The organism is Dyella sp. AtDHG13 (genome assembly GCF_003201105.1).
Classification (GTDB): Bacteria; Pseudomonadota; Gammaproteobacteria; order Xanthomonadales; family Rhodanobacteraceae; genus Dyella; species Dyella jiangningensis_B.
In genome coordinates this window covers 115344-173014 of sequence record NZ_QICJ01000011.1, presented here as the reverse complement: position 1 = coordinate 173014, position 57671 = coordinate 115344, and the positions used below count along the sequence as shown (strand labels likewise).

General features: G+C 66.4%; 48 protein-coding genes (2 of these 48 cut by a window edge). 39 read left to right on the top strand and 9 right to left on the bottom strand.

The annotated features are described in order from the left end of the window. The 3 genes in view from bhcC to dgcN are tightly spaced (at most 35 nt apart) and all read right to left on the bottom strand, a layout consistent with a single transcriptional unit that may run on beyond the window. Positions 1 to 989, bottom strand: the 5' portion of a protein-coding gene (gene bhcC / locus BDW41_RS17905; RefSeq protein WP_074550096.1) for a 3-hydroxy-D-aspartate aldolase BhcC. It extends 175 nt beyond the left edge of the window; only the first 989 of its 1164 coding nucleotides appear in the window; the start codon lies at positions 987 to 989; its stop codon lies off the left edge, out of view. A 35-nt stretch (positions 990 to 1024) separates the two neighbouring features. Continuing rightward, entirely contained in the window at positions 1025 to 2578 is a 1554-nt protein-coding gene (locus BDW41_RS17900; RefSeq protein ID WP_074550098.1) for a serine hydrolase domain-containing protein, read from the bottom strand. A gap of 32 nt (positions 2579 to 2610) precedes the next feature. Beyond that, positions 2611 to 3654, bottom strand: a complete 1044-nt coding sequence (gene dgcN / locus BDW41_RS17895) for an N-acetyltransferase DgcN (protein ID WP_074550100.1) — start codon at positions 3652 to 3654, stop codon at positions 2611 to 2613. A 307-nt stretch (positions 3655 to 3961) separates the two neighbouring features. Here dgcN and BDW41_RS17890 point away from each other — a divergent pair, with 307 nt between their 5' ends. From BDW41_RS17890 to BDW41_RS17870, 5 genes are all read left to right on the top strand, one after another. After that, on the top strand, positions 3962 to 4867 hold the full coding sequence (locus BDW41_RS17890; RefSeq protein WP_074550102.1) for a LysR family transcriptional regulator: 906 nt from the start codon (positions 3962 to 3964) through the stop codon (positions 4865 to 4867). Between the two features lie 57 nt (positions 4868 to 4924). Then, the gene (locus BDW41_RS17885) at positions 4925 to 6733 is read left to right on the top strand and encodes an amidohydrolase (protein WP_074550104.1); all 1809 of its coding nucleotides are present in this window, start codon (positions 4925 to 4927) and stop codon (positions 6731 to 6733) included. A gap of 216 nt (positions 6734 to 6949) precedes the next feature. Next, positions 6950 to 8464 (top strand): xylulokinase, encoded by a 1515-nt coding sequence (gene xylB, locus BDW41_RS17880; RefSeq protein WP_074550106.1) that lies wholly within the window; start codon positions 6950 to 6952, stop codon positions 8462 to 8464. A gap of 50 nt (positions 8465 to 8514) precedes the next feature. Beyond that, positions 8515 to 9852, top strand: a complete 1338-nt coding sequence (gene xylA / locus BDW41_RS17875) for a xylose isomerase (RefSeq protein WP_074550109.1) — start codon at positions 8515 to 8517, stop codon at positions 9850 to 9852. 104 nt (positions 9853 to 9956) lie between these two features. Continuing rightward, positions 9957 to 11390 (top strand): sugar porter family MFS transporter, encoded by a 1434-nt coding sequence (locus BDW41_RS17870; RefSeq protein WP_074550111.1) that lies wholly within the window; start codon positions 9957 to 9959, stop codon positions 11388 to 11390. Between the two features lie 36 nt (positions 11391 to 11426). On the opposite strand, the gene BDW41_RS17865 is transcribed toward BDW41_RS17870, so the two are convergent. Continuing rightward, a complete protein-coding gene (locus tag BDW41_RS17865; RefSeq protein WP_074550113.1) occupies positions 11427 to 12503 on the bottom strand; it encodes a LacI family DNA-binding transcriptional regulator in 1077 nt (358 codons plus the stop codon). A 103-nt stretch (positions 12504 to 12606) separates the two neighbouring features. On the opposite strand from BDW41_RS17865, the gene BDW41_RS17860 reads away from it, so the two are divergent. From BDW41_RS17860 to BDW41_RS17825, 8 genes are read left to right on the top strand one after another with little or no spacing between them, the layout of a single operon-like run. After that, entirely contained in the window at positions 12607 to 14841 is a 2235-nt protein-coding gene (locus tag BDW41_RS17860; protein ID WP_083337711.1) for an alpha-glucuronidase family glycosyl hydrolase, read from the top strand. Continuing rightward, complete coding sequence (locus BDW41_RS17855; protein ID WP_074550116.1) at positions 14841 to 16850, top strand: sialate O-acetylesterase; 2010 nt, start codon at positions 14841 to 14843, stop codon at positions 16848 to 16850. Before BDW41_RS17860 ends, BDW41_RS17855 begins: the two co-directional genes overlap by 1 nt. Then, positions 16847 to 18106 (top strand): D-mannonate dehydratase ManD, encoded by a 1260-nt coding sequence (gene manD, locus BDW41_RS17850; protein WP_074550118.1) that lies wholly within the window; start codon positions 16847 to 16849, stop codon positions 18104 to 18106. The genes BDW41_RS17855 and manD overlap by 4 nt, the downstream gene beginning before the upstream one ends. 4 nt (positions 18107 to 18110) lie before the next feature. Further along, the gene (locus tag BDW41_RS17845; protein WP_074550120.1) at positions 18111 to 19781 is read left to right on the top strand and encodes a glycoside hydrolase family 43 protein; all 1671 of its coding nucleotides are present in this window, start codon (positions 18111 to 18113) and stop codon (positions 19779 to 19781) included. 23 nt (positions 19782 to 19804) lie between these two features. Next, on the top strand, positions 19805 to 22507 hold the full coding sequence (locus tag BDW41_RS17840) for a beta-glucosidase (RefSeq protein WP_083337712.1): 2703 nt from the start codon (positions 19805 to 19807) through the stop codon (positions 22505 to 22507). A gap of 9 nt (positions 22508 to 22516) precedes the next feature. After that, positions 22517 to 23542, top strand: coding sequence for a sugar kinase (locus BDW41_RS17835; RefSeq protein WP_074550122.1), 1026 nt, complete (start codon positions 22517 to 22519; stop codon positions 23540 to 23542). Continuing rightward, positions 23542 to 25017, top strand: coding sequence for a mannitol dehydrogenase family protein (locus BDW41_RS17830; RefSeq protein ID WP_074550124.1), 1476 nt, complete (start codon positions 23542 to 23544; stop codon positions 25015 to 25017). The genes BDW41_RS17835 and BDW41_RS17830 overlap by 1 nt, the downstream gene beginning before the upstream one ends. 35 nt (positions 25018 to 25052) lie before the next feature. Then, positions 25053 to 26675: a DUF5597 domain-containing protein gene (locus BDW41_RS17825; RefSeq protein WP_083337713.1), complete on the top strand. Its 1623-nt coding sequence runs from the start codon at positions 25053 to 25055 to the stop codon at positions 26673 to 26675. A gap of 1382 nt (positions 26676 to 28057) precedes the next feature. On the opposite strand, the gene uxaC is transcribed toward BDW41_RS17825, so the two are convergent. Genes uxaC through BDW41_RS17810 form a run of 3 tightly spaced genes read right to left on the bottom strand, consistent with a single transcriptional unit; the run spans position 28058 to position 31837 of the window. Continuing rightward, a complete protein-coding gene (gene uxaC, locus BDW41_RS17820) occupies positions 28058 to 29482 on the bottom strand; it encodes a glucuronate isomerase (protein WP_074550125.1) in 1425 nt (474 codons plus the stop codon). A 12-nt stretch (positions 29483 to 29494) separates the two neighbouring features. Further along, positions 29495 to 30514, bottom strand: a complete 1020-nt coding sequence (locus BDW41_RS17815) for an endo-1,4-beta-xylanase (protein WP_074550127.1) — start codon at positions 30512 to 30514, stop codon at positions 29495 to 29497. Between the two features lie 3 nt (positions 30515 to 30517). Continuing rightward, positions 30518 to 31837, bottom strand: a complete 1320-nt coding sequence (locus tag BDW41_RS17810; RefSeq protein ID WP_110301650.1) for an MFS transporter — start codon at positions 31835 to 31837, stop codon at positions 30518 to 30520. Between the two features lie 350 nt (positions 31838 to 32187). Here BDW41_RS17810 and BDW41_RS17805 point away from each other — a divergent pair, with 350 nt between their 5' ends. The 18 genes from BDW41_RS17805 to BDW41_RS17720 all read left to right on the top strand — a co-directional run bounded on the left by BDW41_RS17805 (position 32188) and on the right by BDW41_RS17720 (position 49903). Continuing rightward, the gene (locus BDW41_RS17805; RefSeq protein ID WP_074550357.1) at positions 32188 to 35112 is read left to right on the top strand and encodes a TonB-dependent receptor; all 2925 of its coding nucleotides are present in this window, start codon (positions 32188 to 32190) and stop codon (positions 35110 to 35112) included. Between the two features lie 131 nt (positions 35113 to 35243). Continuing rightward, positions 35244 to 36722, top strand: coding sequence for an MFS transporter (locus BDW41_RS17800; protein ID WP_074550129.1), 1479 nt, complete (start codon positions 35244 to 35246; stop codon positions 36720 to 36722). 22 nt (positions 36723 to 36744) lie between these two features. Next, the gene (locus tag BDW41_RS17795) at positions 36745 to 37770 is read left to right on the top strand and encodes a glycoside hydrolase family 43 protein (RefSeq protein WP_074550131.1); all 1026 of its coding nucleotides are present in this window, start codon (positions 36745 to 36747) and stop codon (positions 37768 to 37770) included. Beyond that, positions 37763 to 38575, top strand: coding sequence for an aldose epimerase (locus BDW41_RS17790; RefSeq protein ID WP_343125770.1), 813 nt, complete (start codon positions 37763 to 37765; stop codon positions 38573 to 38575). The genes BDW41_RS17795 and BDW41_RS17790 overlap by 8 nt, the downstream gene beginning before the upstream one ends. A 36-nt stretch (positions 38576 to 38611) precedes the next feature. Beyond that, on the top strand, positions 38612 to 38974 hold the full coding sequence (gene queD, locus BDW41_RS17785; RefSeq protein WP_074550135.1) for a 6-carboxytetrahydropterin synthase QueD: 363 nt from the start codon (positions 38612 to 38614) through the stop codon (positions 38972 to 38974). Between the two features lie 153 nt (positions 38975 to 39127). Then, entirely contained in the window at positions 39128 to 39523 is a 396-nt protein-coding gene (locus tag BDW41_RS17780; protein ID WP_074550137.1) for a phasin family protein, read from the top strand. Between the two features lie 245 nt (positions 39524 to 39768). Continuing rightward, positions 39769 to 40134, top strand: a complete 366-nt coding sequence (locus BDW41_RS17775) for an ATP synthase subunit I (protein ID WP_074550139.1) — start codon at positions 39769 to 39771, stop codon at positions 40132 to 40134. Positions 40135 to 40137: 3 nt separating this feature from the next. Continuing rightward, positions 40138 to 40971 carry a F0F1 ATP synthase subunit A gene (gene atpB / locus BDW41_RS17770; RefSeq protein ID WP_074550141.1) on the top strand — a complete coding sequence of 278 codons (834 nt, stop codon included), beginning with the start codon at positions 40138 to 40140 and terminating at the stop codon, positions 40969 to 40971. Between the two features lie 76 nt (positions 40972 to 41047). Continuing rightward, the gene (atpE, locus tag BDW41_RS17765; RefSeq protein WP_074550143.1) at positions 41048 to 41335 is read left to right on the top strand and encodes a F0F1 ATP synthase subunit C; all 288 of its coding nucleotides are present in this window, start codon (positions 41048 to 41050) and stop codon (positions 41333 to 41335) included. Between the two features lie 83 nt (positions 41336 to 41418). Beyond that, positions 41419 to 41889 carry a F0F1 ATP synthase subunit B gene (locus tag BDW41_RS17760; protein WP_074550145.1) on the top strand — a complete coding sequence of 157 codons (471 nt, stop codon included), beginning with the start codon at positions 41419 to 41421 and terminating at the stop codon, positions 41887 to 41889. A 3-nt stretch (positions 41890 to 41892) separates the two neighbouring features. Further along, on the top strand, positions 41893 to 42426 hold the full coding sequence (locus BDW41_RS17755; RefSeq protein WP_074550147.1) for a F0F1 ATP synthase subunit delta: 534 nt from the start codon (positions 41893 to 41895) through the stop codon (positions 42424 to 42426). A 116-nt stretch (positions 42427 to 42542) separates the two neighbouring features. Then, positions 42543 to 44093 (top strand): F0F1 ATP synthase subunit alpha, encoded by a 1551-nt coding sequence (atpA, locus tag BDW41_RS17750; protein WP_074550149.1) that lies wholly within the window; start codon positions 42543 to 42545, stop codon positions 44091 to 44093. Positions 44094 to 44184: 91 nt separating this feature from the next. Beyond that, the gene (gene atpG / locus BDW41_RS17745; protein WP_074550151.1) at positions 44185 to 45111 is read left to right on the top strand and encodes a F0F1 ATP synthase subunit gamma; all 927 of its coding nucleotides are present in this window, start codon (positions 44185 to 44187) and stop codon (positions 45109 to 45111) included. Positions 45112 to 45242: 131 nt separating this feature from the next. Beyond that, a complete protein-coding gene (atpD, locus tag BDW41_RS17740) occupies positions 45243 to 46655 on the top strand; it encodes a F0F1 ATP synthase subunit beta (RefSeq protein ID WP_074550153.1) in 1413 nt (470 codons plus the stop codon). A 132-nt stretch (positions 46656 to 46787) separates the two neighbouring features. Then, a complete protein-coding gene (locus BDW41_RS17735) occupies positions 46788 to 47213 on the top strand; it encodes a F0F1 ATP synthase subunit epsilon (protein ID WP_074550155.1) in 426 nt (141 codons plus the stop codon). A gap of 90 nt (positions 47214 to 47303) precedes the next feature. Further along, positions 47304 to 47852, top strand: coding sequence for a TonB family protein (locus BDW41_RS17730; protein ID WP_233496923.1), 549 nt, complete (start codon positions 47304 to 47306; stop codon positions 47850 to 47852). A gap of 83 nt (positions 47853 to 47935) precedes the next feature. Then, positions 47936 to 49309 carry a bifunctional UDP-N-acetylglucosamine diphosphorylase/glucosamine-1-phosphate N-acetyltransferase GlmU gene (gene glmU, locus BDW41_RS17725; RefSeq protein ID WP_074550157.1) on the top strand — a complete coding sequence of 458 codons (1374 nt, stop codon included), beginning with the start codon at positions 47936 to 47938 and terminating at the stop codon, positions 49307 to 49309. A 42-nt stretch (positions 49310 to 49351) separates the two neighbouring features. Continuing rightward, on the top strand, positions 49352 to 49903 hold the full coding sequence (locus BDW41_RS17720; RefSeq protein ID WP_074550159.1) for a hypothetical protein: 552 nt from the start codon (positions 49352 to 49354) through the stop codon (positions 49901 to 49903). Positions 49904 to 49948: 45 nt separating this feature from the next. Here BDW41_RS17720 and BDW41_RS17715 read toward each other — a convergent pair whose 3' ends face one another. Further along, positions 49949 to 50935, bottom strand: a complete 987-nt coding sequence (locus BDW41_RS17715; RefSeq protein ID WP_074550161.1) for a pteridine-dependent deoxygenase — start codon at positions 50933 to 50935, stop codon at positions 49949 to 49951. A 91-nt stretch (positions 50936 to 51026) separates the two neighbouring features. Here BDW41_RS17715 and BDW41_RS17710 point away from each other — a divergent pair, with 91 nt between their 5' ends. The 8 genes from BDW41_RS17710 to fabG all read left to right on the top strand — a co-directional run bounded on the left by BDW41_RS17710 (position 51027) and on the right by fabG (position 57410). After that, positions 51027 to 51296 (top strand): phosphopantetheine-binding protein, encoded by a 270-nt coding sequence (locus BDW41_RS17710; RefSeq protein ID WP_074550163.1) that lies wholly within the window; start codon positions 51027 to 51029, stop codon positions 51294 to 51296. A gap of 80 nt (positions 51297 to 51376) precedes the next feature. Next, entirely contained in the window at positions 51377 to 52102 is a 726-nt protein-coding gene (locus BDW41_RS17705; protein ID WP_074550165.1) for a xanthomonadin biosynthesis protein, read from the top strand. Next, positions 52099 to 52398 (top strand): hydroxymyristoyl-ACP dehydratase, encoded by a 300-nt coding sequence (locus BDW41_RS17700; protein WP_074550167.1) that lies wholly within the window; start codon positions 52099 to 52101, stop codon positions 52396 to 52398. The genes BDW41_RS17705 and BDW41_RS17700 overlap by 4 nt, the downstream gene beginning before the upstream one ends. After that, the gene (locus BDW41_RS17695; RefSeq protein WP_074550169.1) at positions 52395 to 53348 is read left to right on the top strand and encodes an acyltransferase; all 954 of its coding nucleotides are present in this window, start codon (positions 52395 to 52397) and stop codon (positions 53346 to 53348) included. The genes BDW41_RS17700 and BDW41_RS17695 overlap by 4 nt, the downstream gene beginning before the upstream one ends. After that, a complete protein-coding gene (locus tag BDW41_RS17690; protein ID WP_233496922.1) occupies positions 53272 to 53919 on the top strand; it encodes an outer membrane lipoprotein carrier protein LolA in 648 nt (215 codons plus the stop codon). The genes BDW41_RS17695 and BDW41_RS17690 overlap by 77 nt, the downstream gene beginning before the upstream one ends. A 2-nt stretch (positions 53920 to 53921) precedes the next feature. Then, a complete protein-coding gene (locus BDW41_RS17685; protein ID WP_110301649.1) occupies positions 53922 to 56240 on the top strand; it encodes an MMPL family transporter in 2319 nt (772 codons plus the stop codon). Continuing rightward, positions 56224 to 56658, top strand: a complete 435-nt coding sequence (locus BDW41_RS17680) for a phosphotransferase (protein ID WP_074550175.1) — start codon at positions 56224 to 56226, stop codon at positions 56656 to 56658. The genes BDW41_RS17685 and BDW41_RS17680 overlap by 17 nt, the downstream gene beginning before the upstream one ends. A 14-nt stretch (positions 56659 to 56672) precedes the next feature. After that, a complete protein-coding gene (gene fabG, locus BDW41_RS17675) occupies positions 56673 to 57410 on the top strand; it encodes a 3-oxoacyl-ACP reductase FabG (RefSeq protein WP_074550177.1) in 738 nt (245 codons plus the stop codon). A 90-nt stretch (positions 57411 to 57500) separates the two neighbouring features. On the opposite strand, the gene BDW41_RS17670 is transcribed toward fabG, so the two are convergent. Further along, positions 57501 to 57671, bottom strand: partial view of a glycosyltransferase family 2 protein gene (locus BDW41_RS17670; protein ID WP_074550179.1) — the 3' end only. 588 nt of this gene lie beyond the right edge of the window; 171 of the gene's 759 nt are visible here — the last part of the coding sequence; its start codon lies off the right edge, out of view; the stop codon is at positions 57501 to 57503.

Below are 57671 nucleotides of genomic sequence, written 5' to 3'. Positions count from 1 at the left end.
GAGATGCTGGCGTAGCGCACGTCGTCCCGGCCGTGCACCACCGGCAGGCCGCTGTCCACCGACAGCACCTTCAGCCCCGCGTCGCACACGGCCTGATCGGGTTTGGCATGGCTCATCACCGAGGTGAGCACGAACAGCGCGTTCTCCCACTCGCTGCGGTCGATGCGCTGGCCGTGCGCGTCCTTGATGCGGCCATAGTCGGCGTCCATGAAGGCGTAGCTGCCGCATTGCAGTTCGTTGTACACGCCCGAGGCGGATTCGAAGTAATACGAGCCCGTGCCGCCGCCGGAGACCAGTTCCGGTTCCAACCCCTCCGCGCGCAGCGCGGCCACCACCGCCTTGACGAACACGATGGCGTCGTCGAGTTTCGCCTTGCGGTCGGCGTAGTGCTCCAGGTGCTGCATGCTGCCCTGGTAGGCCTGCAGGCCGGCAAAAGTGAGCGACGATGCCGCATCGATGGCTTTCGCCAGGTCGACGGCCTCTCGCACCGTGCCAACGCCGCAGCGTCCCTGTCCGCAGTCGATCTCGACCAGGCAGGCCAGCGTGGTGCCGTGCCGCTGTGCCGCCACGGAGAGTTCGGCGACGTTCGCCATGTCGTCCACGCAGACGGTGATGCGCGAACCGAAGGCCGGCAGCCGCGCGAGCCGGTCGATCTTGGCGGGGTCGCGCACCTCGTTGGAGACCAGGATGTCCTGGATGCCGCCGCGCGCGAACACCTCGGCCTCGGACACCTTCTGGCAACACACGCCCACCGCGCCGCCCAGGCGTTCCTGCAGTTTCTGCACGTCCACGGACTTGTGCATCTTGCCGTGGCTGCGATGGCGCATGCCGTGCGCCTTCGCGTACTCGCCCATCCGGAGGATGTTGCGTTCCAGCGCATCGAGATCGAGCACGAGGCAAGGCGTCTGGATGTCCGCCTCGTCCATGCCGGGCAGGGCGGGCACGTCGTAGCCGACGTCGAGCGCGGCGGTATCGATGTTCGTATTCATGGTGGTCCGGCCGTGCCTCCCCCGAGGCCATGCTGTCATTTACAGGCATGTTCCCGGCGGAAGGCAAGGTCTTCGTAGTCGGAACTGAAATCGGCATCGGGATCGACCTTCGCCATGCGCAGCGCGTCGCCGGATCGCTCGGGCAAGCGCAGCCAGGCTTCGATCTCGTCGTGATCCCACTGCACCAGGTAGCGGTCGCCCACGCGCATGACCTGTCCGCTCAGGCGCGGCGATTTCGCGGAGGCGAAGCGCACGCCATCGCCCTGCGCGCACAGGCGAACCTCACCGAACCACGGGTCGCGCCATACGCCCAGCTGCGCGCTCAGTTCGGCCGGCGTCGCACGCTGGCGCGACGACGTATCGGGAACGTGCGAGGCATGCTGCTGCTGGCTCGCGCGTTGCAGTTCATCGGCGTAGTTGTCCACGCTGCGCGCCTTGCCGGGTGCGGTGAAGTGCTTGGTGAGCACTTCGATCAGCACGCTGCGTGCGTCCTCGGCATCGGCATTGATCAGCAGCACGAAGCCGCTCTTGCGGAATGGCAGCAGCACCATCGCCGAGTACATGCCTGATAGCGTGCCGGTGTGCGACACGGTCATCTGGCCATCCACGTCGGCAATGCGCCAGCCGTAGCCATAGCCGTAGAACAGCGTGCCGTCCCAGTCCTGGCGGCGCGCGGAGATCGGCATGGGCGTATAGGCCGTCCATTCCTTGCGGCGCTGTTCCGGCGACAACCACGCCAGTTGCGCCGGCCTCGGCGCCAGCCAGTTGTTCGCCCAGGTCAGCATGTCGTTGAGGCTGCAGCGCACACCGCCGGCGGAATCCATGGTTTCGGGGTGGACGATGGCGCCATCGGCGCGCACGGCCTCGAAGCGGCCGTCGTGCAGCACATACGGGTCGGCCACGTTGCCGACCTCGGCGCGGTTCCACGTGCCGATCTGGCAGCGGCTCATGCCCAGCGGCTGGAACACCTCGCGACGCAACAGCGCGGGATACGGTGCGCCACCCGCGGCGGCGGCCACCTCGCCGGCCACGATGTACAGCGTGTTGTCGTAGGCGTAGCCGGCGCGGAAGCTGTAGGACGGTTTCAGATACTGCAGGCCCGCGACCACGTCGCCGGGCGTGAACTGGTTGGGTGTGGGCCACAGCATCAGGTCGCCCGCGCCCTCGGGCAGTCCGCTGTGATGCACCAGCAGATCGCCCACCTGCATGTTCGCCGTGACCCAGGGATCGTGCATGCGGAAGGCCGGAAGATACTTGGTCACCGGATCGTCCCAGCGCAGCTTGCCCTGCTGCACCAGCCGCGCCAGCAAGGTGGCCGTCATCGCCTTGCTGTTGGAGGCGATGCCGAACAGCGTATCCGCATTCATGGGCTGGCCGTTCGCCAGCTTGCCCACGGTGCGCGTGTACGTCACGGTGCCGTTATCGATCACGCCCACCGCGATGCCCGGCAGGTGATAGCGCGCGACTACGGCATCCACCGCGCGATCGTATTCGGCGCGCGTGTTCGCATCCGGCGTGGACGCATGGGCCACGCTGCCCAGCAACGCCCATGCGGATGCGCAGAACAGGAATCTGGCGAAACGGCCCATGCGTACTCTCTGATCAGTGCGGGTGGAAACGCTTAGCTCGCGCAGCTTGCGAGCAGGTGATCCACGATGGTCTCCACGCCCATGGTGACGGGATCCTGGCACGGCAGCCCGAGCCGGTCTTCGATCTCCCGGCAGGCAGCCTGCGCTTCGTGCGCGGCGATGCCCGAGGTGTTGAGCGCGACGCCCACCGCCTTCACCGCGGAGTTGGTCAGGCGCGCGGCGGAGAGATTGGCTTCCAGGCAGCGCTGCAGGTCCGGCATGGGGCAATCGGGGAGTCCACGCATGTGGCGGCGCGTGGGCTCGTGGCACAGCACCAGCGCGTCGGGTTGCGAACCGTGCAGCAGACCCAGCGACACGCCGGCGTACAGCGGATGGAACAGCGAACCCTGGCCCTCGATCAGATCCCAGCCGCCGTCGTCGCGCGCCGGCGAGAGTTGCTCGGCCGCGCCCGCGATGAAATCGGCGATCACCGCGTCGACGGCAATGCCATCGCCCGCGACGAACATGCCGGTCTGGCCGGTGGCACGGAAATCCGCGGCGAGTCCGCGCTGGCGCATGCTGCGTTCGATCGCCAGCGTGGTGTACATCTTGCCGATGGAGCAGTCCGTGCCCACCGTCAGCAATCGCCGACCCGGACGCTTGCGTCCGTTGCCTATGGGAATGGCGCGGTTGGCGTCGCGCGCATCGAACAGGACGCGGCCATTGGCGCGGGCGGCGGCGACGATTTCCGGGTTGTCGCGCAGCTTCTGGTGCAGGCCGGCGATGACGTTGAGGCCTGCGTCCAGCGCGGCGACGATGTCGCCGACCGCGCCGGGCCCCATCATGCCGCCGACGTTGGCGATGCCGATCACCATGGTGTCTGCGCCGGCGGCCTTGGCCTGCGCCGGGTGCATGTCGGGCAGACCCAGGGTGAGCGGGCAGTCGCTGCGGCGGAATTGCCCGATGCACCACTCCGGCCGCCAGTAGGCCAGGCCGCGGGCGGTCTTGATGGCCAAGTCGTCGGCCTCGCCGCCCAGGTACAAGAGATAAGGCGGCCCCCAGCGGACGACGCCGGTCGCTTCAACATGGTCAGGCATGCAATCCGGGCTCCCGACTTCGTCCGATCCGCATCGGACGGCCGACGCAGCATACCCATGCGCGCCGGCGTGTCACCAATGAAAAAACGCGCACGAGGCATAACTTGCGGTTGTGGCCGCCGTAATGCGCCCGGCATCCGTGAGTAATGGCATCTTTGCGAAGCGCGCCAAGCTTGAGAGGATGGGGCGGGGAAACGTCGAAAGATCCTGCATCGAAGGTTGCGCCGCGCGGAGGATGCGCAAGCGTCATCCGTCCTTGGCGATGGCGGCGGCCACGGGGCAGGACACAACGAGGTGCGGAAGCGACATGCGTTTGCGCTATATCGAACTCTTTCATGCCGTGCTGACCACCGGCAGCATCACCGGCGCGGCCAAGCTGCTGGACATCTCGCAGCCGGCCGCCAGCAAGGCGCTGCAGAACGCGGAAGACCGCCTGGGCTTTGCCCTGTTCAGCCGCGTGCGCGGACGCCTGCTGCCCACCCAGCAGGCGCTGCTGCTGCGCGAGCGCATCGACAAGATCGTGCAGGACGTGCACGACCTGGAGCACCTCACCAAGAACATGAGCCAGCCGGGCAATTGCCCCCTGCGCGTCACCTGCACGCCGACCCTCGCCCTGACCTTGCTCGCTTCCGCCGTGATGCGCCTGCGCAAGACCTTTCCCGACCTGGTCGCGGAACTGTCCACGCAGCATTCGGCGGAGATGTGCGAATCGCTCACCCTGCTCGAAACCGATATCGGCCTCACGCTGCAGGACACCGGGCACCACAACCTGCACCAGCGCGTGCTGTGCCGCGGACAGGTGATGGTGATCGCCCCGCCCGGCTGGTGGCCTGAGGAGGAACTGTCGCAGCCGCTGCCCATCGCGGCATTGGCCAACCAGCCGATGATCGGCATCAACGTGCGCGATGCGCTGGGCAGCATGCTGCAAAGCCATCTGTCCAAGATCGAGCCGCAGCCGAAGATCAACGTCTCGGTGCAGACCTATCAGCTCGCGCATTCGCTGGTGGCCAAGGGCGAGGGCCTGGCGCTGGTCGATCCGTTCACGGCGCGCTGCGGTGGACCCAAGAGCGTGCAGATGCGCCCGCTGAAACCGCATCTCGAAGTGGTGCTCTACGCCATGCACCGCCCGGACAGCCCGCTGAACCAGGTGCAGAAAAAGTTTCTCGATATCGTCAAGCAGCTCGCCCAGCTCATGCTTGCCCAGGAGGGCTGACGTGGCGCGCCTTGGCCTGGACGTTCCACCATTCCCGTGTTGCGAAGGGAGAGTTCGATGAAGTCGTTCCGTAAATGGGTTCCGGTCATCGCGCTGGGCTTCGCCGGTGCATGCTTCGCGGATGGTGCATCCATCGCCGGTTTTCCGCCGCCGCTGCAGCCGGCCGATCTGGTCCTGCTCGACGCGACCATCGTGACGCTGGATCCGCTGCAGCCGCAGGCGCAGGCCGTGGCCATCCGCGAGGGGCGCATCGCGGCGCTGGGCAGCGACGAAGCGATCCGGCATTACGTGGGCGCGAAGACCCAGGTGGTCGACCTGCACGGCGCCTTCGTCACGCCGGGTTTCATCGAGGGCCACGGCCATCTGATGGATACCGGCGAAGCCTTGATGCAGGTCGACGTGGGCAAGGCCGCCAACTGGGACGAGATCGTCGCCATCGTGAAGGCGGCCGTGGCCAAGGCCAAGCCGGGCGAGTGGATCATCGGGCAAGGCTGGCAACAGGCGAAGTGGAACAAGACGCCGCAGCCGAACGTGGACGGCCTGCCGCTGCCGGCCAGCCTGGACGCGATTTCGCCCAACAATCCGGTGCTGCTCAATCACGCCAGCGGACACGGCATCTACGCCAACGCGCAGGCGCTCAAGCTCGCCGGCATCGGCGACAACACGCCCGACCCCGCCGGCGGCACCATCGTGCGCGATGCGCAGGGCCACGCCATGGGCATGCTGCGCGACAGCGCGGCCGATCCCGTGTTCGCCGCGTACAACCGCTACCTGCAGAAGCTGCCCGCCAGCGAGCAGGAGGCGCGCCGCGAACGCGCCCTGCAACTGGCGATGCAGAACGAGGTGAGCAAGGGGATCACCAGCTTCGTGGACCAGGGTGAGAGCTTCGAGACCATCGACTGGATGAAGCGCCAGTTCGCCAAGGGGCAGCCGCTGCGCTTGTTCGTGTACATCGACGAGAAATCCGTCGACAAGCTGGACAAGCATCTGAAGGAGTACCGCATCGACGGCTACGCCGACCACCATCTGAGCGTGCTCGGCCTGGGCGAGGATGTGTCCGACGGCGCATTGGGCACGCATAGCGCGTGGTTCCTCGAACCGTACAACGACGCGCCCGGCATCACCGGCAAGAACGTCACCGCGATGAGCGATCTCGCGCAGATGGCGCGCATCGCCGCGCGCGACGGCTTCCAGATGGCCATCCATGCCATCGGCGATCGCGCCAATCGCGAGCTGCTCGATCTCTACCAGAACGTCTTCACGCAGTATCCGGCCGCGACGGCCAAGCGCTGGCGCATCGAGCACGCGCAGCATCTGAATCCCGCGGATGTTCCGCGCTTCGCCGGGCTGGGCGTGATCGCCTCGATGCAATCCATCCACACCTGTTCGGATGCGCCGATGGTGGTGCCGCATCTGGGCGAGCAGCGCGCGCAGGAAGGCGCCTATATGTGGAAAACGCTGATCGACAGCGGCGCCATCGTGCTGGACGGCACCGACACGCCGGTCGAGGACACCAACCCCATTCCCAACTTCTACTGCGGCGTTACCCGCGCCTACGCGCACGGCAAGAAGACCTTCTACCCGGCGCAAGCCAAGACGCGCATGCAGGAACTGCAGTCCTACACCTGGAACAACGCCTACGCGATCCTCGCGGAAGACCGGCTCGGCTCGCTCACGCCGGGCAAGCTGGCCGACCTCGACGTGTTCTCCGGCAACCTGCTGACCCTGCCGGCGGAGGACATCCTGCGCACGCGCGTGCTCTATACCATCGTGGGCGGCAAGATCGCCTACCGGCGCGATGGCGCGGAACACTGGCGCAAGGGTCAGCTGTCCGAGCCGATGCCGGAGTTCGACCACGCCGAGTAGGCAAGCGGCAGGCCGGCGGCGACGTCTCCAGAGCTTGGAGACGCGCTGCCGGCGCACTTTTTTGCATTGCGACATGGCATTTCGTCGTCGCGCTAGTACAGTCCGCCAGAACGACCTCCATCGGGCAGCGGCCAGCCTTCCTCGGCCTGCACGCCCACCGGGGGTTTTATTGGGCCTTGAAGTGGTAGCGCTAACATTCTGGATCGCGGACGACGTATGAGTCTTGTAGTTGGGCTGGACGTAGGTACCCAGAGCGTCAAGCTGGTCGCTTATGACGCGGCGGCGCGCCGCCTGGTGGCCACGCACGGCCATCCGCTGGAACTCATCGCCGGCGACGACGGCAGCCGCGAGCAGCGGGCCGAGTGGTGGATCGAGGCGATCCGCGCATGTTTCGCCAAGCTGGACGCGGAATACCGCGCGCGTGTCGTCGCCATCGGCGTCTCCGGCCAGCAGCACGGTTTCGTGCCGCTGGATGCGGCAGGCCAGGTGCTGGCGCCGGCCAAGCTGTGGTGCGACACCAGCACGCAGCGCGAATGCGACGAGATCATGGCGGCCGTGGGCGGCGCCGAACGCTGCGTGGACATCGCCGGCAATCCGATCCTGGCTGGCTACACCGCATCCAAGCTGCCGTGGACGCGCAAGCATCGTCCGGACGTCTATGCGCGCCTCGCCAGCATCCTGCTGCCGCACGACTACGTGAACTTCTGGCTCACCGGCGAGCGCTGGATGGAATACGGCGACGCTTCCGGCACCGGCTGGCTGGACGTGCGCACGCGCCAGTGGTCGCCCGAAATGCTCAAGGCCACCGACCCCGAGCGCGACCTGTCCGCGTGCCTGCCACCGCTGGTGGCGCCGGATGCGAGCTTCCCGATCTCCGCGCGCATCGCCGACGAACTCGGCTTGCCGCACGGCGTGCGCGTATCGGCCGGCGGCGGCGACAACATGATGGCCGCCATTGGCACCGGCAACGTGGAGCCCGGCGTGCTGAGCATGAGCCTGGGCACCTCGGGCACGCTGTTCGCGTACGCGGATCACCCGGTGGTCGATGCCGCCGGGGGCTGGGCGGCGTTCTGCTCGTCCACGGGCGGCTGGCTGCCGCTGATCTGCACCATGAACTGCACGCTCGCCACCGAGGCCGTCGCCAAGGCATTCAATTTCAGCTCGCGCGATGGCGACAACGTCATGGCGGGCACGCTGTCCGGCGCGGGCGGACTGGTGATGCTGCCGTTCTTCAACGGCGAGCGGACGCCGGACCTGCCGCATGCGCGCGGCAGCCTGCACGGCATGGACCTCAACAACGTCACCCGCGCGAACATCTACCGCGCCGCGATGGAAGGCGCCACCTACGCGCTGCGCAACGGCTACGACGCGTTGCGCGCGGCGGGGCTGTCCTTCGACGCCATCCGCCTCACCGGCGGCGGCAGCCACAGCGCGGCATGGCGGCAGATGGTGGCCGACATCTTCGGCCTGCCCGTGGAAGTGCCGCTGCAGGCCGAGGGCGCCGCGTTCGGCGCCGCGCTGCAGGCGCTGTGGGCGCTCGACCATGCCAGCGGCGGCCACGCCGATCTCGCGGCGATCGCGCGCGAGCACGTCCTTATCGCACCCGGGCTTTCCACCCGTCCGGACGCGAAAAACACCGCGGCCTACCAGGGCCACTACCGCCAGTTCCTGCGCCACCTCGACGTGGCCAGATCGTTCCATGCGAATCCCCCGGCAGCGGGCGACGTCTGACTACCGCCGAGTTTGCATCGACTCCACTTTCCGACCAGGACTCCCTTTTCATGAGCACTCCTTTCATCGGCAAACGCGAATTCTTCCCCGGCATCGGCCGCATTCCGTTCGAGGGCATCGGCTCGGACAACCCGCTGGCGTTCAAGCACTACGACGCGAACCGGAAGATCGGCGACAAGACCATGGCCGAGCACCTGCGTTTCGCCGTGTGCTACTGGCACAGCTTCTGCAACGCCGGCCACGATCCGTTCGGCCCGGGCACGCGCGTGTATCCGTGGGATGCCGACGCTGCGCCGCTCGCGCGCGCCGAGGCGAAGATCGACGCCGCGTTCGAGTTCTTCACCAAGCTCGGCGTACCCTACTACTGCTTCCACGACATCGACATGGCGCCCGACGCCGATGACGTCGGCGAGTACGAAAAGAATCTCAAGCACATGGTCGCGCTGGCCAAGGAGCGCCAGCAGGCCACCGGTATCAAGCTGCTGTGGGGCACGGCCAACCTGTTCAGCCATCCGCGCTACATGAATGGCGCGGCGACCAACCCGGACTTCAACGTGGTGGCGCGCGCCGGCGTGCAGATCAAGGCGGCGCTGGACGCCACGGTGGAGCTGGGCGGCGGCAACTACGTGTTCTGGGGCGGCCGCGAAGGCTACGCCTCGCTGCACAACACCCACATGAAGCGCGAGCTGGAACACTTCGCGCGCTTCCTCACCATGGCGCGCGACTACGGCCGCAGCATCGGCTTCAAGGGCAACTTCCTGATCGAGCCCAAGCCGATGGAGCCGATGAAGCACCAGTACGACTTCGATTCGGCCACGGTCGCCGGCTTCCTCAAGGAGCACGGCCTGGACAAGGACTTCAAGCTCAACATTGAAGCCAACCACGCCACGCTCTCGGGCCACACCTTCGAGCATGACCTGCAGGTGGCGTCCGACCATGGCCTGCTCGGCAGCATCGACGCCAACCGCGGCAACGCGCAGAACGGCTGGGACACCGACCAGTTCCCGACCGACCTGTACGATACCGTCGGCGCCATGCTGGTGGTGCTGCGCCAAGGCGGACTGGCGCCGGGCGGCCTCAACTTCGACGCCAAGGTGCGTCGCGAATCCACCGACGCGAGCGACCTGTTCGAGGCGCACATCGGCGGCATGGACGCGTTCGCGCGCGGCCTGGAAGTTGCCCACGCGCTGCTCACGAAGTCGCCGCTGGAGCAGTGGCGCAAGGAGCGCTACGCCAGCTTCGACACCGGTGCAGGCCGCGATTTCGAGCAGGGCAAGTTCAGCCTGGCCGACCTGCGCGACCATGCCGCCAAGTACGGCGAACCGGCCAAGACCAGCGGCAGGCAGGAGCGCTACGAGAACCTGGTGAACCAGTACCTCGTGCGTTGATGTCGGCGGACGCCTCGCGTCCGTTCTGAGCGGTCGGCAAGGCGCATGGGGTATGCGCCTTGCCGATCTTGGGGAGGGAGAACACGACATGAGATACCGACCGCATGAACAGCGTCCTGCTTGATGGCGCGGCCAGCGCGAACAGCGCAGAGAACACCCGGCTTATCGTCCAGATCAGTTGCGTCGCCACGTTGGGCGGCTTTCTGTTCGGCTTCGACAGCGGCGTCATCAATGGCACCGTCGACGGCCTGAAGGCGGCGTTCCATTCCAGCTCCACCGGCGTCGGCTTCGAAGTGGCGTCGATGCTGCTCGGCTGCGCGCTCGGCGCGTTCTTCGCGGGGCGCGTTTCCGATTACTGGGGACGCCGCTCGGTACTCATCGTGTCGGCCTTGCTGTTCCTGCTCTCCGCGCTGGGTGCGGGCGCGGCGGCGACCTCGGCGTTCTTCATCGTGGCGCGCCTCACCGGTGGCTTCGCGGTGGGCGCGGCCAGCGTGATCGCGCCGGCCTACATCGCGGAAGTGGCGCCTGCACGCTATCGCGGACGGCTGGCGACGGTGCAGCAGATCGCCATCATCAGCGGCCTGTTCGCCGCGTTCCTGAGCAACTACCTGCTGGCGCGTGCGGCCGGTTCCTCCACCGGCACCCTGTGGCTAGGGCAGGATGCATGGCGCTGGATGTTCTGGATGCAGGCGCTGCCTTCGTCGCTGTTCCTGGTATCGCTGCTGTTCATTCCGGAAAGCCCGCGCTTCCTGGTGGTGCGCAAGCGCGATGCGGAAGCGGCCGCCGTGCTCACGCGGCTTTACGGCGAGAGCGAGGCGCGCGCCAAGCTGGCCGACATCGGTGCGTCGCTGGCGCAGGATCGCCATCGCCCGCGCCTTTCTGACCTGCTCGACAAGGCGAGCGGACGCGTGCGTCCCATCGTGTGGGTAGGCATCGGCCTGGCCACGTTCCAGCAGCTGGTGGGCATCAACGTGGTGTTCTACTACGGCGCGGTGCTGTGGCAGGCCGTGGGCTTTTCCGAAGCGGATGCGTTGCTCATCAACGTGTTCTCCGGCGCGCTGAGCATCGCCGCGTGCCTGGTCTCGCTGATGCTGATCGACAAGGTGGGCCGCAAGCCGCTCCTGTGGATCGGCTCGGTGGGCATGGCGGTGACGCTGTCGCTGGTCACTTGGGCGTTTGCACATGCGGGTGTCGATGCCGAAGGCAAGCTCGCGCTGCCGCCGGCCATGGGCACGCTGGCCCTGGTCGCCGCCAATGCCTACGTCGCGTTCTTCAACATGTCGTGGGGACCGGTGATGTGGGTGATGCTGGGCGAGATGTTCCCCAACCAGATCCGCGGCTCCGGCCTTGCCGTGGCCGGCGCGGGGCAGTGGACGTCCAATTTCCTGATCACGGTGACGTTCCCGGTGCTGCTCACCGGCATCGGCCTTGCCGGCGCCTACGGCCTATATGCGGCGGCCGCGGCCTTGTCGATCGTGTTCGTGCTCAAGTGCGTGCACGAAACACGCGGCAAGGAACTGGAACATATGGAGGGCTGAGGCGTGCGCCCCAGCCACCGCGATCATGCCGACGCGTCAGCCGCGCGCCTTGCGGGTGGACACGGGCGGCGCCACGGAATCGCGCTGCACCAGCTGATGGGCGACGACATGGTCGACCACCACCTTGGTGTCGGTGTCCTTGCGGCGGATCGTGCGCTGCAGGATGTCGATGGCCGAGTCGGCCATGCTGGCGATGGGCTGGCGTACCGTGCTGATTTCCGGCCACACCGTGGTGGCGGCCGAGGTGTCGTCGAAGCCCACGATGGAAAGGTCGCGCGGCACGTCCAGCCCGCGCCGGTGCGCCACGGAAACCGCAGCCGAGGCCATGTCGTCGTTGCTGGCGAAGATGGCCGTGGGCGGCTGCTTCAGCGACAGCAGCTTCTCCACCGCGTCGAGCCCCGAGCGATAGGTGAAGTAGCCCTGCTGCACCAGCGCGGGATCGGCCGCGATGCCGGCTTCCTTCAGCGCGGCCTGGTAGCCGTCGAAGCGCCGCGCGCTGGCGGTCTGGTTGGGGTGGCCCTTCACGAAGGCGATGCGCGTGTGGCCCATGCGGATCAGGTGCTCGGTGACTTCCTTGCTCGCCAGGAAGTCGTCGATGCGCACGCTGGAAATCTCGTGGTTGAAGCGGCCCGAGGCAATCGCCACCACGGGCACGCCTGCTTCGACCAGCTCCTCGATCACCACCTTCGATTCGCACAGCGGCGGCGGCAGGATCACGCCGGCCACGCTCTTGGCCAGCGCGCGCGCCGCCTTGCGGTCGCCGTTGGCGTCGAGCTCGTCCCAGTCCTCGATGACCAGCTGCGCCGCCGTGCGCGCCGCGCCGCGCAGCGCGCCGAGCAGCAGCTCGCGCAGGTAGGCGGCGGACGGGTTGGTGTAGATCAGCGCGATGCGCGCGTCCTGCGCGGCGGCCAGCGAGCTGGCGGCGAGGTTGGGGATGTAGCCCAGCTCGCGCACGGCTTCCATCACGCGCTCGCGCGTGGCGTCGCGCACCTTGGCGTGGCCGTTGACCACGCGCGACACCGTCATGGGCGATACCTTCGCCAGTGCGGCCACGTCGTCGATGGTGACCGAGCCACCCTTGCGGCGCACCGATTTCTTCCCTGTCTTCCTCATTGCCGTTTCCCCTCGCGCGGTCGTGCCGCAGAGCCCGTGGCGTGGTCGCCGCGGGCGTCGTCTCGATCGTGATACTGGCCCGGATATGGATCCATTTTCGCACATGTTAGCGTTAACCGTTCTTCTAACATCGGCTGCCAAACGGGTCGCGGCGTTCGCTGACGCAACGGGCCGGCGCCTTCCCACGCGCGGCGCGACCCGCCTCTGCCTGTGCCTGCTATGCGGCCTGTTCGCCGCCGCAGCGCATGCCGAGGACGGCTACGAGCTGTGGCTGCGCTATCACCCGCTGCCCGCCGCGCAGGCCGAGGCGGCGCGGCTCCATGCGACGGTGCTGGTGGCGCCGTCTTCCACGCCCACGCAGCAAGTTACCCGTCAGGAACTGCAACGCGGGCTGGACGGGCTGCTGGGCCGCGCCACGCCGTCCGTGGATGCGCCAAGCGCCGACGGTGCGGTGGTGGTGGGCACGCCGTCCTCCTCGCCGCTGGTTGCGCGGCTGAAGCTCGATACCGCAAGGCTGGGCAAGGACGGCTACCTGATCCGCAGCACGTCGATCGATGGCCATGCCGTGACCGTGGTGGCCGCCAACGACGACGTCGGCGCGCTGTACGGCAGCTTCCACCTGCTGCGCCTGTTGCAGACCGAACAGCCGCTGGAGCACCTGGACATTCGCGAAGCGCCGAAGCTTGAGCTGCGCGTGCTCGATCATTGGGACAACCTCAACGGCCATGTCGAGCGCGGCTACGCGGGCAATTCGATTTGGGACTGGCAGAAGCTGCCGGACTGGCTGGATCCGCGCTATACCGATTACGCGCGCGCCAACGCCTCCATCGGCATCAACGGCGCGGTGCTGAACAACGTCAACGCGCAGGCGGCCATCCTGACGCCGCTGTACCTGGAGAAGGTGAAGGCGCTGGCTGGCGTGCTCCGGCCGTATGGCATCCGCGTGTATCTCAGCGTGAAGTTCAGCGCGCCCATCGAGATCGGCGGGCTGAAGACGGCCGACCCGCTCGACCCGCAGGTGCAGCGCTGGTGGCATAACAAGGCCGACGAGATCTATCGCCTCATTCCCGATTTCGGCGGATTCCTGGTCAAGGCCAATTCCGAAGGCCAGCCCGGCCCGCAGGATTACCACCGCACGCACGCCGACGGCGCCAACATGCTGGCCGACGCGCTGGCGCCGCATGGCGGCGTGGTGATGTGGCGCGCCTTCGTCTACTCGCAGGAGAACAACGACGACCGCGCCAAGCAGGCCTACACCGAGTTCAAGCCGCTGGATGGAAAGTTCCGCGCGAACGTGCTGCTGCAGGTGAAGAATGGCCCCATCGATTTCCAGCCGCGCGAGCCGTTCAACCCCCTGTTCGGCGCCATGCCCAAGACGCCGCTGATGATGGAGTTCCAGATCACCAAGGAATACCTGGGCTTCGCCACGCACCTGGCCTATCTCGGCCCGCTGTTCGAGGAAACCCTCTCCACCGATACCCTGGCCAAGGGCAAGGGTTCGACCGTGGCGAAGGTGATCGACGGCCAGCTCGACCATCACGCGCTTACCGGCATCGCCGGCGTCGCCAACATCGGCACGGATCGCGACTGGACCGGCTCGGACTTCAACCAGGCGAACTGGTACGCCTATGGGCGGCTCGCGTGGAACCCCACGGCGTCCTCGCGCGACATCGCCAACGACTGGGTGCGCATGACCTTCAGCAACGACGAGGCCTTCGTGCGTCCCGTGGTCGACATGATGATGCGGTCGCGCGAAGCGGTGGTCGACTACATGACGCCGTTGGGCCTGCATCACCAGATGGGCCATGGCCACCACTACGGGCCGGCGCCGTGGGACGCCAGCGGCCCGCGCGCCGACTGGACGCCGGTGTACTACCACCGCGCCGACCACGACGGCATCGGCTTCGATCGCAGCAGCACGGGCAGCAACGCCGTGGCGCAATACGCGCCCATCGTGGCCGCGCAGTTCGACGACGTGAGCCGCACGCCAGAAGCCTACCTGCTGTGGTTCCACCATCTGCCGTGGAGCTACCGCCTGCATTCGGGCCAGACGCTGTGGGAATCGCTGGTGGCGCACTACACCCATGGCGTCGATGAAGTGGCGAGCATGCGCGCCACGTGGAGCCGTCTGGACGGCATGATCGACGACGCGCGCTACCGCAAGGAGGCGGCCTTCCTCGGCATCCAGCAGAAGGAGGCGCAGTGGTGGCGCGATGCGTCCATCGCCTACTTCCAGAGCCTCAACGGGCTGCCGCTGCCGGCCGGCTACCAGCCGCCCGCGCATCCGCTGAGCTACTACGAGTCGCTCACCTTTCCCTACGTTCCGGGCTACCAGTGATGATCCATCAGGCGATACGAAAGCTATCGGCAGGCTGCCTGCTCGCGCTGGCATGCGCAGCGCCGCTCTCGGCGCAGGCGGACGACAGCCACGCGCCGCTGCTCAATCCGCTGTTCCAGGACCACGCCATCCTGCAGCGCGGCCAGGCCAACCGTGTCTGGGGACAGGCCGATGCGGGCGATCGCGTCACGGTGACGTTCGCCGGCAAGAAAGCGACGGCACGCGCGGATGCCAAAGGCCGTTGGGAAGTGTCACTGCCCGCCGTCGCCGCGGGCGGCCCGTACACGCTCACGGCGAGCACGGGCCACGGCGCATCGCAGACCATCGGCGACGTGCTGGTGGGCGACGTGTGGCTGTGCTCCGGCCAGTCCAACATGGTGCTGCAGGTGAAGCGGGCGCTGGATGCGCGTGCCGAAGTGCAGAACGCCTCGAACGACCGCATCCGCATGCTCATCGTGGACAACGTGAGCAGCGTGACGCCGCTGGACAGCATCCCGGCCACCGATCACTGGCTGAAGACCACGCCGCAGAACGTGCCCGAGTTCTCCGCCGCCTGCTATTTCTTCGCGCGCGAACTGCAGAAGACAGTGGACGTGCCGATGGGGCTGGTTGTCGCCGCGTGGGGCGGCTCGCGCATCCAGTCGTGGATGAGCGCGAACGCACTGCGCAAGGTGGGTGGCTACGACGGCCCGCTCGACCTGCTGGAACTGTATGCGAAGGATCGCGAGAAGGCCGGCACGCAATGGGACGAGCAATGGCGTGCGTGGTGGCATTCGCGCCCCGGCGTGAGCGCGGACGATGAGCCGTGGAACCCCGCGCACATCACGCAGCAGGGCTGGCAGCCGGCGCCGCTCGACAAGGGCGCGTGGCAGCACTGGGGCCAGCCGGAGCTTGCCAATTTTACCGGCACCGTGTGGTATCGCACGGTGGTGAAGCTCACCGCCGCCCAGGCCGCGCAAGCGGCAACACTGCACCTGAGCACGGTGAACGAGGCGGACCAGACCTGGGTCAACGGCCGCTGGGTGGGCACCACCTACGGCGGCGATCCGCGCGCCTACGGCATCCCTGCCGGCACCCTGCATGCGGGCGACAACCTCGTCGCCATCAACGTGCTCAACACCTATCGCGACGGCGGGCTGTACGGCGATGCCTCGCAGCGTTCGCTCAGCTTCGCGGATGGCAGCGCGGTGTCGCTGGCGGGTGGCTGGCAATACCGCGTGGTGCCTTCCAGCTACGGCTCGCCGCCCGGCGTGCCGTGGCAATCCACGCAGGGCCTGACGACGATCTACAACGGCATGATCGCACCGCTGGGCGACTACGTGTTCCGCGGCGCGCTGTGGTACCAGGGTGAATCGAACACTGGCGACCCGACGCATTACCAGGCACTGCTGGAAGCGCTGCGCAACGATTTCCGCGCACGCTTCGGCGCGCAGCTGCCGATGCTGATCGTGCAGCTCGCGGGCTACGGCGCACCGCCCACGCATCCCACGGAAAGCGGCACTGCCGGCATACGCGAGGCGCAGCGCCTGGCGGCCGCCGATGATGCGCACTCCGGGCTCGCGGTGGCGGTGGATATCGGCGAGCGGACGGACATCCATCCAGCCAACAAGCAGGAGCTGGGACGTCGCCTCGCGCGCGTCGCGCGCCACGTGGTCTATGGTGAAAAGGATCTGCCGCCATCCGGTCCGGTGCCGGCTTCCGTGCAACGCAACGGCGATGCGGTAAGCGTGCGCTTCAAGGACGTCACCGACGCACTGGTCGTGTACGGCGCGGATCATCCGCTCGGTTTCGAGCTCTGCGGTGCGCAGACCGGCAGCTGCCATTACGCCGATGCCGACGTGCATGGCGACACCGTGACGCTGCGCGCGTCGCTTCCCGCCAGCGACATCACGCGCGTGCGCTACTGCTGGGCCGACAGCCCCATCTGTACGCTCTACGACCACTCCGGCCTGCCGGCCGGACCATTCGAGCTATCCGTCAACCGTTCTTCCCAGGAAAGCCATCCATGAGTACCGCCTCATCGCATGAAGCTGCCTCGCATGCTTCGGCGCGCGATCGCGAGATCGTCGACGCCAAGGTCATCGTCACCTGCCCCGGCCGCAACTTCGTCACGCTGAAGATCGTGACGCGCTCCGGCGTCACCGGCCTGGGCGACGCCACGCTCAACGGCCGCGAACTGGCCGTGGCCTCGTACCTGCAGGACCACGTGGTGCCCAACCTGATCGGCCGCGACGCGGGCCGCATCGAGGACATCTGGCAGTTCTTCTATCGCGGCTCGTATTGGCGGCGCGGCCCGGTGACCATGACGGCGATCGCCGCGGTGGACGTGGCGCTATGGGACATCCTGGGCAAGTTCGCCAACCTGCCCATCTATCAATTGCTGGGCGGCCGCTCGCGCGAAGGCGCGCTGGTCTACGGCCATGCCAACGGCCGCGACATCAGCGAAACCAGCGAGGAAGTGGGCCGCTTCCGTGAGATGGGTTTCCTCGCCATTCGCGCGCAGTGTGGCGTGCCGGGCGTGAAGAAGGCCTACGGCATCTCCGCGGGCGGCAAGCCCTACGAGCCGGCGGAAAGCGAGCTGCCGGCGGAAACGGTGTGGTCCACGCCGCGCTATCTGGACATCGTGCCCCAATTGTTCGAGCGCCTGCGTGCCGATCACGGCCCCGAAGTGGAACTGCTGCACGACGTGCATCACCGACTCACGCCGATCGAAGCGGCGCGGCTGGCGCGCAGCCTGGAGCCGTATCGCCTGTTCTGGCTGGAGGACGCCACGCCTGCGGAAAACCAGAAATCGTTCGAGCTGATCCGCCAGCATTCGGTGACGCCGCTGGCCGTGGGCGAAGTGTTCAATTCGATCTGGGACTGCAAGCACCTGATCGAAAACCAGCTGATCGACTACATCCGCACCACCATCGTGCACGGCGGCGGCATCACGCACCTGCGCCGCCTCGCGGATTTCGCCGGCCTGCATCAGGTGCGCACCGGCTTTCACGGCGCGACCGACCTGTCGCCGGTGTGCATGGGCGCGGCGCTGCATTTCGATACCTGGGTGCCCAACTTCGGCATCCAGGAATACATGTTCCACTCGGACGAGGCGAACGAGGTGTTCCCGCACGACTATGCATTCCGCGCCGGTCGCCTGCATTGCGGCGACACGCCGGGGCATGGCGTGACCATCGACGAAAAGCTCGCCGCCCGCTTCCCCTACGCGCCCAAGCAGCTGCCCATCGCGCGCCTGGAAGACGGCTCGATGTGGGATTGGTGACGCCATGAAGCGACTGCTCCGCCTGTGGTGCCTGTGCCTGCTCGCCATCGGCGCATCCGCGCACGCGCAGCAGGCGGTGCTGTTCGACTGGTTCGACTATCAGGGACACGACGCGACCTTCGCGCAGCCGCTGCCGCCCGGCCACTACCGCAATCCCGTGCTGGCCGGGTTCTATCCCGACCCCAGCGTGGTGCGGGCGGGCGACGCGTTCTATCTGGTCAACTCCAGCTTTGCCTATCACCCCGGCATTCCCGTGTTCGAGAGCCGCGACCTCGTGCACTGGAAGCCCGTCGGGCACGTGATAGCCAAGCCCGCGCCGCTGGATTTCGATGGCCTGAACATGTCGCGCGGCGTATTCGCGCCAGCCATCGCCTATCACGACGGCACCTTCTACGTGGTCAACACGGCGATGGATGCGGGCGGCAATTTCATCGCCACCGCGAAGCAGGCTGGCGGCCCGTGGTCCGACCCGATGTGGTTGAAGGACGTGGAGGGCATCGACCCTTCGCTGTTCTTCGACGACGATGGCAAGGCCTACCTGCTCAACAACGGCGCGCCGCAAGGCAAGCCCTTGTACGCGGGGCATCGCGCGATCTGGCTGCAGCAGATCGACCTTGCCCGCGGTGCGATGGTCGGCGAGCGCAAGGTGATCCTTAACGGCGGCACCAACCTGTCGAAGAAGCCCATCTGGATCGAGGGCCCGCACCTCTACAAGCGCGACGGCTGGTATTACCTGATGTGCGCCGAGGGCGGCACGGGACCGCAGCATTCCGAAGTGGTGCTGCGCAGCCGTTCCCTGTGGGGTCCTTACGTTTCGTACGAGGGCAATCCCATCCTGACCCAGCGCGATCTTCCCGCCGATCGCGCCAACCCCATCGTCAACGCGGGCCATGCGGACCTGGTGGAAGCGGCGGATGGCAGCTGGTGGGCGGTGTTTCTCGCCAGCCGCACCTATGACGGCACGCACTACAACACCGGGCGCGAGACCTTTGTGCTGCCGGTGACGTGGAAGGACGGATGGCCAGTCATTCTTCCGAAAGGGACGTCCATTCCGCAGATGCCGAAAGGTCCCGCGTTCATGCAAGGCGACGCCACGCAGGCGCCGTTGAGCGGCAACTTCGACTGGCGCGACGATTTCGACGCGCCCACGCTGAAGACGGAATGGATGTTCGTGCGCACGCCGAAGCAGGCGTGGGCGGACCTCGCCTCGCATCCGGGCAAGCTGGCCATCCATCCGCTGGCGGAAGACCTGGATAGCTTGCGTAATCCTTCGTTCCTCACGCGCCGCCAACAGCATCTTGCGTTCGACGCCAGCACGTCGCTGGCGGTGCCTAAGGATGACGGCGTGGAAGCGGGCATCGCCGCGTTCCAGAACGAGCGCTACTGGTACGCGATGGGCGTGCGGCGCGAGGGCGATCACCTGCTGCTGTCGTTGCGGATGCATCGCGGCAACGATGTGGCCACGATCGCCCATGCGGAGCTGCCGGCGAACGTGGGCACATTGAAGTTGAAGATCACTGGGGATGGCGGCGTGTATGGCTTTGCCTACGACGCCGGCACCGGTTGGACATGGCTGGACGGCCACGCCGACGGCACGGTGCTCAGCACCAACCTGGCGGGCGGTTTCATCGGTGCGACGGTGGGGCCGTATGCCCGCCGCCTGGCGCACGAGTGATGCGGATACGAAGGGGAAGCGGGATGAGCGTGAAGCGAATGAGCCACGGAACGTTGCGTGTGCTGCTGGCATCGTTGCTGGCTACCGGCCTGCCATGGCCGGACACGGCCCTGGCCGATCAGGCGCAGCCCGCCCCTGCGGCGAAGCCCATCTATCTCGATCTCGATCGCAGCTTCGAGGAACGCGCCGCGGATCTCGTCTCGCGCATGACGCTGGAGGAGAAGGTCGCGCAGATGCAGAACGCGGCCCCGGCCATCCCGCGCCTGGGCGTGCCTGCCTACGACTGGTGGAACGAGGCGCTGCATGGCGTGGCGCGTGCGGGGCAGGCCACTGTCTTCCCGCAGGCCATCGGCCTGGCGGCGACGTTCGATACCTCGTTGATGGCGCGGGTGGCCGACGCCATCAGCGACGAGGCGCGCGCCAAGCACCAGGAATTCCTGCGCCGCGATATGCACGGCCGCTACCAGGGCCTTACCTTCTGGTCGCCGAACATCAACATCTTCCGCGATCCGCGCTGGGGCCGCGGGCAGGAAACCTATGGCGAGGACCCGTACCTCACCGCGCGCATGGGCGTGACCTTCGTGCGTGGCCTGCAGGGCGACGATCCGACCTATCGCAAGCTCGACGCCACGGCCAAGCATTTCGCCGTGCACAGCGGGCCGGAGTCCGAGCGCCATCGCTTCGACGTGCATCCAAGCGAGCGCGATCTCTACGAAACCTATCTGCCCGCGTTCCAGGCGCTGGTGCAGGAAGGCAAGGTCGATGCGGTGATGGGCGCGTACAACCGCGTCAATGGCGAATCGGCCTCGGCCAGCCAGCGCCTGCTGCAGGACGTGTTGCGCAAGGACTGGGGCTTCCACGGCTACGTGGTATCCGATTGCGATGCGGTGGAGGACATCTACCTTCACCACCAGATCGTGCAGACGGCGGAACAGGCGGCGGCGCTCGCGGTGAAGAAGGGCGACGACCTCAACTGCGGCCACACCTACGCCGCGCTCGCCAAGGCCGTGCACGAGGGCCTGATCAGCGAGAAGGAGATCGATGCGTCGCTGCAACGCCTGATGCTGGCGCGCTTTCGCCTGGGCATGTTCGATCCGCCCGAGCGCGTGCGCTGGGCGCGCATTCCCTACTCGGCGAACCAGTCGCCGGAACACGATGCATTGGCGCGCCGTGCTGCCGATGAATCCATCGTGCTGCTGAAGAACGATGGCGTGCTGCCGCTGTCGCGCACGTTGCGGCGCATCGCAGTGATCGGGCCCACCGCGGACGACGTCACCGCGCTGCTCGGCAACTACCACGGCACGCCGGCCGCGCCTGTCACCATCCTGCAGGGCATCCGTCGTGCGATGCCGCAGGCCGAGGTGACGTACGTCAAGGGCGCCACCCTCGTGGAAGGCTTCGACGAGCAGAGCGGCTTTCCGCTGATCGACGCGACCGCGCTGCAGCCGTCCGCCGATTCCGCCGAGCATGGCCTGAAGGGCGAGTATTTCCGCGACACCGATCTCGCCGGTGCGCCGGTGATCACGCGGGTGGACCAGAAGCTGGCGTTCCGCTGGGACCACAGCGCGCCGACCGACGACTTGGTCGTGCGCGGCGAACTGCCAGCCGCGCAGGCGCTGGATCCCACGCGCTTCAGCGTGCGCTGGAGCGGCCAGCTCGTACCGCCACGGTCGGGACGCTACGAACTGAGCGCAGCGGCCGCGCAACGCTATCGCCTTTACGTCGACGGCCGCCTGCTGCTGGATGCGTGGGATGCGAACAAGGCCACGAAGGCGACCAGCGTTCCGGTCGACCTGCAGGCCGGCAAGGCCTACGACATCCGCCTGGAATACGCCAAGGCCGACCACAACGCCGACGTGCGGCTCGCCTGGCGCGCGCCGGGTGCCAAGCCGCCATTCGAGGAGGCGATGGATGCGGCGAAGCAAGCCGATGCCATCGTCTTCGTCGGCGGCCTCAACAGCGACGTCGAAGGCGAGGAAATGAAGGTGAACTACCCCGGCTTCGCCGGCGGCGACCGCACCGACCTGCGCCTGCCCGCGACGCAGGAAAAGCTGCTCGAAGCCTTGCGCGGCACCGGCAAGCCGGTGGTGCTGGTGCTGACCTCAGGCTCGGCGCTTGCCATCGACTGGGCGCAGCAGCATCTTCCCGGCGTCGTGCTGGCCTGGTATCCGGGCCAGCGCGGCGGCGACGCCGTGGCTGACGTGCTGTTCGGCGAAACCAATCCCTCCGGACGCCTGCCGGTGACGTTCTACCGCGCGGACGAGCAGCTACCCGCCTTCGACGATTACCGCATGGACGGCCGTACCTACCGCTACTTCAAGGGCACGCCGCTGTATCCGTTCGGCTACGGCCTGTCGTACACCACCTTCGGCTACTCCGACATCCAGCTGGATCAGGCGAGCGTGCGCGCGAACGGACAACTGAAGGTGACGCTGAAGGTGAAGAACACCGGCAAGCGCGCGGGCGACGAAGTGGTACAGCTCTACCTTCGTTCCACGCATGCGGGCCCATGGCGTTCCAACAAGGAGCTGCGCGGCTTCCAGCGCGTGAGCCTCCAGCCGGGCGAAGAGAAGACCGTATCCTTCGCCGTGGCGCCGCACGATGCGCTTCGCTATTACGACGATGCGCGCCACGCCTATGCTGTGGACCCCGGCCGCTACGAGGTGCAGGTGGGCGCCTCCAGCGCCGATATCCGCTTGACCGCGCCGTTCGACGTGCGCGACTGAGGAACCTTCATGAGCAAGCCATCCCGCGTCGTCTTCTTTGGTGAGCTGCTGCTGCGGCTGTCGCCGCCCGGCAACGAGATGCTGCTGCAGTCGGCGCGCCTCGATGCCCGCTTTGGTGGCGCCGAGGCGAATGTCGCCGCGTCGCTTGCGCTGTTCGGCCATCACAGCGTGATGGTCAGCGCGCTGCCTGACCAGGCCATCGGCCACGCCTGCGCCGGCGAACTGCGGCGCCACGGCGTGGATACCTCGGCGCTGCGTTTCGCCGAAGGCCGCATGGGCGTGTACTACCTCACGCCGGGCGCCATGCATCGCCCGTCCGAGGTGATCTACGACCGCGCGGGCTCGGTATTCGCCACCACGCCGGCGGAAGCGTATGACTGGCCGCGCCTGCTCGAGGGCGCGCAGTGGCTGCATCTGTCGGGCATCAACCTCGCCTTGTGCGAAGCCACCGCGCAGGCGGCGATGGTTGCCGTCAGCGCCGCGCGTTCGCTGGGTGTGCGGGTGTCGTTCGATGGCAACTTCCGCGGCAAGCTTTGGGGTGCGCGGGCCGCGGAAGCGCCGGCCTGGCTGCGCCGGATCATGGCGGAAGCCGACCTGATCTTCGGCGGCGATCGCGACATCGCGCTCGCGCTGGAGATGGCATTTCCCCAGCCGCAGGCGGACGCGCGTTTCCACGCCGCCGCCTGCGCTGCTTTTTCCGCATTCCCCCACCTGACGTACATCGCCGCCACCGAGCGGCGTCACGCCAGCGTGGACGACCAGCATCTTGGCGGCCTGCTGGCGACGCGTGAGCGCGCCTTCTACACGACCGAGCACCACTCGCTCACCGGTATCGTCGATCGCATTGGCGGCGGCGACGCGTTTGCCGCGGGCCTGCTGCACGGTTTGCTGCGCGAGATGCCGGAGCAGGCCGCGCTGGACTTCGCCGTGGCCGCCGCCTGCCTGAAACACTCCGTGCCGGGCGACGTGAATCTGGTGCGGGAGGCCGACGTGCAGGCGTTTCTGAAGCAGGAAGGTTTCGAGGTAAGGCGTTGATGGTCGAGCAGCATCACCTTCCGCGTCTTTCGGCGCGCGCGCTGGAACACCTGCCTGCAGCTATCCAGCGGCCGAACTACGACATCGGCGCGGTGCGCATTGGCATCGTGCACATCGGCGCCGGCGCGTTTCATCGCGCGCATCAGGCGGTCTACGTGGACGACCTGTTGGCGGATCATCCGGATTGGGCGATCTGCGGTGTGTCGCTGCGCAGCCACGACGTGCGCGACGCGCTGCAGCCGCAGGACGGGCTCTACACCCTGGCCTTGCTGGGCGAGCGGAGCCGATTGCGCGTGATCGGTGCGATCCGCGAATTGCTCTGCGCAGCCGATGAACCTCACGCGGTGCTGGCGCGCCTCGCCGACCCCGCCGTTCGGCTGGTCACGCTCACGGTGACGGAGAAGGGCTATTGCCTCGTTGGCGAAGATCTCGACCTTGCCCACCCCGACATTGTGCAGGACCTTGCTTCGCCGTCCTCGCCACGCAGCGCCATCGGTTACGTGGTGGCCGGCCTGCACGCGCGCTGGCGGGCCGGCACGGCGCCCTACACCGTGCTCAGTTGCGACAACCTCGCCGGCAACGGCCACAAGCTGCGCCACGCGGTGCTGCAGTTTGTGGAATTGCAGGACACCGCGTTCGCGGCGTGGATCGACGCGAACGTCGCCTTTCCCTGTTCCATGGTCGACAGCATCACGCCGGCGACCGATGACGCGCTGCGCGAGCGGGTGCGAACCGCCCTGGGCTGCGAGGACGCGTGGCCCATCCAGCGCGAGGAGTACACGCAATGGGTGGTGGAGGACCGCTTCTGCAACGACCGTCCGCCGTTCGAAGATGTCGGCGTCACCCTGAGTACTGATATCGCCGGCTATGACCGTGCCAAGCTGCGCCTGCTCAACGGCGCGCACTCGTCACTGGCGTATCTGGGATCGCTGATGGACATCGACAGCGTCGCCGACGCCATGCGCGAGCCGTTGCTGGCCGGCTTTGTCGAGCGGCTGATGCGCGAGCACATCGCACCGGCCATCATGCTTCCCGAGGGCCTGAATGCCATCGGCTACATCGACGCGATACTCGGCCGCTTCCGCAATCCGTCCATCCGCCATCGCCTTTCGCAGATCGCGTGGGACGGCTCGCAGAAATTACCGGTGCGCCTGTTGAGCACCATCGGCGAATCGCTGGTGCAGGGGCGCAGCATCGACGCGTTGTGTCTGCCCATCGCGGCGTGGATGCATTTCGTGCGGCGACAGGCATCGCGTGACGTGGCACTGGTCGATCCGATGAACGAGGCCTTGATCGCGGTCGGCAAGACTTGCACGGGGCAGGCGAGCCACGATGTGCCGCGGTTCCTCTCCCTGGATGCCGTATTCATGCCGCTGTCGCACGATGAACGTTTCGTCGCGGCTCTGCATCGTGCCTACGACCGTCTTGGCGATGCTGGCCGCGGAGCAGTCGAGCATGCGTTGTCTGCATGCTGACGTTGAAGGGACATAAGCGAATGAGAGAGCAGGCGATGTGGAAGGGAACGAGGCGCTGGTTCGCCATCGCGGGTTTCGCGGCGTGTCTGTTCACTGCGGCGCACGCCGCCGAGTTGCCGCGGGTATCGCTGCAGAACGGCGCCAGCCGGCTTATCGTGGACGGCAAGCCCTTCGTGATGTTCGGCGGCGAACTGGGCAACTCGTCGGCGGGTACGGCCGAGCAGGCGGACGACATCCTGCCGCGCCTGGCCAGCCAGCACGTCAACACCGTGCTGATGCCCGTCGCGTGGGAGCAGATCGAGCCCGTCGAGGGACGCTTCGACTTCCGCATTCTCGATCACTGGATCGACGTGGCGCGAAGCCAGCGGCAGCATCTGGTGCTGCTGTGGTTCGGCAGCTGGAAGAACGGTTTCTCCGAATATGCGCCCGCTTGGGTAAAGGCCGATGCGGTGCGCTTCCCGCGCGCCCGCGCTGTGGATGGCACGCCGCTGGAAATCCTCTCCACCTTCGGCGCGGAAACGCAGCGGATGGACAGCCGCGCCTTCGCCGCCCTGATGGAACACCTGCGCCAGAAGGACACGCAGCAGACCGTGCTGATGGTGCAGGTGGAAAACGAAGTCGGCGTGGTGAGCGAGCGCCGCGACCGCTCCGATGCGGCCAACCAGGCGTTCCGCGGCGAGGTTCCGCCGTCGCTGGTGTCGGCGTTGCAGGCCGAGCGCGCGCAACTGACGCCGGAGCTGGGCGCGCATTTCAACCCGCAAGGCCGTACCTGGAGCGAAGTGTTCGGCGATGCCGTCGACGAGGTGTTCATGGCATGGCGCTATGCCACGTATATCGATGGTGTCGCGCAAGCAGGCAAGGAGAAATACGCGCTGCCGATGTACCTCAACGTGCAGTTGCCTGCCTTCCTTGAGCGTGCCGGCGAATATCCCAGTGGCGGGCCGCACCCGTACTTCCAGCAGGTCTACCGCGCGGTCGCCACGCATATCGACCTCTATTCTCCCGACATCTATTGGCCGGAATTCGAGTACTGGGTAAAGCGCTACCAGTCCCTGGGCAACCCGATATTCATTCCCGAGGCCAAGCTCGAAGCCTCGCCCTACAACGCGCTGTTTTCCTATGGCGAAGCGAAGGCGTTCGGCTTCTGCCCGTTCGGCATCGACAGCGTGCCCAAGACGGACAAGGGCGATGCCGAGCGACCTTTGATCGTGCAGGTATACGCCGCGCTCGAGTCACTTGGCGACCTGCTTCCCGCCGCCCAAGCCGATGGCCGCACGCGCGCGCTGGTACTGCACGCCGGCAGTCCCCGCCCTACGCAGACGGTGGCGCTGGGCGGCTATCTGTTCTCCGGCACCTTGTCGCGTTCATGGCCGAAGAAGGAGTTGCTGACGGACGACGGCGCGATGCTGGTGCTGCAGAGTGGCGCGGACGAGTTCTATGTCATTGGGAGCGGGCTGACGGTGAGTGTGGCGCGTGATCCGGATGTGGATGCGCGCGTGGCGGGTATCGCCAGCATCGAGGAAGTGGAGCGCAGTGGTGCGGACTGGAAGGTGCTTCGCAGGCTGAATGGGGATCAGAGCAATCAGGGGCGGCAGTTGATGATGGATCCGAAGGTGTTTCGGATTTATCGATTGCGGTTGAACGCGATTACGCGGTGATTTGGTGGTGGGTTGCTGCGGTGTGAGGGGCTAGTGGTGTGGTTGTTGGCCTGATGGATACGGAACGGGTGCGTGGTGCCTCAGTTCTTCTCCCTCTCCCCTTTGAGGAGAGGGTTGGGGTGAGGGGCGGGTGCTCGCCTCACCGCTTCATTCTTTAGCCGTCATCCCTGCTTTAGCCGTCATCCCGGCGTAGGCCGGGATCCAGTTTCGGTAGTGGCCGGTTGTCGCGTAGAGGTTGATGGGCTCTTTATCAACGCTTTCGCGATCTGGCCGCCTACGCGGCGGGCGTTCCGAACCGCTGCCGCGGTCCGGGTCACTTTCTCTTGCTTGCCCAAGAGAAAGTAACCAAAGAGAAGGGCCCCCCGGAATCGGCGCCTATCGGGCAAAGCCCGATAGGTCCGCGGACGGGTTGCGGGGTTTGTCGACAGGGCATCCTGCCCTGACGACAAACTGGCTCGCATCCTTGCGAGCCACCCTGCGGGCTATTCCTTCACCCGCCCGCCGCCTCATACGGGGACCCGGAAGATCAAGAGCCAGAGCCGACGGCTCGTGCCGCTGCGCGGCACTTCGCGTCGTGGCAGGCGCGGAGCGCCTGTCCTGGAGCTTGTTCAAAATCTCCGGAGCGACACCGGTTCCCTCACCGTCATCCCCGCGAAAGCGGGGATCCAGCGACTTTACGCACTGCGAGAAGGCTTAAAGACACTGGATCCCCGCTTTCGCGGGGATGACGGTGAGGCGAAATGTGGACTCACGCGAGATTTGAACAGGCAGCTAAGAGCAGGAGTGAGGCGTTGTATCGGAGTGTCGTGTTCCGGAAATGGAATGCCGCGCTATCGGAATGGCTTGCCACAAGGCGGCGAGTTCTCCAAAACGGCCGGGAAGCGTAGCGTCCCCTTTACCTAGCCTCAGCGATCGGAAAGCGTAGCGCACGCTGCTTTAAGCCCTCTGCGCCACGGCGCGTTGCGAAGCGCTCCAAACTACCCGCTGTGTAGCGGCGAAGGTTGCCAAGCCACAACGCACCTCACCCGTTCGGGCTTATCCCTTCGTAATGCTGCGGGCGTTGGCTCTGAAGGGCATTTTCTTTCGGTTACTTTTCTTTTGGGCCAGCAAAAGAAAAGTGACTCGAGCGTCGGCAGACGATCGAAACGCCCGCCGCGTAGGCGGCCCGGTCGCGGAAGCGCCAAAAAAAATGCCGACCACGCGACAACCCAGCGCAAAGTCACTGGATTCCTGCCTTCGCAGGAATGACGGCTAAAGCATGAGGCGGTGCGGCAAGGTTGCCTTCAGCACTCTAAAAGTGATCATGCAGGTGACTTCCTACACGCCCTCAAGAGAAGAACACCAACAACCCGCACCACACCATCACCACAACCCAACCACCCCTACAACCTATACGCCCACTTCGGCAATCGATAAGCCAGATCCACCACTACCTCCGCCGCCTCATCCTCATCCATGCGGTGCTCCGCCACCAGCTTGGCCAGGAACGCGCAATCGACGCGCCGCGCCACATCGTGACGTGCCGGGATCGACAGGAAGGCACGTGTGTCGTCGTTGAAGCCCACCGTGTTGTAGAAGCCGCCGCTGCTCAGGGTTTGTTCGCGGAAGCGCCACATGCCTTCGGGCGCGTCGTGGAACCACCAGGCGGGGCCGAGGAACAGCGCGGGGTAGTGGCCGGCGAGGGGCGCCAGTTCGCGGCTGTAGGTGCTTTCGTCCAGGGTGAACAGCAGCAGTTGGAAGCCCGGTTCGTTGCCGTAGCGGTCGAGCAGGGGTTTCAGGGCGTGGACGTATTCGGTGCGCAGCGGGATGTCCGCGCCTTTGTCACGCCCGAACCGTTCGAACAGCGCGCGGTTGTGGTTGCGGAAGCAGCCGGGGTGGATCTGCATCACCAGGCCGTCATCCAGGCTCATCGCGGCCATCTCGGTGAGCATCTGCGCGCGGAACAGTTCGGCTTCCTCGGGCGATGCGTGGCCGCGAATCACCTTGTCGAACAGGCGTTCCGCTTCGTGGCGTGAGAGATCGGCCGTCGCCGCGCTGGGGTGGCCGTGGTCGGTGGAGGTGGCGCCCATGCTGGCGAAATAGGCGCGACGCTGGCGATGCGCGCGCAGGTAGCCGTCCCAGCGATAGACGTCCTCGCCGGTGATGTCGCCGAAGGCGCGCAGGGCATCGGGAAACTGTTCGTGCTCCGGATCGATCGCCGGATCGGGACGGTATGCGGTGATCACGCGGCCAGCCCAGCCGCTGTCGCGGATGGCAGCATGGTGCTGCAGCGGATCGAGCGGCGATTCGGTGGTGGCGATCAGTTCGATGTTGAATCGCTCGAACAAGGCGCGCGGCCGGAACGCGGCGGTGGCGAGTGCTTCGTTGATGTGGTCGTAGTAGAGGTCGGACGTGCTGGCATCGAGCCGCACGCGCAGGCCGAATACGTCGTGGAATACGTGGTTGAGCCACATCGACGAGGGTGTGCCGCGAAACAGATGAAAGCGGCTGGCGAAGACGCGCCAGGCCTCGCGCGGGTCGACCTCGGCCCGCGAGCCGTCGCGACGTGGAATGCCCAGGGCATCGAGCGAAACGCCCTGGCTGTAGAGCATGCGGAACACGTAGTGGTCCGGCACCAGCAGCAGTTCCGTGGCGTTGGCGAAGGCCTGGTTGTCCGCAAACCACGAGGGGTCGGTGTGGCCGTGCGGGCTGATGATCGGCAAGCCGCCGACCTGGCCGTAAAGGCGCCGCGCGATGGCGCGCTGCGTGGGGTCCGAGGAAAACAGTCGGTCGTCGTGAAGCGTGAGGGCTTGCGGTTGGGTGGTCATGGCGGGCGAGGCTCAACGTGGGTCGTGCATGGAGGTTGCCGGGGCGGTCGGCTGGTCGGCGCGCGCGTGGCCAACATACTGGCGCAGCCAGGCCAGCGCCGGGCGTTCGCTGCCATCCTTGCGCAGCAGGTAGGCGCCTTGCCTGTCGCGCCACAGGCCGGGGCGGAAACCCCACAGCGTGATGCCGGCGACGTCGGGGTGTTCCCAGAACACGGGGAACACGCGTTGGTAGTCCTTGAGTTGCTGGTCGTCGGTGGGGCCGTCGATATCCATTTCGGTTACGTAGATCGGCAGGCCGGTGGCGGCGAGCCGGTCCAGGTTGGCGCGGTGCACGGATATGGGCACGTCGTTCCTGGTTTCGAAGGCGTGCTCCTGCAGGCCGATGCCATCGATCAAGCCATCCTGCTGCAGCAGCTTCACGATGGCGAGATAGCGCTGCGTGTTGGCATCGCTGTGGGTGATGTCGTAGTCGTTGATAAGCAGCTTCGCGCGGGGAAAACGCTCGCGGGCAAGGCGGAACGCCGTGACGATCCAATCCCAGCCGCTCGCGCCCTTGCCGCCCAGCGCATCCATGTAATGACCGCCATCCTTGCGCTTGCCGCTGGGCGGATGATGCAGGGGTTCGTTCACCACTTCGACGAAGTCGAGGTCGGGATAGCGCGCGGCAACCGCATCGAACCACGACTCGATGGCGTGTCGCTGCTCATCGGCGGGCAGCTTGCGCAGCCATGTCGGCTGCTGCTCGCCCCACACCAGCACGTGTAGATGGAATGGAAAGTGGTGGGCCTTGGCGAAGTTGTAAGCATCGTCCAGCGCGGACCAGTCCCTCTGCCCACGCACGGCCTCCACGCTGCCCCACTTGCCGGCGTTCTCGGGCGTCACCTTGTTCCAGTATTCGGCGAAATCCGGCGCTTGCGCCGCGCCATAGGCGCTGCCAAGAAACTTGGGTTGCGCTTGGGCGATGGGCGTGCCGGCGGCAGCGAGTGCCGGTGCGAAGGCAAGCAGTACAGACAGCAGGAATGCGTTGCGCATGGCTCAGGAAACCTTTGCGTTGTCGGCGTGATCGAGCACGACCGGTTCGAGGCGAGGCACCAGCCACTGCACCACGACCCACGCGAGCACATAGGCGCCGCCCGCCATGAGGAATACCGGCACGTAACTGCCCGTGGCCTGCAGCAACAATCCGATGACGGTGGAGATCAGCATGCCGCCCACCGCGCCCGCGAAACCGCCGATGCCGACCACGGAGGCCACGGCGCGCCGCGGGAACAGGTCGGACGTGAGCGTGTAGACATTGGCGGACCAGCCCTGGTGGCCCGCGGTGGCGAGCCCCACCAGCACGACGGCGAGCCAGAGGTTGTCGGCCTTCGCGGCGAACATCACCGGCAGGATCAGCGTCACGCAGATCAGCATGGACGTCTTGCGTGCACGGTTCACGCTCATCCCGCGCCGGATCAGGGCGCCGGCCAGCCAGCCGCCGGCGATGCTGCCGGCGTCGGCGAGCAGAAAGATGGTGATCAGCGGTGCGCCCAGCTCCAGCAGGCCCAACCCGTATTGCGCATGCAGGAACTTGGGCAGCCAGAACAGGAAGAACCACCAGATCGGATCGGTGATGAACTTGGCTGCCGCGAACGCCCAGGTCTGGCGATAGCGCAGCAATTGCGCCCACGGTACGCGCGGCGTCGGCACCGCGGGTTCCGTGCCGATGTGCGCGCGTTCCGCCGCGGACAGGCGCGGTTCCTGGTCCGGCGTGCGATAGGTGCGCAGCCAGAGCGCCAGCCAGGTGGCGCTGAGCGCTCCCGTGCAGAGGAAGGCGGCCTGCCATCCCCATTGCGCCGCAACAATCGGCACCAGCAGCGGCGCCGCTATCGCACCGATATTGGAGCCCGAGTTGAAGATGCCCGCGGCGAGCGCGCGCTCGCGCTGGGGAAACCATTCGGCCACCGCCTTGATCGCCGCGGGGAAGTTGCCGGCCTCGCCAAGGCCCAGCGCAAAGCGCGCGATGGCGAAGCTGATCACGCCGGTGGCGAGCGAATGGCTCATCGCCGCGAGGCTCCAGATGCCGATGGCGATGGCATAGCCGATGCGCGTGCCGAAGCGGTCGATCACCGCGCCCGCGCACAACAGGCCGATGGCGTACGCGGCCTGGAACGACGTGACGATGCTGCTGTACTGCACCTCGCTCCAGCCCATTTTTTCCTGCAGGAATGGCGCGAGCACGCCCAGCACCTGGCGGTCGATGTAGCTGATCGTGGTGGCCGCCAGTAGCAGCGCGCAGATGCGCCAGCGGTAGTTGCCGATCTTCGCCGATGGCGCGGCGGTGGCCGCGCCGCGCTCGTTGCGCGCATGCGCCATGGCGTCGCGCGTGTGCTCTGCTCGCCTCATCCCGTCCCCATCGGCGTCGCCATCAAAATTGATAGCGCTACCATTATTGTCACCGCCTTCGCCGAATGTCACTTTCGTTTCGTTGTGCGGATGCACATCGCAAAAATGCCTGTTTAGGCCGACTTTCAGGCCTATTTCGTCATACCTGAAGGGCATGCTGCCCTGCAGCGTGCGGGTCGATATTGTTAGCGCTACCTTTTCTCCGCGCCGAGACGGGAGGCATGGTCCGGCGGAGGATTTGCAGCACATCTAAGGAATCGGCGGGCGCCCAACGGGCGCTCGGGGGGCGATTTCGCCAACAGAATCGAGAGGGGAGTATGGTGCAGGCCCGTATCGCTAGAACCGTGTTGTCGCATGCGTTGAGTCTTGCCTTGCTGGGCGTGGTTGGGACCGCGCAGGCGCAGGATGCGACCGCATCGCAGACACCGTCCCAGACGCCGTCGCAGAATCCGGCCAAGCCGCAGGACAAGAAGGCGGCCACCACCGACGGACAGAACGCCAACACGCAGAACCCCGAGCAGACCAAGACGCTCGGCGCCGTGAACGTGAGCGGCAGCTACCGCAACAGTATCCAGTTCCAGACCGACGCCAAGCGCGACGCCACCAACGTCACCGATTCGGTGTACGCCGAAGACATCGGCAAGTTTCCCGACACCAACATCGCAGAGTCGCTGAACCGCGTACCGGGCGTGCAGTTGACGCGCGACGTCGACGGCGAAGGCGTGAACGTGCAGATCCGCGGCTTGGGCACCGACTTCACCAAGATCATGCTCAACGGCGACCAGCTCGCCGTGGCGTCCGCTGGCGGCCTGAACTCGCAGAACCAGAACCGCGAGGTCGATCTGGACCTGTTGCCCACCGAGTTCTTCACCCAGCTCACGGTCAACAAGACGCCGACGCCCAGCATGACCGAAGGCGGCGTGGCCGGCGTGGTCGACATGCGCACCACGCGTCCGTTCGACAATCCGGGCACGCACCTGACGTACTCGCTGCAGGGCCAGTACCAGTCCATCGGCAAGGACGTGAAGCCGCGCGGCTCGCTGATCGGCAGCTGGACCAACAAGGAAGGCACCTTCGGCGCGACGGTGGGCTACACCGCGTCCAAGAGCGACTACGACGTGCAGGGCTTCGAAACCGTGGGCTGGACCACGCCGCAACTCACCGCCGCGCAGTGCGGCAACGCCAGCGGCCATTGCAGCCCGGCGGGCGGCAGCTGGGTCATTCCCGGCACGGTGCCGGCCAATGCGGGCCTGGGCCTGACGCAGGGTCAGGCCATCAACAACGCCTGGCTGCTCGCGCACAACCCAGGCCTGACCACCGCGCAGCTCGCCAACGCGCTCATCCCGCGACTGGGCCGCGATGCTTACACGCACGGCACCAACGACCATCAATCGGCCATGGCCTCGTTCGAGTGGCGGCCGAGCGACGCAGCGCATTTCTACCTGGATACGCTGTTCTCGCAGAAAGAGAAGCACTTCGACCGCCTGGACATGAACCTGATCGGCCGCAGCGGACAGCTGATCCCGACCAACATGCAGGTCGACCAGAACGACGTGGTCACCCAGGCCAACTTCGCCAACGCGCAGTACTTCCTGGAAGACCGCCCGTACGACCAGCACACCAAGTTCTACAACATCAACCCGGGCGGCACGCTGCTGCTGGGTTCCGATGGCGACGTGAAGCTGGATTTCCAGGCCTACACGCAGCGCAGCTGGTACCGGCAGTACGCACCGTCGATCGACGTGCAGACCCCGCTGAACCAGAACATCTCGGTGAACTACAACAACACCGGCGGCCAGTACCCGACCATCACGCCCAGCGTGAACCTCAACGATCCGAACCTGGGCTGGCAGTACTACCGCGTCAACATCCAGAACGAAACGCGCACCACCGACAACAAGGGCACCCGCTGGGACCTGCAGTGGGGCGACGACAGCAACAACCTGCGCACCGGCATCGCGTACGACGACATCAGCCGCCAGATCAAGGCCTACGACAACTCGGCGGCCTGGGCCAGCGCCGTGCAGGCCGCTGTGGGCGCCAATGGCTGGTCGCAGTACATCAAGCCGGGCAAGGATGGCTTCATCGCCATCGACTATGCCGCGCTGATGGCGGCGACCAACTACGACTACCTCAACGCCACCGCGCCGCTCACCACGGCGGCGGCCAGCGGCGCCAACGCGGGCAACATCGAGGAACGCACCTGGGCGTGGTACCTCGAAGGCAACGGCAAGTGGGACCTGGGCGGCCACGAGCTGCGCGTCAACGGCGGCGTGCGCCACGCGGCCACCGACCAGACCATTGCCGGCCCCTCCAGCATCGGCGGACAGCTGCAGTACGTCACGCTGAAGAACACCTACGGCTACTACCTGCCGTCGTTCAACGCCGCCTTCAATGCCACCGACGACGTGGTGCTGCGACTGGCCGCGTCGCGCTCGCTGACGCGCCCCGATCCCAGCGCGATGGTGCCCAACACCAACTTCAGCGACCCGGCGGCGGAAATCGCCACGCAGGGCAACCCGAAGCTGGCGCCGTACCTGTCCACCAACCTCGACTTCGGCGGCGAGTGGTACACCGGCAACGAGGGCTACCTCGCGCTGGATCTGTTCGGCAAGCGCATCAAGGGCTTCACGGTCAGCGGCACCAACCTGGTTCCGTTCTCCCAGATGGGCATTCCGTTCTCCTCGCTCACCGACACGCAGCAGCAGGCGATCAACCTGCGCGGCGGCCCGTCGCAGGCGATGGTGCAGGTGTCGCAGCAGGTTAACGCGGACGGCACGCTGTTCATCAAGGGCGCGGAAGCGAACTGGGTGCAGCCGCTGGATTTCGTGGTGAAGGGCCTGGGCGTGCAGGCGAACTACACCGTCACCTCGCAGAAGAGCATCGGCAGCGGTGTGCCGGCGCAGGCCATTGGTGTGTCTCCGCACACCTATAACGTGACCACGTACTGGGAAAACTACGGCGCGATGGTTCGCCTGTCCTACACCTGGAACTCGGCGCAGGTCAGCTCCACCGCGAACCAGAACGGCCTGCCTTTCGCGCAGATCAAGACGGACGCTCGCGGCCAGCTGGACCTTTCCGCCAGCTACCAGTTCGCGCAGTGGATGTCCAAGCCGACGCTGACCTTCAACGTGATCAACATGACCAAGGCCAACTTCCGCCAGACGCTCACGTACAACAACGCGGCGTATACGTACTACACGCCGGGCTATACGATCATGCTGGGCATACGCGGGACGTTCTGATCGGCGCTCGTGCATGAAACATCCGCGGCCCGCCCGGCGTTCTCCGCCGGCCGGGCCGCGACGTGTGGCGGGTCGGCACTTCGGTGGCGCGTCACCTTGTTTCTGACCTGTCGTGGTATCGAAAGACGCGCATGAACAACTCTTCGCAATCGTTATCGGTCATCGAGAAGATCGGCTACAGCCTCGGCGACCTCGCCGCGAACCTGATCTTCCAGACGCTGGTGACCTTTCTGGCGTTCTTCTACACCGACGTGTTCCGCATTCCGGCGGGCACGGCGGCGGCCATCATCTTCGTGGTGGGGCTGCTCGGCGCCTTCGTGTTCACGCCGGTGATGGGCCTGGTGGCGGATCGCACGCGCACGCGCTGGGGCAAGTTCCGTCCTTGGGTGCTGTGGACGGCGGTGCCGTTTGGTGCGCTGTCGCTGCTGGCCTTCAGTACGCCGTCGCTCAGCGTGGAGGGCAAGATCACCTACGCCATGGCGACCTATACGCTGCTGGTGCTGGTGTACGTGGCCAATAATCTGCCTTATGCGGCGCTGAGCGGCGTGCTCACCGGCAGCATGGCCGAGCGCAACAGCCTGTCGTCGTACCGCTTCGTGGCGGTGATGATCGCGCAGTTCGTCATCCAGGTGCTGCTGCTGCCGCTGGTGCTGATTCTCGGCGACGGTGACAAGGCGCGCGGTTTCCACAATACCATGACGATCTTCGCCGTCGTCGGCACGGTGTTCTTCCTCATCACCTTCTTCACCACGCGCGAGCGCATCGTGCCGGCGAAGGAGCAGTCGTCCAGCGTCGGCGAGGATCTCGGCGACCTGCTGCGCAACCGGCCGTGGCAGATCATGCTGGCCATCACCGTGCTGCTGTTCATCAACCTCGCGTTGAAGGGCGGCATGTACATCTATTACTTCAAGTACTACCTGGACGGCACACAGCTGGCCGCCTTCCTCGACAGGGTCGGGTTCAATGCCTTCATCGCGGGCTTGAACCACGCCTTGGCCGGCGCGGGACTCACCGAGTTCCGCTGGCCCAAGGACGCGCCGACTTCCGCCTTCAGCGTGTTCAACGCGCTGGGCATCATCTTCATGATCGTCGGCATCGGCTTTTCCAAGCGGCTGGCGGACCGGTTCGGCAAGCGCGACGTATTCGGCGGCGCACTGTTTGCCTCCACGCTGTTCCTGTTGGCGTTCTGCGCGTATCCGCCCGATGCGATCGGCCTGGTGGTGCTGTCCTACGTTTTTCACGGCTTCTTCTACGGCATCACCATTCCACTGCTGTGGGCGATGATCGCGGACGTGGCGGACTACTCGGAGTGGCGCAACCGGCGGCGCGCCACGGCCATCATCTTCTCGGCGATGCTGTGCGGATTGAAGGTGGGCCTGAGCGTGGGTGGCGCGCTGGTGGCCGGCATCCTCGCGCACTACGGCTACGTGGCGGAGGCGGCGACGCAATCGCCCGCCGTGGTGAACGGTATCCGCCTCACCGTCAGCGTGTTCTGCTCCCTGCCCTTCCTGCTCGCGGTGGCGCTGCTGTTCCTGTACCGCATCGACAAGTCCCTGGAGCTGCGCATCGAGCAGGAACTGGGCGCGCGCCGCCTGGCCGCGGCCTCCTGAAACCGCATATCGGAATCCTTGCATGACGGATGAAACGACCCCGGACGATCTGTCGTCGCTGGCCGCCAGGGCCATTTCCCAGCCGCTGGTGACGCACATCTACACGGCCGACCCGTCGGCGCATGTGTTCGAGGGCAAGATCTACATCTACCCTTCGCACGACATCGAGGGCGGCGTGCCCTTCAACGACAACGGCGACCATTTCTGCATGGAGGACTACCACGTCTTCCGCATGGATTCGCCGGACAGCGAAGCTATCGATTGCGGCGTCGCGCTACATGTGAGGGACGTGCCCTGGGCCCAACGGCAGATGTGGGCGCCCGATGCCGCCGCGAAGGATGGTCTTTATTACCTCTATTTTCCTGCCAAGCGCGCCAATGGTTTGTTCCAGATCGGCGTGGCGGTGGGCGAGCGCCCGGAAGGTCCGTTCGTGCCTGAGCCGGAGGCCATCGCCGGCAGCTATTCCATCGATCCGGCCGTGTTCGGTGATGACGACGGCGCGTTCTATATGGTCTTCGGCGGTATCTGGGGCGGCCAGCTGCAGAAGTACCGCGACAACAGCTATGCGGAAGCGAACGAGGAACCGGCATCGCACGAGCCGGCGCTCGGTCCCCGCATCGCCCGGCTGAGCGATGACATGAAGCAGTTCGCCGAATCGCCGCGTGAGATCGTCATCCTCGACGAGGCCGGCGAACCGCTGCGTGCGGGCGACCATGCGCGGCGTTATTTCGAAGGGCCGTGGATGCACACGTATCGCGGCACCTACTATCTCTCGTACTCCACCGGCGACACGCACCTGCTGTGCTATGCGACCGGCGACCATCCGTACGGCCCCTTCACCTACCGGGGCACCATCCTCAGCGAAGTCGTCGGCTGGACCACGCACCACTCGATCTGCGAGATCGACGGCAAGTGGTACCTGTTCTATCACGACGCCCTGCTGTCGGGCGGCGTCACGCACCTGCGTTCGATCAAGATGACGGAGCTCACGTACGAGGCCGACGGCAGCATCCGACGCATCGATCCCTATGGCGGTGCACGTGGATAGTGCGCTGGCGCCGATGGCTCCCGGCGAGTTGTTGCATATCGGGCGCGGCAGCCTGAGCGTGGTGATCGCGCCATCGGCAGGCGGGCGCGTGGCGCAGATTCGCTACGCGGGCGCCGAGTGGCTGGTGGGCCACGACGATGGCCATCCGGAGATGATCGCGTGGGGCAGCTATCCGATGCTGCCCTGGGCGGGGCGCATCCGGCACGGTCGATTCGGCTTCGATGGACAGCGTTTCGCTTTGCCGCTCAACCTGGGCGCGCACGCCATCCACGGCGTGGGCTTTGCGGCGCCCTGGCAGGTGGATGCCCACGGCACGCATGAAGCCGCCTTGTCGCTGGCCTTGCCGGAAGACGCGCGTTGGCCCTTCGGCGGCATGGCGCGCCAGCGTTTCCACGTCTCGGAACATGCGCTGCGCATGGAGCTTGCCGTGACGGCGGGCGCGCACGGCATGCCGGTGACGCTGGGCTGGCATCCCTGGTTCCTCAAACCGGATCGCCTGGTGTTCACGCCGGCACGCGCCTATCCGCGCGACGACGAAGGCATCGCGTGCCTGCCGCTGGTCGATCCACCACTGCCGCCGTGGGATGATTGCTTCGTCAACGCCCAACCGGTGGAGCTGCATCGCGCCGGGCAGGCATTGCGCCTGACCTCCAATTGCGATCATTGGGTGGTCTACGACGAACCGGCGCACGCGACCTGCGTGGAACCGCAGACCGGGCCGCCCGATGCCGTCAATCTCGGCCTGGCGCACTACCTCGCGCCGGGCGAAACGCTCTCCGCGTGGTTCCAGCTGGACTGGCTATAACGGGGCGGCATGCGGGCGAGGCGTTAGAATGCCCGCATGCATATCTTCAAAGAATTCCACATCGAGGCGGCCCACCGCCTGCCGAACGTGCCTCCGGGCCACAAGTGCGCGCGGCTGCACGGCCATTCCTTCCGCATCGAGATCCACGTCGAGGGCGAGCCCGACCCCACGCTGGGCTGGGTGATGGACTTCGCCGACGTCAAGGCCGCGTTCGCGCCGCTGTTCGACCAGCTTGATCATCATTACTTGAATGACATCGAGGGCCTGGAGAACCCGACCAGCGAAATGCTCTGCCGCTGGATCTTCAAGCGCCTGCAGCCGGCCTTGCCGGGCCTGGACAAGGTGGTCGTGCACGAGACCTGTACCTCCGGTGCCAGCTGCAGCCGCGCCAGTTTTTGACGCGTCGCAGTATCCTGGCGTTTGACTGTAATGGATTGGTAATCTTGAATTTTTTGAGTCAGATCGATCCATTCAGGAAAATTATATTGCATTGCACAAAATGACTTGATAGGGTGTATGCCACTACCCCCAATCCCGCCGAGGGACCAAGTCATGACGCAGCAATTGAATGCCCAGGTTTTTGCTTACGCCAAGCAGCTTGCCGACAGCGCCTTCAAGGCCCAGTCGGTGGCCCTCAAGGGCCTGGAGCAGGTCGCCGAACTGCAGATCCGCGCGCTGGAGAAGCAGTCCGAAGCCGCCGCCGAGTTCATCAGCGGCGCCCTGGAAACCCGTGATGTCGACGGCCTGCGCGCCCTGTGGGAAAAGGCTGCCGCCGCCGGCCGCGAAAACGCCGAGCGCGCCGTCGCCGTCACCCAGGAAATCATCGCCGTGACGCAGAAGACCGCCGAGTCGCTGAGCGCGCTCGTGCAGGAGCAGCAGCAGGCCGCCAACGACGCCGTGTCGGCGCCGGTGGCCGCTGTGAAGAAGGCCGCCGCGGCCGCCAAGTAAGACCGTTTGCAGACGCAGCGCCTCTTCCCCCCAGTTGCGTCAAAGGGCCGGACGGATGTCCGGCCCTTTTTCTATCCGCGATTTCTCACGATCCAAGGGATTCGTGAACGAAATCGCCGTTGACAAGATGCCGCGGCAAGCGCGGCTTGTCGCTCTAAATGCCTCGCTGATATACTTTTTGGGATTGGACCGTGGCCCGTAGCTGGTTCGGTGCCGCCTAGAGCGAAGCCGCGCGGGAACGTCACGTGATCAACAGTCTTGCTTCCGGTCGTCGTCTGGCGCTGCGCATTATCTTGCTGCAGCTTGCCGTGGCGGGGGGCCTGGCTCTCAGCTTCCTTTTGCAGGGGCCGCGCCAAGCTTTGGCGGCCGCTGCAGGCGCCACACTCGTGGCGCTGGGTACGGCGCTTCTGGCGTGGCGTACCTTCAGGGGGCTGGGCAGCGGCGGCATGACGATGTGGCGCGTGATGTCAGGTATGGTCCTGAAATGGATCGTGATCGGCGGAGGGCTCGTCGCGATCCTGGGTCAATGGAAATTACCGCCACTAGCTGCCATCACGGGGCTGGTGGCTGCTTACGCAATAAATCTGCTGGCGTTCAGATTCAAGGGCTAACACATGGCAAGCGAGCCGCAGGGCGGACTAACCGAATACATCCAGCATCACCTTCACCACAACACGGTGAGCCTGGGTGACAGCGCCTTCATGAAGATCCACCTGGACTCGATCCTGGTGGCCTTCCTGCTGGGTGCCGTGTTCTGCCTGTGGTTCTGGCTCAAGGCCCGCAAGGCCACCTCGGGCGTGCCGTCCAAGGGCCAGGCCTTCGTCGAGCTGATCGTGGAGTTCGTCGACACCCAGGTGAAGGACACCTTCCACGGCGACCGCCGCACGGTGACGCCGCTGGCGCTGTCGATCTTCATGTGGGTGACCTTCCTCAATGCGATGGACCTGCTGCCGCTGGACGCCCCGAGCTGGACGGTGAAGACCGCCGCCGGCGCCGAAGCGGCCCATCACACCTTCTTCCGCTGGGTGCCGACCGCCGACATCAACACCACGGTGGGCCTGGCGCTGGCCGTGTTCTTCATCGTGCTGGGCCACGGCATCAAGGCCAAGGGCGGCCTGGGCTTCGGCAAGGAGCTGATGACCGCGCCGTTCCACGCGCACAACCCGGTCGTCGTCGCCATCCTGGTGCCGTTCAACTTCCTGCTCAACGTCGTGGAATACCTGTCTAAGCCGGTGTCGCTCGCCATGCGACTGTTCGGCAACATGTACGGTGGCGAGCTGGTGTTCATGCTGATCGCGGGCCTGTTCGCGGGCTGGATCAGCTTCCTGCCGGGTGTGCTGTTCAACACCGCATGGGCGATCTTCCACATCCTGATCATCCTGCTGCAGGCCTTCATCTTCATGATGCTGACCATCGTGTACATCGCCACGGCGCGTGAGCATCACTGAGGTTTTTGTTTCATCCGGTTCCGCTTTAAACCGCTTTGCCTTTATCACTCTTTAGAAAGATCCACAGGAGAATTCCATGAACGTCGCCGAACTTCTTACCCATGTGCAGGGCCTGACCGCCATCGCCATCGGCATCATCATTGGCCTCGGCGCTCTGGGCGCTTGCTTGGGCATCGCCATCATGGGTTCCAAGTTCCTCGAGTCCGCCGCCCGTCAGCCGGAACTGGTTCCGCTGCTGCAGGGCCGCATGTTCCTGCTCGCCGGCCTGATCGACGCGGCGTTCATCATCGGCCTGGCCGTGGCGCTGCTGTTCGCGTTCTCGAACCCGCTGCTGTCGGCCGTGCAGGCCGCCGTCGGTCACTAATCGGCGCGAATTGAGTCGTCGCAGCGGACATCCGCTGCGGCGATTGGCGGTTTAACGCGTTACCGGAGTTAATCGGAAAGCTCATGGATATCAATCTGACTTTCCTGGGCCAGATGGTCTCTTTCGCCATCCTGGTCTGGTTCACCACCAAGTTCATCTGGCCGCAGCTCAATCACGCGATTGAAGAACGCCAGAAGAAGGTTGCCGATGGCCTGGCCGCCGCCGAGAAGGCGCGCGCCGAGCTGAAGGACGCCGACGCCAAGGTCGCCAACGAGATCAAGCAGGCCCGCCAGCAGGCCAACGAGATCATCGAGCGCGCCCAGCAGCAGGCCAACCAGATCGTGGACAAGGCTCGCGCCGAAGCGATCAGCGAAGCCAACCGCGTGAAGGCCAACGCCGCCGAGGAAGTCGCCAGCATGCAGCAGCGCGCGCGCGAAGAGCTGCGTGGCTGGGTGGGCCGCCTGGCCGTCCAGGGCGCCGAGAAGATCGTGCAGCGCGAAGTCGACGCCAACGCCCACAAGGCGATGCTCGACCAGCTCGTGGCCGAGATCTAAGCCATGGCGCAGGCAATCACCCTCGCCCGCCCCTACGCGCGTGCTGCCTTCGAGCTGGCCCATGGGGCCGGCTCGCTTGGCGCATGGTCGCAGGCGCTGGCCTTTGCCGCGGAAGTGGCCAAGGACGCGCGCGTGGCCGGCTTCGGCAACGACCCGCGCGTGTCGCCGGAACAGCTCGTCGCGCTGCACCTGCCGCAGGGCATGGGCGCCGATACGCCGTTCGGCCATTTCCTGGGTGAACTGGCCGAGCACCGCCGCATGGCGCTGCTGCCGGAAATCGCCGAGCTGTTCGAGCAGTACAAGCGCGAGTCCGAGTCGCAGCTGCTGGTCAAGGTGACCAGCGCCTTCGCCCTGGACGCGGCGCAGGCCGAGCAGCTCAAGGCGTCGCTCAAGCGCCGCTTCAAGCGCGAGATCGAACTGGAAACCCAGGTCGACGCCTCGCTGCTGGGCGGCGTGGTGATCGACACCGGCAGCGAAGTGATCGATGGCTCCGCCCGTGGACGTCTGGCGCGCATGACCCGCGCGCTGACGCACTGAGAGCGGAAAAGAGCGGGGAGAAGTGGGAAACGAGAGGTTACGCAACCGCGATGCCGCCGCTCTCACTCACTGCTCACTACTCTTAACTCGTTTCTAAATTTTCAGGATATCGACCCATGTCCAGCTCCACCTTGAACCCGTCCGAGATCAGCGAACTGATCAAGACTCGCATCGAGCAGTTCAAGCTCGGCGCGGAAGCACGCAACGAAGGCACGATCATCAGCGTGTCCGACGGCATCGTGCGCATCCACGGCCTGGCCGACGTGATGCAGGGCGAAATGATCGAACTGCCGGGCAACTCCTTCGCCCTGGCGCTGAACCTCGAGCGTGACTCGGTCGGCGCCGTGGTGCTGGGCGAATACCAGCATCTGCGCGAAGGCGACACCGCCAAGACCACCGGCCGCATTCTCGAAGTGCCGACCGGTCCGGAGCTGCTGGGTCGCGTGGTCGACTCCCTCGGCAACCCGATCGACGGCAAGGGCCCGCTCAACGCCAAGACCAGCTCGCCGATCGAAAAGGTCGCGCCGGGCGTGATCTGGCGCCAGTCGGTCGACCAGCCGGTGCAGACCGGCTACAAGTCCGTCGACTCGATGATCCCGATCGGCCGCGGCCAGCGCGAGCTGATCATCGGCGACCGCCAGACCGGCAAGACCGCGCTGGCCATCGACGCGATCATCAACCAGAAAGATTCCGGCATTAAGTGCATCTACGTCGCCATCGGCCAGAAGCGCTCGTCCATCGCCAACGTGGTGCGCAAGCTCGAAGAGCACGGCGCGCTGGCCAACACCATCGTGGTGGTGGCTTCGGCGTCCGAGTCGGCCGCGCTGCAGTACATCGCGCCGTACGCCGGTTGCGCCATGGGCGAATACTTCCGTGATCGCGGCGAAGACGCGCTGATCATCTACGACGATCTGTCCAAGCAGGCCGTGGCCTACCGCCAGATCTCGCTGCTGCTCAAGCGCCCGCCGGGCCGCGAAGCCTACCCGGGCGACGTGTTCTATCTCCACTCGCGCCTGCTCGAGCGTGCGGCCCGCGTCTCCGCGGAGTACGTCGAGAAGTTCACCAACGGCGAAGTGAAGGGCAAGACCGGCTCGCTGACCGCGCTGCCGATCATCGAAACGCAGGCCGGCGACGTGTCCGCGTTCGTGCCGACCAACGTGATCTCGATCACCGACGGCCAGATCTTCCTGGAAACCGACCTGTTCAACGCCGGCATCCGCCCGGCCGTGAACGCCGGTATCTCGGTGTCGCGCGTGGGCGGTGCCGCCCAGACCAAGATCGTGAAGAAGCTGTCCGGCGGCGTGAAGCTGGCCCTGGCGCAGTTCCGCGAGCTGGCTGCGTTCGCGCAGTTCGCCTCGGACCTGGACCCGGCCACCCGCGCCCAGCTGGACCGCGGCCAGCGCGTGACCGAGCTGATGAAGCAGTCGCAGTACGCGCCGCTCTCCATCGCCGAACTCGCGCTGTCGGTGTACGCCGCCGAGAAGGGCTACCTCGACGACCTGCCGGTCAACAAGGTGCTGCCGTTCGAGAAGGGCCTGCACGCCTTCATGCACCAGAACCACGGCGAGCTGATGAAGAAGATCGTCGCCACCGGTGACTGGAACAACGAGATCGAAGCCACCTTCAAGTCCTCGCTCGACGAGTACAAGAAGACCGGCAGCTGGTAAGCAGTAATAGGGTGTACGGCCGTCCAGACGGCCGTACAGCACTCCGGCAAAGAACGCCGGGATCGCACTAACCCACTAGGTTGAGGCAAACGTGGCAAGCGGACGCGAAATCAAAACCAAGATCAAGAGCACGCAGAACATGCGCAAGGTGACGCGCGCGCTCGAAATGGTCTCGGCCTCGAAGATCCGCAAGGCGCAGGATCTGATGAAGGCCTCGCGTCCCTATGCGCGCGCCATGCGCAAGGTGATCGCGCACGTGGCGCAGGCCAGCACGGATTTCAGCCATCCGTTCCTGCAGGAGCGCGAGAAGGTCGCGCGCGTCGGCTTCCTGGTCATCAGCACCGACCGCGGCCTGTGCGGCGGCCTGAACTCCAACCTGTTCCGCCGCCTGCTCCCGGTCATCCGCGAGTGGCAGGACAAGGGCGCGGAGATCGACGTCGTCGCCGTCGGCCAGAAGGCCGTGCAGTTCTTCCGCCGCCTCAAGGGCGTGAACCTGATCGGCAGCGCCACGCATCTGGGCGAGAAGCCCAAGGTCGAGGACCTGGTCGGCGTGATCAAGGTGATGCTGGACGCCTACACCGGCGGCAAGCTGGACCGCGTGTTCCTGGCGCACAACGACTTCGTCAACACCATGACGCAGAAGCCGTCGATCCACGCGCTGCTGCCGCTGCCGGTGGTGGCCGAGGAAATGGTGAGCGGTGAAGGCAAGCCCAATTCGCCGGATTTCCCGGTGGCCGGCCTCAAGCTCGAGCAGAAGCACGACTGGGACTACATCTACGAACCCGACGCCGCCACGGTGCTGGAGTTCGTGCTGGGTCGCTACATCGAGTCGGTGGTGTACCAGGGCGTGCTGGAAAACCTCGCCAGCGAGCATGCCGCGCGCATGGTCGCAATGAAGGCGGCGTCGGACAACGCCAACAAGGTGATCGGCGAACTGACGCTGATCTACAACAAGGCGCGTCAGGCTGCGATTACCCAGGAAATCTCGGAAATCGTGGGCGGCGCCGCGGCGGTTTAATGAGTGCGGTCATCCGTGACCGCGAAAGTCAAAAGGCGATCATCCATGGTCGCACTCTTCACAAAAAAACCACGCGACCATGATTGGGCGCGAGTAGTCCAAACACTAAAAGATCCATCCGGAGCACATCCATGAGCCAGGGCAAAGTTGTACAGATCATCGGCGCGGTCATCGACGTGGAGTTCGCACGCGATCAGGTGCCGCAGGTTTACGACGCGCTGAAGATCGACGGCACCGACATCACGCTGGAAGTCCAGCAGGTGCTGGGTGACGGCATCGTCCGTACGATCGCCCTCGGTTCCACCGACGGCCTCAAGCGCGGCCTGGTGGCCCGCAACACCGGCGAAGGCATCAAGGTGCCGGTCGGCAAGCCGACCCTCGGCCGCATCATGGACGTGCTGGGCAACCCCATCGACGAAGCCGGCCCGATCGACACCAAGGATCACTGGGTCATCCACCGCGAAGCCCCGAGCTACGCCGACCAGGCGACCTCGAGCGAGCTGCTGGAAACCGGCATCAAGGTCATCGATCTGGTATGCCCGTTCGCCAAGGGCGGCAAGGTCGGCCTGTTCGGCGGCGCCGGCGTGGGCAAGACCGTGAACATGATGGAGCTGATCAACAACATCGCCAAGGCGCACTCGGGTCTGTCCGTGTTCGCCGGCGTGGGCGAGCGTACCCGCGAGGGCAACGACTTCTACCACGAGATGAAGGACTCCAACGTGCTCGACAAGGTGGCCATGGTGTACGGCCAGATGAACGAGCCGCCGGGCAACCGTCTGCGCGTGGCGCTGACCGGCCTGACCATGGCCGAGTACTTCCGCGACGAGAAGGACGAGCACGGCAAGGGCAAGGACGTGCTGCTGTTCGTGGACAACATCTACCGCTACACGCTGGCCGGTACCGAAGTGTCCGCGCTGCTGGGCCGCATGCCGTCCGCCGTGGGTTACCAGCCGACGCTGGCCGAGGAAATGGGCGTGCTGCAGGAGCGCATCACCTCGACCAAGACCGGTTCGATCACGTCCATCCAGGCCGTGTACGTGCCCGCGGACGACCTGACCGACCCGTCGCCGGCCACCACCTTCGCGCACCTGGACTCCACCGTCACGCTGTCGCGTAACATCGCCTCGCTGGGTATCTACCCGGCCGTGGATCCGCTGGATTCCACCAGTCGCCAGCTCGATCCGGGCATCGTGGGCGCCGAGCACTACGACGTGGCCCGTCGCGTGCAGGGCACGCTGCAGCGCTACAAGGAGCTCAAGGACATCATCGCGATCCTGGGCATGGACGAACTGTCGGAAGACGACAAGCAGGCCGTGTCGCGCGCCCGCAAGATCGAGCGCTTCTTCTCGCAGCCATTCCACGTGGCCGAAGTGTTCACCGGCTCGCCGGGCAAGTACGTGCCGCTGAAGGAAACCATCCGCGGCTTCAAGATGATCGTGGACGGCGAAGTGGACCACCTGCCGGAGCAGGCGTTCTACATGGTCGGCGGCATCGACGAGGCCATCAAGAAGGCCGAGGAAATGGGTGCGAAGAAAGCCGCCTAACGGCTGCTTTCAGGGAATGGAGAATCGGGAATAGGGAATAGCAAAAGCCCAGCGCTCACACGCGGCCGCTCTTTCCGATTCCCTTCATCCCCATTCCCTATTCCCTCCAAAGCGAGCAAAGCGAGCAAAACCATGAGTCATACCCTCCGTGTCGACATCGTCAGCGCCGAAGCCGAGATCTTCTCGGGCGACGCGCAGTTGGTGGTCGCCACCGGCGAGATGGGCGAACTGGGCATCGCGCCCCGCCATGCGCCGCTGATCACCCGCCTCAAGCCGGGCCACGTCGATGTGGTGCTGGGCAATGGCGAGCGTCAGCAGTTCTGGGTGTCCGGTGGCATCCTGGAAGTGCAGCCGCAGGTCGTCACCGTGCTGGCCGATACCGCCGCGCGCGCGTCCGACCTGGACGAAGCCGCCGCCCAGCGCGCCAAGCAGGAAGCCGAGGACGCCCTGGCCAACCGCACCGACGCGGTCGAGATCGCCGAGGCGCAGGCCAAGCTGGCCGAAGCCATCACCCAGCTGCAGGCGCTGGAACGCCTGCGCAAGACGCTCAAGCACTGAGCGGACTTGCCCGGGCAACAACCCACGGAACGCCGGCCTCGTGCCGGCGTTTTTGTTTATGCTGCCGCCTCCCGACACGGAGGCTGCGCCATGGATGTGAAGCGCATCGTGGGCTGGCCGAGGCGCCTGTTCCTTTGGCCCGCCTTGCTGGCGATGGGCCTGGCGGGCTGTGCGAGTACGCCGCCCGCGGGCCCGTCCAGGCCGGGCACCCAAGGTGTCGCCAGGAACGATCTTCAGCATTACCCGCTCGCCCTTGGGCAGGTGTCGACCGGCGCGGTCCCGCGCGAGCAGCCGGCGCCGGTCTATCCGCCCTCGCTGCTCGACCGGCGGCTGCCGCCCCGTGAAGTGCTGGCGCGGTTGATCGTTGACGAGCAAGGCCGCGTTTCCGAAGTGCGCATGGCCGGCGAAGCGCCGGCGGATGCCGATACACGCCTGTTCGACGAAGCGGTGCGCGCCGCCGTCATGCAATGGCGCTTCGAGCCGCTGCGCGTCAATCAATGGGCGGCGGATGCCGGCGGCAACACACACGTGGTGGGCAGCGAAACGCGTCCGTTCAGCATGGACTATGTATTTCGTTTTGCCTGGAAGGACGGCAAGCCGGTCACGGATGCCTCGGCGTCGCCGCATAGCCCGAAATAGCCAGACGATCTGCCTCCTCAGGCCCCTGGGGACGCGCGCGCTGGCTGTTATCCTCCGCCGCTAACCGAACACAGGCTCGACTCATGCCCAAGAACGCCCCGCTCCACGTCATCGTCCTCGCCGCCGGTGAGGGCAAGCGCATGAAATCGAAGAAGGCGAAGGTGCTCATGCCGCTGGCGGGGCGCCCGCTGCTGGCCCACGTGCTCGAAGCGGCGCGCGCCCTGCAGCCGCAGGCGGTCCATGTGGTCTACGGCCATTGCGGCGACCAGGTGCGGGCTGCGTTCGAAGGGCAGGACGATCTGCGCTGGGTGCTGCAATCCCAGCGCCTGGGCACGGGGCATGCCGTGCGCGAGGCGCTGCTGGACGTGCCGGACGACGCGACGGTGCTCGTGCTGTATGGGGACGTGCCGCTGACCCGCGCGCAGACGCTGGAGAAACTGGTGCGCGCCGAAGGCACCGTGAGCCTGCTCGCCACGCGCGTGGCACAACCGTTCGGCTACGGCCGCGTCCTGCGCGACGGCAACGGCTTCGTGCGTGCCGTGGTGGAAGAGAAGGACGCGGACGACACGCAGCGCGCCATCAACCTGATCAACACCGGCATCGTCGCCGCCGAAGCCGACGCGCTGAAGCGCTGGACCTCGCGGCTCGACCGCAACAACGTGCAGGGCGAGTACTACCTCACCGACATCTTCGCCATGGCCGCCGAGGAAAACCGCGCGGCGGCCTGCGTGGAGTGCGCGGACGAATTCGAGGCTGCCGGCGCGAACAATCCCTGGCAATTGGCCGAGCTCGAAGCCGAGTTCCGCGCGCGCAACGCGAAAGCGCTGGCGCTGGAAGGCGTGCGCATCTGCGATCCGTTGCGCATCGACGTGCGCGGCAAGGTCCACGCCGGCCTGGACGTGGAGATCGACATCGACGTCATTCTCGAAGGCGAGGTGACGCTGGGCGACGACGTGCGGATCGGGCCGTTCACGCGCCTGAAGGACGTGAGCCTGGCCGCAGGCACCGTGGTGCAGGCGCATTGCGACCTCGAAGGCGTTGTGACGCATGGTCCGTGCATCATCGGGCCGTTCGCGCGGCTGCGTCCGGGCACCGAGCTGGCGGCAGGCGTGCACATCGGCAACTTCGTCGAGACCAAGAAGGCCAGCCTGGGCGAAGGCAGCAAGGCCAATCACCTCACCTACCTGGGCGACACCGTCGTCGGCAGCGGCGTGAACATCGGCGCCGGCACCATCACCTGCAACTACGACGGCGTGAACAAGCACCTCACCACCATCGGCGACCGCGCCTTCATCGGCTCCAACAGCGCATTGGTGGCGCCGGTGAACATTGGCGCGGACGCGACCATCGGCGCGGGCTCGGTGATCGGCAAGGACGCGCCGGCCGGCGAACTGACGCTGGCGCGCGCCAAGCAGGTCACGCTCACCGGCTGGCACAGGCCCACCAAACAGAAGTAAGGTCGCCGCCACGGCGGCTATCCACGGCACAGGGAGCAGCGCATGCGCAGTCGGGCGATCCTCATCGGCATCCTGGGTTTACTGGCATGGCAGGGCATCGCCGCCAAGGCGCATGCAGGTTCGAGCGTGCAACTGTTCACCGACCATGGCGAACCGCGCTTCGCCTTCTACCTGGCCTGCGTCAGCAAGTCGGTCGATTGCGGGATCATCGAGCGCATGTTCGGCCGCTGGGCCGACGATCGCGGCGTGAACGTGCACACGGTGACGCCCGAGCAGGCGGCCAGCCTTCCTGCCGACATGGCGAAGGACCCGGCAGAAGACACTCCTTACCGCGTCACCGTGCGCTATGCGCCGGAAATGGGATCGGTCAGCAATTCCCTTGTCAGCGGAGCCACCGGCCTGCCGCTGATCAGCTACGTCGCGAACGTCCACGTGTTCGACGCGGCCACGGGCAAGCTGCTCAAGTCGATGACCTGGCGCAAGGAAGACATGGCCGACCGCGACCATGGCGCCGCCAATCCGTATCTCGACGCGCAGGTGCGCGACTTCCTGAAGCATCTGGATCCGACGTACGCAAGCTCGCCCGCTTCCTGATGGCGGACGTCATGGCGCCGAACTGACAGCCAGCCTGAGCTCGGCTCAGGCGTAACGCCAGCCGTCGATCTCCACCAGCAGTTCGCTGCGGCAGACATCGCCGTGCAGCAGCAACACGGGCACGCCCGGCAGTCGGCGCTGCAGGAAGTCGTGCACGGCGGGGGCATCGGTCGGGTGCCGCACATAAGCCTTCAGCGGCGACTGCGTATCGAAACCGCTGGGCATGCCCGCGCTGGCCAGCAGCGTTTCCAGGTTGACCAGCGTTTCGTCGAGCTGCGCCAGCAGGTCGTCCTGATGGGCGGACGCGTGGCCGACCACCGCGGCGGTGCCGGAGATGGCCAGCGCGTCCTGGGCCGGCAGCGCCATGGCGCGGGCAAAGCTGGGCGGCGTGCGACCGTACTGGCGGGGGTAGCGCCAGGCGCTGACCTGGCGGGGATTTTCCACGCGCTCGCCGGGTTCGTCGCAGGCCAGCAGGTAAACCTGCAGGCGCATCGCCGTGGCGTGATGGCCGATGGCGGTGGCGGCGGGAAAGCCCTCCGCGAAGGCGTTGCCCATGCCCTCGGCGCGCCCGTCGCAGAACTGCTTGTAGCGCTCGCCGTCGCCTTCGCCCTGGTTGATGTCGCCCAGGTAATTCCAGATGCGCTGCACGTGGCGCTCGCGGCGCGTGACGACGAAGTCGCACAGCTGGGCATAGGCGGACACTGCCGTGGCGCACGGGCCGCCATGGACGGCTTCGTCCAGCGTGATGGCCGCGAACAGCCAACCATCGCCGCTGGACCACTGCAGGTCGCCCAGGCGGCCATGGCTTACCGGGCCGTCGACCTTCCACACCTCCAGCGGCGTGGGGGCGTCGAAGCTTTCCAGGTCCACCCCGAGCCAGCGCGGGTCGTCGCTGTGCGGCGCGCCGGTGCCGAAGCCGAACACGGCCAGCGTGCCCGCTTCCTGCAGGATCTGCTCGGGATCGGCCCAACGATAGGACACCCGTGGCGCGCGGCGCAGCGCCGGCCTGACGTTTTCACAACCCTGAACCATCGGCATCCAACCGGAGAAACGGGGCCGCTATGTTACACTGGCCGGCCGGCGCCACTGGGGGAGAGGCGCAAGTATCCGGGTATCAAACGGCATGGCCGAGCAGAGCACCGCACAACACGAACTGGCCACCCTGATTGTGGACAGCCTCAATCTGGAAACCGTCACGGCCGACCAGATCGACCCCGATGCACCGCTTTTCGGCGGCGATCTGGGCCTGGATTCGATCGACGCGCTCGAAATCGCCCTGGCGGTATCCAAGCGCTACGGCTTCCAGCTGCGTTCGGACAATCCCGAGAATCGCAAGATTTTCACCAGTCTGCGCACGCTGTCCGAGCACATCGAGCAGCACCGCGCCGTTTAACCAAGATCGGGCATGATGGGTTGCGCGCGCGGCAGACTATGAGCGTCTGCCCCATCGTCGCCCGACCGGACGAATCACCCATGTCGTCATCCTCCGCTTCTTCAACACCGACTTCGACATCGCGGCGCTGGTTGCCGTTGATGTTCGGCTATCCGGTGCTGGCGATGGCGGGCGTGCTGACGCATCGGCAAGGGTTTTCGCTGGCGGCGTGCGCGCTCTTGCTCACGGTGTTGATGGTGCCTGCGCTGTCCTCGCGGCGGCCGCTGCCGTGGGCCGGGTGGCTCGGCGCGCTGGCGGCCATGGCATGGCTGGGCCTGCACGGCATGGCCGGCCTGTTGCTGGAATGCGTGCCCATCGCGATCAACGTGCTGTTGGCCTGCCTGTTCGGACGCAGCCTGCGCGCCGGCCATGCGCCGCTGATCGCACGCATCATCGAAGCGCTGGAAGGCCCCGAGCGCCTGCGCGTGCGTGGCGTGGCCGACTACGCGCGCCACCTCACCTGGTTCTGGACCTTGCTCACGGCCGCGCAGGCGCTGGTGCTCACGGTGCTGCTGTTCTGTGCGGAGCCCGGCGGCCTGCTCAGCACGCTCGGTGTCGCCACGCCGTGGCCCGTGCCGGCGGAGCTTGCGCAGTCGTATGCGCACGTGGGCGGTTACATGCTGATCGCCAGCGCCTTTCTGCTCGAGCATGTTTTCCGGCGCTGGCATCTGCGCCACGTCCATCATCCCAGCCTGCACGAGCTGGTGCTGGGTGTGGCCACGCGCTGGCCGAAACTGGTGCGCGGCGAGGATCCCGCCTCGCCATGAGCCATGCCACCTATCAGCGCGTGTTCCGCGTGGCGGCCGATCATCCCAGCCTGCCCGGACACTTTCCAGGCTCGCCGCTGGTGCCTGGCGTGATGCTGCTGGAGCAGGTCGCGCTGGCCCTGCGCGAGTGGCGTGGCGAACGCCTGGCCCGCGTGGTGGAAGCGAAGTTCGTGGCGCCGCTGCTGCCCGAGCACGAGGCGCGGATCGCGCTCGCCGATGCGAACGGACGCGTGCGCTTCGAGATACGCCGCGGCGACGAACTGCTCGCTCGCGGCACCATCGAGGGAGCGCCATGACCGAGCACTGGCAAAGCCGCCCGGAAGGCGGCGGACGCTTCGCGCTGTGGCTGATCCGCACGATCGCCTTGCGCGGCGGCCGTCCGCTCGGACGCGTGTTGCTCTATCCGATCACGCTGTACTTCTACCTGCGCCGCGGGCCCGAACGCCGCGCATCGCGCAGTTTCCTCGAGCGCGTGCTCGGCAAGCCGGTCACGCCCTGGCAGGTGATGAAGCACATCCATTGCTTCGCGGCCACCATCCTCGATCGCATCTTCCTGCTCGCCCACGGCGAGAAGAACTTCGATGTCACCGTGGAAGGGCTGGATGTGCTGGAAGCCTGCCTGGCCGAGGGCCGCGGCCTGCTGCTGCTGGGCACGCATCAGGGCAGTTTTGAGGCCTTGCGCGCCATCAGTTCGCGTCGTCCCGACATTCCGCTGCGCGTCGTGCTGGACAAGCAGAAGACGCCGGCCATGACCGAACTGCTCGAAGCCCTGGCGCCGGACGTGGGCGCCCAGGTCATCGATGCGTCGCAGGGCGGCGCGTCGATCGCGCTGGCGATGGCCGAAGCCTGCGAGCAAGGCGCCATGGTGGCCTTGCTGGCCGATCGCGGCCGCGAGCACGAAGTGCTGCGGCGCGTGCCGCTGCTGGGCGAGCCCGCGCCGTTTCCGGTGGGGCCGTGGCTGCTCGCGCACACCCTGCGCGCGCCGGTGATGCTGTGCTTCGGCCTGTACGAAGGCGGCAACCGCTATCGCCTCGTCTTCGAGCCCTTCGCCGAGCGCATCGAGATTCCGCGGCAGGATCGCGCCCAGGCGCTGGATGCCGTGCTGGCCCGCTTCGCCCGTCGCGTGGAGCACTACATCCACGCCGCTCCCTACAACTGGTTCAACTTCTATGACTTCTGGCAGCAAGACGCGAATACTGCTGTGCGGCCTGATGCTGTCGCTGTGCGCGAACGCGTCGGCGCCTGAGGACGCCGCCACCACGCGCGCGCTGGTGGCCTCGCTGGGGCGGCCGGCGCCGGCGCGCACGCCGTTTGCCGAAGCGCGCTTCATGAAGATGCTCGACAAGCCACTGGTGGTGTCGGGCCAACTCGCGTGGCTGGGCGAAGATCGCCTGGAGCGTTCCGTCGAGCACCCCAACCGCGAAGTGTCGACCATCGCCAACGGCGAAGTGACGCAGCAGCGCGAGGGCCGTTCCACGCGCAGCTTCTCCCTGAAACGCGCGCCGCAGCTGCAGCTGCTGCTCGACAGCTTCGTTGCCTTGCTTGGCGGCGACGCGTCACGGCTGGAGCAGGCCTTCGTGGTCGAGCACCACGCCGATGGCGGCGGGCACTGGACGCTGACCCTGACACCGCGCGACGCCAAGCTCGCGCAGACGGTGAGCCGCATCGACATCGATGGCAGTGGCAACGAGCCGCACTGCATGCGCATGCAGGAAGCCGATGGCGACGTGGCCATCGATCTGCTCGGCGCCTACGCGGCGAAGATGCCGGACGCGCCCACGCGCGACGCGCTGGCGTCGCTTTGCGGAGGCGGCTGAGGGTGCGTCGCCCCGGGCGTGTGACCCTGCTGGTGCTGTGGCTGGCCGCCTTGGCCTTGCTGGGCGTGTTCGTGGTGAAGCACCTCACGGTGAGCACCGACCTGCGCAGCTTCATGCCCGCGCCGACCACGCCGGATCAACGCCTGCTGATGGAACAGGTGGGCGAGGGTCCCGGCTCGCGCCTGCTGCTGCTGGCGATTGCCGGCAAATCCGACGAGCAGTTGGCCAACCTGAGCCAGCAACTTTCGGCCGCGCTGCGCAAGGACGCGCGCTATAGCCAAGTGCTCAATGGCAGCTTCGACATCGGTGAGCTCGACGATGCCCTGCTGCCTTATCGCTACCTGCTGTCGCCCACGCTGGATCACCAGCGCCTGGATGCCGCCTATCTGCGCGATCAGCTGGAGCAGCGCCTGGACGATCTGTCCTCGCCGGCCGCGAGCCTGTTGAAGGGCCTGCTGCCGCGCGATCCCACGCTGGAAGTGCTCAAGCTGGCCGAGCGCTGGTCGCCGCCCAAGTCGCCCGAAGTCGTGCAGGGCGTGTGGTTCTCCCCGGAGCACGAAGCCCTGCTGCTGGTGCTGACCCGGGCGCCGGGTTTCGATCCGGATGCGCAGGCCGACGCCATCGATGGCATCCATCGCGCGTTCGACGCGCTGCCGGATCATGCGGGCGCCTCGGTGGTCGTGAGTGGCCCGGGCTATTTCAGCGTGGTCGCGAATGCGCAGACGCGCGGCCAGGCCGAGTGGATCGGCCGCATTTCCACCGTAGGTTTCATCGTGCTGCTGTTGCTGGCGTACCGCAGCATCGGTTCGTTGCTGTTCTCGGCGCTGCCCATCGCCAGCGCCGCGCTGGCCGGCATCGCAGCCTTGATCGCGCTGTTTCCCCAGGTTCATGGCATCACGCTGGCCTTCGGTTTCACCTTGCTCGGCGTGGCGCAGGAATACCCGATCCGCGTGCTCAGCCATCGCCGCGCCGACGAGAGCGCGGTACAGAGCGTGCGCGATCTGTGGCCATTGCTGCTCACCGCCATCGCGTCGGCGTGCATTGCCTATCTGGCCTTCTTCGCATCAGGCGTGAACGGGCTTCGCCAGCTGGCGGTCTTCACTGTCACGGGATTGCTGGTGGCGGGTTTCAGCACGCGTTACCTGCTGCCGTACCTGTTGCCCACGCGCGTGCATGACGTGGCCGGGATGGGCTGGCTCGTGCGCGCACGGCGGATCGTGGACCATCTGCCGCGCCCGCGCTGGATTCCCGCGCTGGTGGCCGTGGCCACCGTATTAATGCTGGCGTTCGCGCAAGGTCTGTTCTGGCAGAACGACCTGTCGGCTCTGACGCCCTTGCCGCGCGATCTGCTGATGCGCGATGCGCGTCTGCGCGAAGCACTTGGCGCGCCGGACGTGCGCTATCTGCTGGTGCTGCAGGCAGCCGACGCGCAGGGCGTGCTCGCGCTTTCGGAACGCATGGAGCCTGCGCTGGACGCCCTGGTCGCGCGTCACGCGGTGGACGCCGTGGAACTGCCCTCGCGCTACCTGCCGAGCGAGGCGGTGCAGCGCGCGCGCCAGCAGGCCTTGCCGGCGCGCCCGGCGCTCGACGCCGCGCTGGAGCAGGCCGAGCAAGGCATGCCGTTCCAGCCGGGTCTGTTCAAGCCCTTTGTCGATGACGTGCAGAAAGCGCGCGAACTGCCGTTGCTCACGCCGCAGCGGTTCGCCTCGTCGCCCTTGGGCCAGCGCCTGTCCGGCATGCTGGCGCAGCGCGATGGGCATTGGCTGGGCCTGGGCACGCTGAGCGGCGTGCACGATGTGGACGCCTTGCAGGCGTTGGCGCGCGACAGCGGTGGCGCCGTGCGGTTGCTCGATCTGAAGAGCGCCGCCGAATCCCTGGTGGTCGATTACCGCACGCGCATCCTGCACGCGCTGCTCGGCGCCACCGTGCTGCTGGTGGTGGCCATCGTCGTCGCGTTGCGCAGTTTCCGGCGCGCGTGGCATGTGCTTGCACCGATGACGCTGGCGACCTTCCTGGTGCTGGCGGTGGAGCGCGTCGCGGGCGTGGAGGTGTCGCTGTTCCATCTGGTCGCGTTGATACTCGCGGCCGGCCTGGGCCTGCACTACGCGCTGTTCTTCGAGCGCGACACCGGCGATGCGGCCGAGCAGCGCCGCACCTTGCACGCCACGCTGGTGTGCGTGTTGTCCGCCCTGCTGGTGTTCGGCATGCTGGCTTGGAGCACGATTCCCGTGCTGCGCGCCATCGGGCTGACGGTCAGCCTGGGCGTGGCCTTCCATTTCTGTCTTTCGATCCTGATGGCTCCGCATGCTCGCCAAGACTGACTGGGCCCGACTCATTCCGCACCAGGGCGCGATGTGCCTGCTCGACAGCGTGGCGGCGTGGGACGAAACGACCATCCACGCCGTGGCTGACAGCCACGCGCTGGCCGATCATCCGTTGCGCGGGCCCGATGGCCTGCACGCGGTGCATCTGGCCGAGTACGGCGCGCAGGCGATGGCCGTGCACGGCGCCCTGCTGTCACGCGAGCAGGGTGAGACCAAGGCGCGGCCGGGACGACTGGTGAGCCTGCGCGACGTATCGCTGGCGGTCGAATATGTCGACCCGGCGTGCGGCCGTCTGGACGTCCATGCGGAAAGCCTCTACGCCGAGCCGGCTGGCGCGCAGTACGCGTTCCGCGTGGAGCAGAACGGCCGCGTGCTGGTGAGCGGCAGGGCTGCCGTCATTCATCCCGCTCTTTGATCAGCGAGGTCGCCATGTCACAGGCTCATTCTCCCCGTCGCGCGCTGGTGACCGGCGGCAGCGGCGACCTGGGCGGGGCGATCGCGCGCGCGCTCGCGGCCGGCGGTTATCACGTGATCGTGCATGCGAACGCCGGCCTGGCGCGCGCGGACGACGTGGCCGCGGCCATCCGCGACGCAGGCGGCAGCGCGCAGGCCGTCGCCTTCGACGTGACCGATGGCGCCGCTACGCGCCACGCGCTGGAAACCCTGCTGGCCGACGGCCCCATCCACGCCGTGGTCAACAATGCCGGCGTGCATGAAGACAGCCCGATGGCGGGCATGTCGGAAGACGCGTGGCGCCGCGTGATCGATGTTTCCCTGCACGGTTTCTTCCACGTCACCCAGCCGCTGCTGTTGCCGATGGCGCGCGCGCGCTTCGGGCGCATCGTGTCGGTGAGTTCGGTGGCGGCGCAGCTCGGCAATCGCGGACAGGCCAATTACGCGGCGGCGAAGTCGGCCCTGCACGGCGCCACCCGCTCGCTGGCGCGCGAGATGGCCTCGCGCGGCATCACCGCCAACGTGGTGGCCCCCGGCGTGATCGAAGGGCGCATGATCGGCGAGGATTTCCCGCCGGAACGCATCCGCGAGATCGTGCCCGCCCAGCGCGCCGGCAAGCCGGAGGAAGTGGCGGCCCTGGTGGCCTTCCTGTGTTCCGACGCAGCCGGCTACATCAACGGCCAGGTGATCGGCGTCAACGGCGGCATGGCTTGAGGGCAGGAGTGAGTGAAGAGGAGTGAGAAAAACAGAGAGAGCGGCGTGCTCTTCTCTCACTTCTCACTCCTCTTCACTCACTCCTCGCTCTTACGTTACGGCCGCATCGAACACGATGGGCTGCGAGGCGCGTGAGCGGCGATAGCTCGCCATGACGTCGCCGTGGCGGATCACCTGTCCGATCGTGTAGGTGGTGATGCGCGTGACGTCGCGGATCGGGCTGAAATGGCTGATGCGGAACTCGCCTTCGTAGCGCGAAGC

What these genes read in the sequence shown, in the direction of transcription:
- xylB (WP_074550106.1), top strand. Translation starts at nt 6,950, where the DNA reads ATGAGTCTTGTAGTTGGGCTGGACGTAGGTACCCAGAGCGTCAAGCTG.
- BDW41_RS17825 (WP_083337713.1), top strand. Translation starts at nt 25,053, where the DNA reads ATGTGGAAGGGAACGAGGCGCTGGTTCGCCATCGCGGGTTTCGCGGCG.
- BDW41_RS17760 (WP_074550145.1), top strand. Translation starts at nt 41,419, where the DNA reads ATGGATATCAATCTGACTTTCCTGGGCCAGATGGTCTCTTTCGCCATC.
- BDW41_RS17690 (WP_233496922.1), top strand. Translation starts at nt 53,272, where the DNA reads ATGACTTCTGGCAGCAAGACGCGAATACTGCTGTGCGGCCTGATGCTG.
- atpE (WP_074550143.1), top strand. Translation starts at nt 41,048, where the DNA reads ATGAACGTCGCCGAACTTCTTACCCATGTGCAGGGCCTGACCGCCATC.
- manD (WP_074550118.1), top strand. Translation starts at nt 16,847, where the DNA reads ATGAGTACCGCCTCATCGCATGAAGCTGCCTCGCATGCTTCGGCGCGC.
- BDW41_RS17870 (WP_074550111.1), top strand. Translation starts at nt 9,957, where the DNA reads ATGAACAGCGTCCTGCTTGATGGCGCGGCCAGCGCGAACAGCGCAGAG.
- dgcN (WP_074550100.1), bottom strand. Translation starts at nt 3,654, where the DNA reads ATGCCTGACCATGTTGAAGCGACCGGCGTCGTCCGCTGGGGGCCGCCT.
- glmU (WP_074550157.1), top strand. Translation starts at nt 47,936, where the DNA reads ATGCCCAAGAACGCCCCGCTCCACGTCATCGTCCTCGCCGCCGGTGAG.
- uxaC (WP_074550125.1), bottom strand. Translation starts at nt 29,482, where the DNA reads ATGACCACCCAACCGCAAGCCCTCACGCTTCACGACGACCGACTGTTT.
- BDW41_RS17845 (WP_074550120.1), top strand. Translation starts at nt 18,111, where the DNA reads ATGAAGCGACTGCTCCGCCTGTGGTGCCTGTGCCTGCTCGCCATCGGC.
- atpD (WP_074550153.1), top strand. Translation starts at nt 45,243, where the DNA reads ATGAGCCAGGGCAAAGTTGTACAGATCATCGGCGCGGTCATCGACGTG.
- BDW41_RS17830 (WP_074550124.1), top strand. Translation starts at nt 23,542, where the DNA reads ATGGTCGAGCAGCATCACCTTCCGCGTCTTTCGGCGCGCGCGCTGGAA.
- fabG (WP_074550177.1), top strand. Translation starts at nt 56,673, where the DNA reads ATGTCACAGGCTCATTCTCCCCGTCGCGCGCTGGTGACCGGCGGCAGC.
- BDW41_RS17795 (WP_074550131.1), top strand. Translation starts at nt 36,745, where the DNA reads ATGACGGATGAAACGACCCCGGACGATCTGTCGTCGCTGGCCGCCAGG.
- BDW41_RS17715 (WP_074550161.1), bottom strand. Translation starts at nt 50,935, where the DNA reads ATGGTTCAGGGTTGTGAAAACGTCAGGCCGGCGCTGCGCCGCGCGCCA.
- BDW41_RS17800 (WP_074550129.1), top strand. Translation starts at nt 35,244, where the DNA reads ATGAACAACTCTTCGCAATCGTTATCGGTCATCGAGAAGATCGGCTAC.
- BDW41_RS17680 (WP_074550175.1), top strand. Translation starts at nt 56,224, where the DNA reads ATGCTCGCCAAGACTGACTGGGCCCGACTCATTCCGCACCAGGGCGCG.
- BDW41_RS17890 (WP_074550102.1), top strand. Translation starts at nt 3,962, where the DNA reads ATGCGTTTGCGCTATATCGAACTCTTTCATGCCGTGCTGACCACCGGC.
- queD (WP_074550135.1), top strand. Translation starts at nt 38,612, where the DNA reads ATGCATATCTTCAAAGAATTCCACATCGAGGCGGCCCACCGCCTGCCG.
- BDW41_RS17900 (WP_074550098.1), bottom strand. Translation starts at nt 2,578, where the DNA reads ATGGGCCGTTTCGCCAGATTCCTGTTCTGCGCATCCGCATGGGCGTTG.
- BDW41_RS17755 (WP_074550147.1), top strand. Translation starts at nt 41,893, where the DNA reads ATGGCGCAGGCAATCACCCTCGCCCGCCCCTACGCGCGTGCTGCCTTC.
- BDW41_RS17710 (WP_074550163.1), top strand. Translation starts at nt 51,027, where the DNA reads ATGGCCGAGCAGAGCACCGCACAACACGAACTGGCCACCCTGATTGTG.
- BDW41_RS17865 (WP_074550113.1), bottom strand. Translation starts at nt 12,503, where the DNA reads ATGAGGAAGACAGGGAAGAAATCGGTGCGCCGCAAGGGTGGCTCGGTC.
- BDW41_RS17720 (WP_074550159.1), top strand. Translation starts at nt 49,352, where the DNA reads ATGCGCAGTCGGGCGATCCTCATCGGCATCCTGGGTTTACTGGCATGG.
- BDW41_RS17705 (WP_074550165.1), top strand. Translation starts at nt 51,377, where the DNA reads ATGTCGTCATCCTCCGCTTCTTCAACACCGACTTCGACATCGCGGCGC.
- BDW41_RS17735 (WP_074550155.1), top strand. Translation starts at nt 46,788, where the DNA reads ATGAGTCATACCCTCCGTGTCGACATCGTCAGCGCCGAAGCCGAGATC.
- BDW41_RS17730 (WP_233496923.1), top strand. Translation starts at nt 47,304, where the DNA reads ATGGATGTGAAGCGCATCGTGGGCTGGCCGAGGCGCCTGTTCCTTTGG.
- atpB (WP_074550141.1), top strand. Translation starts at nt 40,138, where the DNA reads ATGGCAAGCGAGCCGCAGGGCGGACTAACCGAATACATCCAGCATCAC.
- BDW41_RS17860 (WP_083337711.1), top strand. Translation starts at nt 12,607, where the DNA reads ATGTTAGCGTTAACCGTTCTTCTAACATCGGCTGCCAAACGGGTCGCG.
- BDW41_RS17810 (WP_110301650.1), bottom strand. Translation starts at nt 31,837, where the DNA reads ATGGCGCATGCGCGCAACGAGCGCGGCGCGGCCACCGCCGCGCCATCG.
- BDW41_RS17855 (WP_074550116.1), top strand. Translation starts at nt 14,841, where the DNA reads ATGATCCATCAGGCGATACGAAAGCTATCGGCAGGCTGCCTGCTCGCG.
- BDW41_RS17695 (WP_074550169.1), top strand. Translation starts at nt 52,395, where the DNA reads ATGACCGAGCACTGGCAAAGCCGCCCGGAAGGCGGCGGACGCTTCGCG.
- BDW41_RS17885 (WP_074550104.1), top strand. Translation starts at nt 4,925, where the DNA reads ATGAAGTCGTTCCGTAAATGGGTTCCGGTCATCGCGCTGGGCTTCGCC.
- BDW41_RS17835 (WP_074550122.1), top strand. Translation starts at nt 22,517, where the DNA reads ATGAGCAAGCCATCCCGCGTCGTCTTCTTTGGTGAGCTGCTGCTGCGG.
- atpA (WP_074550149.1), top strand. Translation starts at nt 42,543, where the DNA reads ATGTCCAGCTCCACCTTGAACCCGTCCGAGATCAGCGAACTGATCAAG.
- BDW41_RS17780 (WP_074550137.1), top strand. Translation starts at nt 39,128, where the DNA reads ATGACGCAGCAATTGAATGCCCAGGTTTTTGCTTACGCCAAGCAGCTT.
- BDW41_RS17840 (WP_083337712.1), top strand. Translation starts at nt 19,805, where the DNA reads ATGAGCGTGAAGCGAATGAGCCACGGAACGTTGCGTGTGCTGCTGGCA.
- xylA (WP_074550109.1), top strand. Translation starts at nt 8,515, where the DNA reads ATGAGCACTCCTTTCATCGGCAAACGCGAATTCTTCCCCGGCATCGGC.
- BDW41_RS17815 (WP_074550127.1), bottom strand. Translation starts at nt 30,514, where the DNA reads ATGCGCAACGCATTCCTGCTGTCTGTACTGCTTGCCTTCGCACCGGCA.
- BDW41_RS17700 (WP_074550167.1), top strand. Translation starts at nt 52,099, where the DNA reads ATGAGCCATGCCACCTATCAGCGCGTGTTCCGCGTGGCGGCCGATCAT.